Raw genomic sequence first — 56,322 nt, forward strand, 5'->3', positions numbered from 1 at the left:
TCGGCTCGGGCTGGGTCGGCGACACCCTCACCGGGCAGGGCGGTACAGTCCCCGTCCTGCTGCTCATGGAGGAACCGGCGCTGCCGGACCGTACCGTACGGGCCCGTCCCGTAGCCCTGCTCCACGCGCTGGTGGACGGCCGCCCCGAGACCCGCGTGCTGTGCGTGCCCGCGCACGACGCGAACTTCGCCTCCCTCGGCAACGTGAGCGCCCTGCGCACCTGGCACGCCGACGAGGACACCGTCGCGACGGTACTGCGCCGCTTCGACCGCTCCCACCGCTGGCGCGTCATGGACTTCGAGGGGGCCACTGCGGCGGAGGAGTTCCTGGCGGAGGCGCGGATGGCGTACGAGCAGCTGACGGGAAGCCTGGAGTGAGGGGTGCCGCAGCGCCCGTACCTTCACGTGATGTGCGACCGGGGCTGCTCCTTCACCGTGTACTCACCGGCCACGGCCTCGATCACGCACGCACGGTGGATCGACGCCGATCCGCCGGAGGCCAACACGCTGAGGTTTCCGAACCACAGGCACCAAAGGTTACAAAGAGGGCACGAGGAGAGGGAGTGCGATGAAGCGGGACGATCCACCACAGCCCGAAGCCGTGTCCGACGCGTCCGACACGTCCGCTCCGGAGGCCTCGGCGGCGCGGCTGCGGCTGCTGGCCGAGGCGAGCCGCGCGCTGGCGTCCAGTCTGGACGCCGGGGAGGCGCTGCGCAGGCTGGCCCGGGTGGTGGTGCCCAATCTGGCCGACGCCTGTGTCATCGACGTGATCGAGGGCGACGGTCTGCGGCGGCTGACGGTCACGGACCGTGACCCGGAGCGGGCGGTACGGGTGCTGCCGGGCTCGTCCCTGCCGGCGCCGGACGAGTCGGCGGCCGAGCTGGCCAAGGTGCTGCGCGGCGCGGGCCCCGTGGTGATCGACCGCTTCGGCGGGCCGGAGCCGCACGACCCGCTGCGGGCCGCGCAGTGGCGGCTGTACCGCAGCCTGGGCGCCGAGACCGCGCTGATCGTCCCCCTGCGCGCCCGGCGGCAGGCGCTCGGCGCGCTGACCTTCGTCCGGCGCGCCCCCGCGACCCCCTTCGACGAGCAGGAACAGGCGCTCGCGGCCGACCTCGGACACCGGGCGGGCCTCGCACTGGACAACGCCCGGCTCTACGCACTCCAGCAGCACACCGCCGAGCAGCTGCAGCTCTCCCTGCTGCCGGACCTGTCCGGCGTCGGCGACGTACGGCTGGCCGCCCGCTATGTGGCCGCGCGCGAGCGGGCCGAGGTGGGCGGCGACTGGTACGACGCGTTCCGGCTGCCCGACGACTCGCTGATCCTCGCCATCGGCGACGTGGTCGGCCACGACCTGACCGCCGCCGTCCGCATGGGCCAGTTGCGCAACATGCTGCGCGCGCTGGCCTACGACAGCGGGGACGACCCGGCCGGCACGATGGGCCGCCTGGACCGGGTGATGCAGGGACTGACCGCCGTCGAACTCGTCACGGCGGTCATCGCCCGTGTGGAGACACCGCCGGACGCGCCCTGGCGGCTGCACTGGACCAACGCCGGGCATCTGCCGCCCCTGCTGGTCTGCCCCGACGGCAGCAGCGACCTCCTGGAGGAGGGCCACGCCCCCATCCTCGGTGTGGACCCGGGCCTCGACCGCGACACCGCGACCGTCACCCTGCCGCCCGGCTGCACGTTCCTGCTCTACACCGACGGGCTGGTGGAGCGTCCCGGCGAGGACATCGGGCGCGGTCTGACCCGGCTCCGCCAATGTGCGACCGCCTTCGCGGCCGAGCCGTTGGAGGTCTTCCTGGACGAGCTGCTCGCCCGGATGGGCGACGACCGACAGGACGACATCGCCGTGCTGGCCATGCGCGTTCCCTCCGGTCCGCCCCGCTGAATCCTTCCGGTCCGTTCCCCCGGTCCCCTACGGTTCGTCCCGCCCACTTGACCGCCGTCGCGCGGGGCGGTTCACTCGACGTCGGCGATGGAGCCCGCCTGGACCTCTCCGGTCCGAACCGCCCACCCCGGGCTGATGGTTCCTGACTCCGTCAGGAAACCCATGCCTTCGGGAGGTACGCCGGGTGGAAACATCGCCGGTCCTCGTTCACGGAACGCGCTCTCGCACCCCTGGACAACTCCGCTCGCCCGTCCGTCATTTGCCGGTACGGAGTGCGGCGATGAACTTCTTCGGCTGCCAGGACCCGGACATCACCACCGCCGCGGTCGCGCTCTCCCGCTCCTGCGGCGCGGGCCTCTGCGACCGCCACACGCACCGGTGCTCCCAAGCACCCCTCCGGGCGGTCGGCTTGGGCACCGCGGCCAAATACCAGTCGGCACGGCGCCTGCTGTACGAGGCCCGCGCGGTGGCCGAACACGACGGCTGACGGCCACCCCCGAGACGGCCGCGGCAGCCTCCCCCGCTTCCCCGGCCTCCCCACCCTTCCGGCGCGCGTCCCTCCGAGCCGTACACCCGCACGGCCCGGGCGCCCGGAAGGCCGCGACCGGGGGTGCGTCACCCACCAGGGCGACGCACCCCCGGCTCGTCAATCTCCTTGTTGATAGCGGTAGTTGTAGTAGTCCTCCGCCGCGACCAGAACAGACGTGACATACACCGGCAGCCCGTCCGCACCTCGCTCGACCGCCTGCGAGGTCTGCCGGGTGAAACCGAGCGAGACTCCGGGAATCACGGGATGCTCGGGCTGCGACACATCGACCGTCCGCCCCAGCGCCCTCGCGCACCGGAACAGCTCGTCGGCGGGAGTGGCGAAGACGTCGTAACCCCAAAGCAGCACGCTCGTACCGGACTTACGGCCTTCCCCGGGCCACCACACCTCGATCGCGGTCACTCGCTCCCCGCCCTCGGCCAGGGCCTGCACGCCGACGTGGTCCAGACTCCACGACACCTTGGCCGAGTTGCGGCTCGGCCGTCGCAGCACGCGCGGCTCACCCCATCCGGAGGTCGAGGCCAACGCCTCGTCGAGGGTCGCACCGAGCAGGATCGGCGCGATTCCGCGCGGAGGGTCGAGTACGAGTTCCACGAGCAACTTCCCTTCTCAATTGACCTGTTCTGCCCGACGGGCGTCGTTCGCGTGACGTCGCGCGCGGAAGCCGCCGCGCAGCGGCGTGGCGCAGCCGTGGGCGGCGGCCAACAGGACGCCCATGATCTCCCGGCGCGTGTACCCCGTACCCCGTACACACGACTGACAAGAAGCTGTCACAAAAGAACCGGAATGCGTCCCCGCCAACAGCCGTTTTCACTGACATGACTGTGGGAGTAGCGCTCAACGCGGCCGACGCGCCGAATCAGGTGGACGCCACGGTGCGGCTGGCCCGGGAGGCCGCGGCCGCCGGGTTGCGGTCGGCCTGGTTCGGCCAGACCTTCGGCGCGGACTCACCCCAGCTCGCGGCGATCGTCGGGCGCGAGGTGCCCGGGCTGCAGGTGGGCACATCCGCGATCCCCGTCTTCGGCCGCCATCCACTGCTCGTGTCCAGCCAGGCGCTGACCGCCCAGGCGGCGACACACGGCCGCTACCACCTCGGCCTGGCCCTCGGCACGAAGCTGCTGACGGAGTCCGGCTTCGGCCTGCCCTTCGCACGCCCCATCGCCCGCCTGCGTGAATTCCTCACCGCGCTACGGCAGTTGACGCAGACCGGGACGGCCGACTTCCACGGCGAGCTGCTGACCGCGACCACCCCGGTCCCCGCGCGCGTACCGGGCGCCGACGACGGCGTCCCCATCCTGGTCGCCGCGATGGGACCGCAGGCGCTGTGCGTCAGTGGCGAGCTGGCGGACGGCATCCTGCCGTACCTGGCCGGACCGCGCGCCCTCGCCGACCACATCGTCCCCGCCCTGACCGCCGCGGCCGACGCCGCCGGCCGTCCCGCACCCCGCGTCGTGGCCCTCGTACCCGGCGTGGTCACGGACGACGTGGACGCGGTACGGCAGAAGGCCACCGAGTACCTCGCCTTCTACGAACAGATCCCGTCCTACGCCCGCGTCCTCGAACTCTCCGGCGCCCGCCGCGCCTCCGACGTGGCCGTGATCGGCGACGAGAAGACGGTCGCGGCGGAGGTACGCCGCTACCGCGACGCCGGGGCCACGGAGGTCGTGTTCTCCGGCACGGAGATCGCGGGCGACGAGAACCGCCGCCGCACCTGGGCCCTGCTGGGCGAACTGGCCGACTGAGGTTCGTCCGACTCAACTCCGCACGGACAAACACGTATTGAAGGAGCCGGCATGACCACCGAAGCGACCACGACCGACCTCCGCGCCTTCGCCGACGACTGGCTGGAGTGGTACCGCGCCCACGAGGCCCGGCTCGCCGCCCCGCACGGCTTCCTGGCGATCACCGGTCTGCACTGGCTGGACGAGCGCCCGCAGCGCTTCCCCGACGCGCCGGGCGCCTGGCGCACCGGGGGCGAGGGCGTCGTGGTGAACCTGGACGAAGGCGAAGAGCTGCTGGTGGACGGCGTGCCGGTCCGGGGCGAACACCACTTCGGCGTCCTCCCCGAACGCGGCGGAGTCGACGCCGTCTGGGGCGACGCCGTCATCGAGGTCGCCAAGCGCGGCGGCCACGACATCGTCCGCCCCCGCCACCCGGACGCGCCCCTGCGCACGGCCTTCACCGGCACCCCCGCCTACGCCCCCGACCCCCGCTGGGCCGTCACCGGCCGCTACGTCCCCTTCGACGCGCCCCGCCCCACCACCGTCGGCGCGGCGGTCGAGGGCCTTGAGCACGTGTACGACGCTCCGGGCCGGGTCGACTTCGAACTCGACGGCCACGCCCTCTCCTTGACCGCGTTCCCGGGCGCGGGCGAGGGCCGCCTGATGGTCCTGTTCACCGACGCCACCTCCGGCGTCACCACCTACGCCGCGAACCGCGCCCTCACCATCGACCCGCCCACCCCCGACGGCACGGTCCTCCTGGACTTCAACCGCGCCGCGAACCTCCCGTGCGCGTACACGGACCTCGCCACCTGCCCACTGCCTCCGGCGGAGAACCGGCTGCCGGTGGCGATCGAGGCGGGGGAGAAGATTCCGCGGGAGCGGGGCGGGGCGTGAGCCGGGTGTTCGTTCGCGGAGGGGTCGGCCGTGGACGCGTTGCGTGTCGGTGGCGCGTCCACTTCCCCCGGACCGGGGGCCGTGCGAGAGGCCGAGGTGGTCGACCGCCGGGCGGTGACGGCGCGCGGGGCGAACACCTGAGGGCACAATGCAGCCGTGGACCTGAGACCGGAACTGTTGCCCCCGCCCGTGAGCCCGCAGCGGCTGGCGGAGCTCTCCCGCGACATCGAGCGGATCGCTGAGCTGGTGCGCAGCGGAGCCGGTGATGCGGGCGACGAGATCAGGGCCTTCAACGTGAAGACGGGCCACGCCTACGCCGCCCCGGACTTCACCGAGTACGACGGCAGCCGGAGCCTGAGCGAGTTCGCGTCGGAGGCCGCCCGCCCCGCCCGGCCCCGGATCGCGGACATCACCACGGACGAACTCACCGAGCTGGTCCGCAGAGTCCTCACCGGCAGCCCGGAGACGGACCACTACCTGCGGCTCCTCCGAGCCAACGTGCCCCACCCCCGGATCGGCGACCTGATCTTCCACCCGTCGCCCGAACTACGCGACGCCACGGCCGAGCAGATCGTCGCCGAGGCCCTCGCTTACCGGCCGATCGCTCTCTGACCGACCCCGCTCACCGCACCACCAGGCTCGACCCCCGCACCACCAACTCTGGTTGCAGCACAACCCGTTGGTGCGTATGGCCGCCCGCGCCCGCCTCCGTCTCCTCCAGCAGGAGCTCCGTCGCGAGCGCCCCCATGGTCACCGCGGGCTGACGCACAGAAGTCAGCGGCACCGCAGAGGCCGCCGCGAACTCGATGTCGTCGTAACCGACGAGGGCCATGTCCTGGGGGACCCTGACTCCGGCCGCGTAGAGGGCCTGGAGGACGCCGAGGGCCAGGAGGTCGTTGGCGCAGAAGACGGCCGTGGGGCGGTGGGCGAGGCCGAGGAGGCGGGCGCCGGCGTCGCGGCCGGCGGCGACGTCGAGGCGGTCGGTGGGGAGTTCGCGGAGGGCTTCGGGGGGCAGGCCGGCCTGGGTGAGGGCGCGGAGGGCGCCTTCGCGGCGGTCCTTGACCTGGTTGAGCTGGGGCGGACCGCTGACGTAGGCGATGGAGCGGTGGCCGGTGTCGACGAGGTGGCGTACGGCGAGCAGCCCGCCCGCTACGTCGTCCACGGAGACGGAGCACTCGGTGGTGCCCTCGGCGACCCGGTCGACCAGGACGAACGGGATGCGGTGGCGGCGGAAGGCGTCGATGTTGCGGCCCGTGGCGTCGGCAGGGGTCAACAGGACGCCACGGACGCGGTGTTCGGCGAAGAGGGAGAGGTACTCGGCCTCCTCGGCGGGATTCTGGCCGCTGTTGCAGACCATGACCCCGATCCCCGCCTCGCGGGCGGCGCGTTCGGCTCCGCGTGCGACGTCCACGAAGAAGGGGTTGCCCATGTCGAGGACGAGCAGGGAGATGATCCGGCTGCGCCCGGCGCGGAGTTGGCGGGCGCTCTCGCTGCGGACGTAGCCGAGCCGGTCGATCACGGACTGGACGCGCAGCCGGGTCTCCTCGGTGACCGTCTCGGGGCGGTTGATGACGTTCGAGACGGTGCCCACCGAGACCCCCGCGTGCCGGGCCACGTCCTTGATGCCGACTCTGCCTGCCATGCGCGCCTGTGCTCCGTTCCGCTGTCCCCCACCCCGCGTCCAGCCTATGCCGGGCGCGACGCACCGCCCCCGGCGCCGGGTCAGAACTTGTACTTGTCGATGTTGCCCTTGTCGAAGACGGTGGGCTCGCCGAGGTCGACGACGCCCTGGTCGCCGATGGTGAAGCTGCCGAGGTCCCCGGCCTTGAACGTCTCGCCGCGCTGCCCGGTGATCTGCCCGGAGGAGAGCGCGACGGCGGCGTGCGCGGCGAGGGCGCCGAGCTTGGCCGGGTCCCAGAGTTCGAAGGCCGCGACGGTGCCGTTCTTGACGTACCGGCGCATGTCGTTGGGGGTGCCGAGGCCGGTCAGCTCGACCTTGCCCTTGTACTTGGACCCGGACAGGTACTGCGCGGCGGCCTTGATGCCGACGGTGGTCGGGGAGATGATCCCGGCCAGCTTCGGGTGCTCCTGGAGGAGGCCCTGGGTCTGCTGGAAGGACTGCTGGGCGTCGTCGTTGCCGTAGGCGGTCGCGACCAGCTTCATGTCCTTGTACTTCGGCTTCTTGAGTTCGTCCTTCATGAACTCAATCCAGGTGTTCTGGTTGGTGGCGGTCTGCGCGGCGGAGAGGATCGCGATCTCCCCCTTGTAGCCGAGCTGTTGGCCGAGGAGTTGGACCTGGGAGCGGCCGAGGGCTTCGGCGCTCGCCTGGGAGACGAACACGTCGCGGCACCCGGCGTTGGTGTCGGAGTCGTAGGTGACGACCTTGATGCCGTTCTTCATGGCCTGTTTGAGCGCGGTGCACAGGGCGCCGGGGTCCTGGGCGGACACGGCGATGGCGTCGACCTGTTGCTGGGTGAGGGTGTTGACGTAGGAGACCTGGCCCGAGGTGTCGGTGGCGCTGCTCGGGCCGACTTCCTTGAAGGAGGAGCCGAGTTGCCTCAGCGCCTGCTCTCCGCCCTTGTCCGCGACGGTGAAGTAGGGGTTGTTCACCTGCTTGGGCAGGAAGGCGACCGTAAGTCCCTTCCTGGTGGCGGCGTTCGGGTCCGCGTGGGCGTGGGACGCCTTGGCACCGCCGTCCTCCTGAGCCACGGACTTCTTGGTGGTGCCCCCGCACGCGGTCGCGGTGAGGGCGAGCGTGATGACAGCGGCGAGTGCCGTACTCGCCTTGCGGATCACGGGAGTTGACATCGCGGGTGGTTCCCTTCAGGAGGCGTGCGTCGGGACGGTGGCCGCGGCGCCGCGCCCGGCCCGCGCGGCGGTGATCCGGCGTGCGAGGCGCGGACCGAGCACGGAGACGACGAGCAGGACGCCGGTGACGACGATCTGGGACTGCGCGGAGACGTCGAGCAGGCTCATCACGTTCTGCAGGCTGCCGAGCAGGAAGACCCCGGCGAGGGCGCCGCCGAGCGTGCCCCGGCCGCCGTCGAAGGAGACTCCGCCGAGCAACACGGCCGCGATGACGGAGAGTTCGAGGCCGGTGGCGTTGTCGTAGCGGGCGCTGGCGTAGTGCAGGGCCCAGAAGATTCCGGTGGCGGACGCCATCAGGCCGGTGGCGGTGAACAGGTACAGCTTCTGCCGCTTCACCCGGATGCCGGCGAACCGGGCCGCCTCCTCGCCCGCGCCGATGGCGAAGAGGGACCGTCCGAACGGGGTGGCGTGCAGGGCGACGACGGCCATGGCGAGCAGGACCAGGAAGGGCGGCAGGGCGTACGGGACGAAGGTGCCGTCGATGCGGCCCGCCGCGAAGTCGAGGTAGCGGGTGGGGAAGTCGGTGACCGCGTCGGAGCCGAGGACGATCTGCGCGATGCCCCGGTAGGCGGCCATGGTGCCGATGGTGACGGCGAGGGACGGCAGGCCGAGGCGCGTCACCAGGAGGCCGTTGACCAGCCCGCACACGACGCCGAGCAGCAGGCAGAGCGGGATGATCGTCTCGATGGCCATTCCGGCGTTCCACAGGGCGCCCATCACCGCCCCGGACAGTCCGGCGGTGGAGGCGACCGAGAGGTCGATCTCGCCGGACACCACGAGCAGCGTCATGGGCAGCGCGATCAGCGCGACCGGCAGGGTGTTGCCGATCAGGAACGACAGGTTGAGAGCGTTGCCGAAGCCGTCCACGAAGGAGAAGGACAGCAGGAGGAGGACGAGCAGGAGGGCACCGACCATGGTGTCCCAGCGGATGACGCGCGGCAGAGTCATGGGCGTGTCAGCCATGGTGGCCGTCCCTCCGGTTCGACAGGGCCCGCTTCTTCAGGGCGCGGGCGACACGCAGCGCCACGATCCGGTCGACGGCGATGGCGAGGACGAGCAGGACGCCGTTGACGGCCAGCACCCACACGGAGCTGACGCCGAGGGCGGGCAGCACACTGCCGACGGTGGTGAGCAGCAGGGCGCCGAGTGCGGCACCCCAGACGCTCCCGGAGCCTCCGGTGAAGGCGACGCCGCCGACCACCACGGCGCTGACGACGGTGAGTTCGTAGCCGCTGCCGGTGGAGCTGTCGACGTTGCCGAAGCGGGCGAGGTAGAGGGCTCCGGCGAGTCCGCTGAGGGCCCCGCAGGCCGTGTAGACGGCGAGGACGCGCCGTCGTACGGGGATGCCGGCCAGGCGTGCCGCCTCGGGGTTCGAGCCGAGGGCGTACAGTTCGCGGCCGCCGCCGTAGTGGCGCAGGTAGTAGGCGGTGCAGACCAGTACGGCGAGGGCGATCAGGACGAGCCAGGGGACGGGCCCGAGACCGCCGGAGCCGAAGTCGACGAAGCCGCCGGGCAGGTCGGAGGCGGTGATCTGGCGGGAGCCGACCCAGAGGGAGTCCAGGCCCCGCACGATGTAGAGACTGCCGAGGGTGACGACGAGGGCGGGGACCTGGCCGAGGCTGACGAGGGCGCCGTTGAGCAGCCCGCAGCCAATGCCGAGGGCGACCGCGAGCAGGATCGCGACCGTGACGGAGCCGCCGCTCTGGAGATGGTCACCGGCGGCGAAGGCGCAGAGGCCGAGCACGGAGCCGACGGACAGGTCGACGTTGCGGGTGACGACGACGAGCGCCTGGCCGGTGGCGACGAGGACCAGGATCGTCGCGTTGAGCAGGAGGTCCTTGACGCCCTGGGTGGAGAGGAACTCGCTGTTGCCCGCCCGGGCGACGACGACCATCACCAACAGGACCAGGAGGATGGCGAGTTCGCGCAGTTTCAGCACGCGGTCGACGAGCCGGGTGGCGCGGGAGCGCTCCGGTCCGACGGCCGGGGCCTGCGGGTGCTCGGTGACGGTCATGCCGCCCTCCCGGTGGCCGCCGCCAGCACGGATTCCTCGGTGGCGGCCGCGCGCGGTATCTCGGCGGTGAGCCGTCCCTCGCGCATGACGAGGACGCGGTCGGCCATGCCGAGGATCTCCGGCAGATCGGAGGAGATCATCAGGACGGCGACCCCGTCGGCGGCGAGCCCGGACAGCAGCCGGTGCACCTCGGCCCGGGTGCCGATGTCGATGCCGCGCGTGGGCTCGTCGACGATGAGCACCCTGGGACCGGTGGCGAGCCACTTGGCGAGGACGACCTTCTGCTGGTTGCCGCCGGACAGGGTGCTCACGGCGTCCGCGAGGCGCGCGTGCTTGACCCGCAGCCTGGCCGCCCAGTCGACGGCCCGGCCGCGTTCGGCGCGGCGGCTGCTCAGTCCGGCCCGCGTGGTCGTCCGCAGCCCGGTCAGGCCGATGTTGCGCTCGATGGACAGGGCCATCACCAGGCCCTGGGCGCGCCGGTCCTCGGGGACGAGACCGAGCCCGGCGGCCATGGCGGCACTCGGGGCGCCCCCGGTCAGCGGCCGCCCGCAGACCTCGACCGATCCGGCGTCCCACCGGTCGACGCCGAACACGGCCCGCGCGACCTCGCTGCGACCGGCGCCGACCAGGCCCGCGAGTCCCACGATCTCCCCGCGCCGCACCTCGAAGGACACGTCGGTGAAGACGCCCTCCCGGGTCAACCTGCTTACCTTGAGCGCGACTTCACCGATCTCGGCGGGCTGCTTCGGATAGAGCTGGTCGAGGTCCCGGCCCACCATGCGGCGTACGAGATCGTCCTCGGTGAGCCCCTCGACGGGTTCGCTCGCGATCAGTCTGCCGTCGCGCAGGGTCGTGACGTCCTGGCAGAGGGCGAAGATCTCCTCCAGGCGGTGGGAGATGAACAGGATCGCGGAGCCCTGTTCGCGCAGCGTGCGCACGACACCGAAGAGGCGGGCGACCTCGCTGCCGGTGAGGGCGGCGGTCGGCTCGTCCATGATCAGGACGCGGGCGTCGAAGGAGAGCGCCTTGGCGATCTCGACCAGCTGCTGGTCGGCGATGGACAGACCGCGCGCGGGCCGCTCGGGGTCGAGGTCGACGGCGAGCCTGGTGAACAGGTCCCTGGCGGCGGCGTTCATGGCCTTGTGGTCGACGCGCCCGAGGGAACGGCGGGGTTGGCGGCCCATGAAGATGTTCTCGGCGACCGACAGATCCGGAAAGAGCGTCGGCTCCTGGTAGATGACGGCCACCCCGGCGTCGCGGGCATCGGCCGGGCCGTGCAGGACGACCGGCCTCCCGTCGAGCAACAGGGCGCCGGCGTCGGGGCGGTGGACGCCCGCGAGCGTCTTGATGAGGGTGGACTTCCCGGCGCCGTTCTCGCCCGCCAGGGCATGGGCCCGGCCGGCGTACAGCTCCAGGGAGACGTCGTGGAGCGCGCGGACGGCGCCGAAGGACTTGCTCAGGCCCTGCGCGGCCAGGACGGGGGGCTCCGGCATGGTCACACCGATCAGTCGGGTGAAAGGTTTCAGTCAGTGCCCACGGAAGCTAGACCCCGGCCAACTATGCAGTCAATGGGCGGGAGTTGGATTTGTTTCCGACGACCCGAGACCGGCCCGCACCCTTGACGGACCGCATCCGCACCCCTAGCTTCGCCTCCCGTGAAACGATTCATCGCCGAGTCGTTACGGAGCCGACCGTGATCAGCAGAAGACAGCTGTTGGGCACCACCGCCACCTCCGCGCTTGTGACCGCCGTGGGCACCGGGGCCGCCTCGGCCGCCGAGCCCTCCGGGGCTGCCGGGCTCCCCGGGCCCGAAGTCGCCGCCGCCGTCGAACACCGGCCGCTGCGCGTCTCCCACCCGACCGTGGAGTACGTGAGCCACCCCCTGGGTCTCGACACGGCACGCCCCAGGCTCAGTTGGCCGCTGGAGCCACAGGGGCGGGGTCAGACGCAGAGCGCCTACCAGGTCCGGGTGGCCACCACACCGGGCCGCCTGACCGCACCCGACGTATGGGACAGCGGCAAGGTCGCCTCCCGGGACTCGGTCCTGGTCCCGTACGCCGGGCCGGAGTTGAGATCCCGCACCCGCTATCACTGGCAGGTCCGCGTCTGGGACTCGGCGGACCGCGCCGGTGAGTGGAGCGAGCCCTCCTGGTGGGAGACGGGCCTGACGGCTCCCTCCGACTGGTCGGCACGGTGGATCGCCGCTCCCGCACGCCTGGTCGGCGCGCCCTCCCTGGAAGGCGCGTCCTGGATCTGGTTCCCCGAGGGCGATCCCGCCAACAGCGCTCCTGCCGCCACGCGTTGGTTCCGCGGCCGTGTCGAGGTCCCCGAGGGAGCGACCCGGGTGCGCCTGGTCATGTCGGCCGACGACGGCTTCACCGCCCACGCGAACGGCGTACAGCTCGCACACGTCGAACCGGACGGCCCGGCGGACAACTGGCGGCGCCCGGTCGTCGTGGAGGCTCAACCGGAGCCCGGGGGCGTGGTGTTCGCCGTTGCCGCGACCAACGCGACGACGGGCCCGGCGGGTCTCATCGGCCTGATCGAGCTGACCACCCCGCAAGGCGTCCGCACCGTCGTGACCGACGCGTCCTGGAAGACCGTCGACAAGGAGCCTGCGGGCGACTGGCGTTCGGCCGGTTACGACGACGGCTCATGGGCTTCGGCCAAGGTGCTCGCACCATGGGGCGGCGGCCCCTGGGGCAGGATTTCGGCCACCTACTCCCCCGCCGCGCAGTTGCGCCACGAGTTCCGCCTCCCGGCCGGGAAGAAGGTCGCGCGGGCCCGCCTGTACGCGTCGGCGCTCGGCCTCTACGAGGCCCACCTCAACGGTACCCGCGTGGGCGAGGACCGGCTCGCCCCGGGCTGGACCGACTACCGCCGACGGGTCCAGTACCAGACGTACGACGTGACGAAGCAGCTCAGCCGTGGCGCCAACGCGCTGGCGGTGACCCTCGCGGCGGGCTGGTACGCGGGCAGCATCGCCTGGTATGGCCCCCATCAGTACGGTGAACGCCCCGCTTTCATCGGCCAGTTGGAGGTGACTTACACCGACGGCTCGACGGACCGGGTGCTGTCCGGCACCGACTGGCGTACGGCGACCGGACCCGTCACGAGTGCCGACCCGATGGCGGGCGAGGACTACGACGCCCGGCGCGAGACCCCCGGCTGGACCCGGCCCGGCTACGACGACTCCACCTGGGCCGCCGTGGACGGCGTGGAGAAGGTGACGGCCGCGCTGGTCGCCCAGGTCGACGGTCCCGTACGCCTGGAGCGCGACCTCCCCGCGAAGCGGGTGACCGAACCGCGGCCCGACGTCTTCGTCTTCGACCTCGGTCAGAACATGGTGGGCGCGGTCCGTCTGCGCGTCCGGGGCGAGGCGGGAACCACCGTTCGGCTGCGGCACGCGGAAGTGCTGAACCCCGACGGCACGCTGTACACCGCGAACCTGCGGACGGCGCGGGCCACGGACACCTACGTCCTCAAGGGCGGCGGCACCGAGACCTTCGAACCCCGCTTCACCTCCCACGGGTTCCGCTACGTCGAGGTCACCGGCTACCCGGGCAGGCCGCCGCTCGACGCGGTCACGGGCCGGGTGATCCACACGTCGGCTCCCTTCACGATGTCCTTCAAGACCGACGTCCCCATGCTCAACCAGCTGCACAGCAACATCACTTGGGGACAGCGCGGCAACTTCCTGTCCATCCCCACCGACACCCCGGCCCGCGACGAACGGCTCGGCTGGACCGGGGACATCAACGTCTTTGCGCCGACGGCCACTTACACCATGGAGTCCGCCCGTTTCCTCACCAAGTGGCTGGACGACCTGCGGGACGGCCAGACGGCGGACGGTGCCTTCCCCAACGTGGCGCCGTACATGGACGTCGGTACGGGCGTGGCGGGTTGGGGCGACGCCGGAGTGACCGTCCCGTGGGCGCTGTACCAGACGTACGGAGACGTGCGGGTCCTGGAGCGGGCGTGGGCGTCGATGGTGCGGTGGCTCGACCACCTGAAGGCGCACAGCACCGGATACCTGCGCCCGGCCGAGGGCTACGGCGACTGGCTGAACGTCGACGACGAGACCCCGAAGGACGTCATCGCCACCGCGTACTTCGCGCACAGCGCCGCGCTGGTGGCCTCGGCGGCCGAGGTCCTGGGCAAGGACCCGGCCCCGCACCAGGCGCTCTTCGCGAACGTCCGGGACGCCTTCCGGGCCGCCTACGTCACCGGGGCCGGCCGCGTGAAGGGCGACACCCAGACGGCGTACGTCCTGGCCCTCTCCATGGATCTGCTCGCCGCGCCGGACCGCACACCGGCCGCCGACCGCCTGGTGGAGCTGATCGAGGCACGGGACGGGCACCTCTCGACGGGCTTCCTCGGCACCCCGCGCCTGCTGCCGGTGCTCACCGAGACCGGCCACACGGACGTCGCCCACCGGCTCCTGACCCAGCGCACCTTCCCCAGCTGGGGCTACCAGATCGACCGGGGTGCCACCACCATGTGGGAGCGCTGGGACTCCATCAAGCCGGACGGCACCTTCCAGGACGCCGGGATGAACTCCTTCAACCACTACGCGTACGGCTCGGTCGGCGAGTGGATGTACGCCCACATCGCCGGGATCGCCCCCGCCGCGCCCGGCTTCCGGAAGATCCTCGTGCGTCCGCGCCCCGGCGGCGGCGTGACCGAGGCGCACGCCCGCTTCGACTCGGTGTACGGCCGCATCTCCACGGACTGGAAGACGGACGCCCAGGGCTTCCGCCTGACCCTGGCCGTGCCGCCCAACACCACCGCCGAGGTGTGGATCCCCGACGGCCGACGCCCGGCCCAGGTCACCGGCGACACCGCCCGCCTCCTGCGCCGCGAGGACGGCAGCACCGTCTTCACCGCACCCCCGGGAACCCACCACTTCTCCAACTGACCCACCGGGCACCATCCTTGAGAAGGGCTGCGCGATGACCTCCGGAACCAGCAAGGACGCCGCGGGTACCAGGACCCTGACGCGGGACGAGGTGAAGGCGGCGCTGACGACCCAGGCCGTCGAAACCCCGTCGTGGGCGTACGCCAACTCCGGTACGCGCTTCAAGGTGTTCGCGCAGCCCGGCGTCCCCCGCACCCCCTTCGAGAAGCTCGACGACGCCGCCCAGGTGCACGCGTACACAGGCGTGGCGCCGACCGTCGCGCTGCACATCCCGTGGGACCGCGTCGACGACTACGGGGCGCTGGCCGCCCACGCGGAGAAGCGCGGGCTGCGGATCGGGGCGATCAACTCCAATGTGTTCCAGGACGACGACTACAGGCTGGGCTCGGTCACCAACCCCGATCCCGCGGTGCGCCGCAAGGCCGTCGCCCATCTCCTCGACTGCGTCGGCATCATGGAGGAGACCGGGTCGAGGGACTTGAAGCTCTGGTTCTCCGACGGCACCAACTACCCCGGCCAGGACGACCTTCGGACCCGGCAGGACCGGCTCGCCGAGGCGCTGCGCACGGTCTACGACCGCCTCGGCGACGGCCACCGGATGCTCCTGGAGTACAAGCTCTTCGAGCCGGCCTTCTACGCCACCGACGTGCCCGACTGGGGCACCGCCTACGCCCACTGCCTCCGACTCGGCCCGAAGGCACAGGTGGTGGTGGACACCGGCCACCACGCGCCCGGCACCAACATCGAGTTCATCGTCGCGACGCTGCTGCGCGAGGGCAAGCTCGGCGGCTTCGACTTCAACTCCCGCTTCTACGCGGACGACGACCTGATGGCCGGCGCCGCCGACCCCTTCCAGCTGTTCCGCATCATGTACGAGGTGGTGCGCGGCGGGGGGTTCTCCCCGGACGTGGCGTTCATGCTCGACCAGTGCCACAACATCGAGGCGAAGATCCCGGCGATCATCCGCTCGGTGATGAACGTGCAGGAGGCCACGGCCAAGGCGCTCCTGGTCGACGGCGAGGCCCTGGGCGAGGCCCAGCGCACGGGGGACGTGCTGGCGGCCAACGGCGTCCTGATGGACGCGTTCAGCGCGGATGTGCGGCCGCTGCTGGCGGAGGTACGGGAGGGGGCGGGTCTGGAGGGCGATCCGCTCGCGGCCTACCGGCGCTCGGGGTGGCAGGAGCGGATCGCCGAGGAGCGGGTGGGCGGGGAGCAGGCGGGGTGGGGGGCGTGAGGGGGATGGGGGAAGAGCACATGGGCGCGGACGACATAGGGGAAGGGCACATGGCGGGACACCACACGCCTGAGCAGCATCCAGCGGTGGCCGAACTCCTCGGCCGCTCCCACCGCCTCGGCGCCGACCCGCGCAATACCAACTACGCGGGCGGCAACGCCTCCGCGAAGGGCACCGTCCCCGACCCGGTGACCGGTGACGACATCGGCCTGATGTGGGTCAAGGGCTCGGGCGGCGACCTCGGCACCCTCACGGCGGAGGGCCTCGCCGTACTGCGCCTGGACCGGCTGCGGGCACTCGTGGACGTCTATCCGGGGGAGGCCCGCGAGGACGAGATGGTCGCGGCCTTCGACTACTGCCTGCACGGCAAGGGTGGTGCGGCGCCGTCCATCGACACCGCCATGCACGCCCTGGTGGACGCCCCCCACGTGGACCATCTGCACCCCGACTCCGGCATCGCGCTCGCCTGCGCGGCGGACGGCGAGAAGCTGACCGCCGAGTGTTTCGGCGACCAGGTGGTGTGGGTGCCGTGGCGGCGGCCCGGTTTCCAGCTGGGCCTGGACATCGCCCGCGTCAAGGAGGCCAATCCGCGGGCGATCGGGGTGATCCTCGGCGGCCACGGGATCACCGCCTGGGGCGCCACCTCGGCGGAGTGCGAGCGCAACACCCTGCACATCATCCGCACCGCCGAAGCCTTCCTCACCGCACACGGCAAGGCGGAACCCTTCGGCCCGCTGCTCGCCGGATACGCCCCCCTGGAGCCGGCCGCACGCCGGAACCGGGCCGCAGAGCTGGCCCCGGCGATCCGCGCCCTCGTCTCCCGGGACCACCCCCAGGTGGGCCACTTCGACGACTCCACCGACGTCCTGGACTTCCTCTCCCGCGCCGAGCACCCGAGGCTCGCCGCGCTCGGTACCTCCTGCCCCGACCACTTCCTCCGCACGAAGGTGCGCCCCCTCGTCCTCGATCTCCCCCCGAGCACACCGCTGGGCGAGGCGAAGACCCGGCTCCGGGAGCTGCACGCCGCCTACCGCGAGGAGTACGCCGCCTACTACGCACGGCACGCGGGCCCCGGCTCCCCCGCGATGCGCGGCTCGGACCCGGCGATCGTCCTCGTCCCGGGGGTCGGCATGTTCTCGTACGGCAGGGACAAGCAGACGGCCAGAGTGGCGGGCGAGTTCTACCGCAACGCGATCCGCGTGATGCGCGGGGCCGAGGCGGTGTCGTCGTACGCGCCCATCGAGGAGCGCGAGAAATTCCGCATCGAGTACTGGGAGTTGGAGGAGGCCAAGCTGCGGCGGCTGCCCGCGCCCCGGCCGCTGGCCACCCGGATCGCGCTCGTGACGGGCGCGGGCTCCGGCATCGGCCGCGCGATCGCGCATCGGCTGGCCGCCGAGGGTGCCTGTGTGGTGGTGGCCGACATCAAGGGCGCGGCGGGGGTGGCCGAGGAACTGGGCGGTCCGGACAGGGCGGTTCCCGTCACGATGGACGTGACGAGCGAGGAGCAGACAGCCGGCGCCTTCCGCCGGGCGGTGCTCGCGTTCGGCGGGGTGGATCTGGTCGTCAACTGCGCCGGGATCTCCGTCTCCAAGCCACTGCTCGAGACGACGGCGCGGGACTGGGATCTCCAGCACGACATCATGGCCCGCGGCTCCTTTCTGGTGTCCCGCGAGGCGGCCCGGGTGATGACCGCACAGCAACTCGGCGGCGACATCGTCTACATCGCCTCCAAGAACGCGGTCTTCGCGGGCCCGAACAACATCGCCTACTCCGCCGCCAAGGCCGACCAGGCCCACCAAGTACGCCTGCTGGCGGCCGAATTGGGCGAGTACGGCATCCGGGTCAACGGCGTCAACCCCGACGGTGTGGTGCGCGGCTCCGGCATCTTCGCGGGCGGCTGGGGCGCGCAGCGGGCGGCGACGTACGGCATCGAGGAAGAGAGGCTCGGCGAGTTCTACGCCCAACGCACCCTGCTCAAGCGGGAGGTACTCCCCGAGCACGTGGCCAACGCGGTGTTCGCGCTGACCGGCGGAGACCTCACGCACACGACAGGTGCGCACATCCCGGTCGACGCGGGCGTGGCGGCCGCGTTCCTGCGGTGAGCACCGGAGCCGGGACGCACGCGTACGCCGCCGTCGACCTCGGCGCGTCCAGCGGGCGCGTCATGGTCGGCCGGGTCGGCCCCGGCACCCTCCGCCTGACCGAGGCCCACCGCTTCCCGAACCGGCCGGTACGACTCCCCGACGCCCTGCACTGGGACATCCTCGCCCTCTACGCCGGGGTCCTCGACGGCCTACGGGCCGCCGGACACCTGACCCCACTGACCTCGATCGGCATCGACTCCTGGGCCGTCGACCACGGCCTCCTCGACGCCGACGGAGCGCTGCTCGGCAACCCGGTCCACTACCGGGACACCCGCACCGAGGGCGTCGCCGAGCGGGTGTGGGCGACGGTCCCGGCGGCGGAGTTGTACGCGCGCACGGGCATCCAGTACGCCCCCTTCAACACCCTCTATCAACTGGTCGCCGCGCGGGACACTGCCCAACTGAATGCCGTCCGCCAGGTGTTGCTGATCCCGGACCTGCTGACGTACTGGCTGACGGGCGCACGCGGCACCGAACTCACCAACGCCTCCACAACCCAGCTGATCGACCCCAACACGCGTTCCTGGTCCGCCGAGTTGGCCGGACGACTCGGCATCGACCTGACCCTCTTCGCCCCCCTCCGCCACCCCGGCGACCCGGCCGGCCACCTGCTGCCCACCGTCCTCACGGAGACCGGCCTGACCGGCCCGATATCGCTCACCACGGTCGCCTCGCACGACACGGCATCCGCCGTAGCCGCCGTCCCGGCCCGCGCCGGGGAACGTTTCGCGTACATCTGCACCGGCACCTGGTCGCTCGCGGGCCTCGAACTCGACACCCCCGTCCTCACCGAGGCGAGCCGCCGGGCCAACTTCACGAACGAACTCGGCCTGGACTCCACCGTCCGCTATCTCCGCAACATCATGGGCCTCTGGCTCCTCCAGGAATGCCTGCGCTCCTGGAACGATCCGGACCTGCCCCAACTCCTGGCCGAAGCAGCCGAGTCGGAGCCCCTCAGATCGGTCGTGGACGCGAGCGACCCCGCCTTCCTCGTCCCCGGCGACATGCCGCACCGCATCGCCGCAGCCTGTCGCGCCACCGACCAGCCCGTACCGCAGACCCGAGCCGCCACCGTCCGCTGCGTCCTCGACTCCCTGGCCCTCGCCCACCGCCGAGCGGTCCTGGACGCCCAACGCCTCGCCGACCACCCCGTGGACGTCGTACACCTCGTGGGCGGCGGCGCCCGCAATGACCTCCTCTGCCAACTGACCGCCGACGCCTGCGAACTCCCCCTCGTCGCAGGCCCCGCCGAGGCCGCCGCCCTCGGCAACGTCCTCGTCCAGTCCCGCACGCACGGCGACATCGGCCCCACTCTGACCGGGATGCGCGCCCTGGTCGCCGACACCCAACCCCTGAAGCGCTACGAGCCACGGGGCGCACCGGAGGCGTGGCGGAGGGCGGAACGACGACTCGACGGGGAGTAACAGTCAACGCCCCTGCCCAGGCGGGCGGTTCTCGCGAGCCGCCGCAGCCGGACACTAGAAGCGGCTCCACGCCCGGTGGCCGTCGGGGCGGATCAACGCGGCCCGGACCGTGCTCCAGTCGGCGTGATCTTCCGCCTCGGCCGGCTCCGTCGTGACCCGGACCGTGTCGCCCGGCACATCGTGCCGCACGGCGCCATCAGCGAGGTCCAGGAGGACGTGCCGCCCGGACCGAAGCAGTTCGAACAGGCGGCTTCCGTCGGCGAATCGCAGATCGGGCACACGCCGACCGGTGCCGTAGTCCACGTCGAGGCCGGACAGCCGTTCGGCCAGGCGCCGGGAGAGGTCCGGCACCGTGGCGATCAGGTCACTGAGCACGCCGCGCAGGGCCTGGCCGTCCGCCGAGTACGCCGTCATCAGCGCTGTCTGCGCCTGGGTGTGCACGAGCAGCTCAGCACCCACCGGGCGGCGTTCCGCCTCGTAGGTGTCCAGCAGGTCTTCGCCCGCTCGGCCGGTGACGACCGCAGCCAGCTTCCATCCCAGGTTCATGGCGTCCTGTACGCCCACGTTGAGTCCTACGCCCCCGGCGGGGAAGTGCATGTGTGCCGCGTCGCCGGCCAGCAGCACCCGGCCGCGGCGGTAGGCCGATGCCTGCCTGGACGCGTTGCCGAATCGGGACAGCCACAGCGGATCGCGCATCCCGAAGTCCGATCCCGCGATGTCCAGGACCTTCGCACGCAGCTCCCGCAGGGTCAGCTCTCCCGGTCGGCCGGACCGGACGCTGCCGGGGTCGCCGCCGACGATGCGGTGGACACCCCCCGGCATCGGCACGATCATGAGGCCGCCCCGAGGGGTCGTGACGTTGGCGAACCCGCCGCGCGGCGGGTTGTCCAGCACCACGTCGCCGAGCCAGCCCCACGTGGTCGCGTCCGTCCCGGGAAAATCGATTCCGGCGGACTGCCGGACGGTGCTGCCGGCTCCGTCACAGCCCACCACGAACCGTGCGCGCAGAATCTCGCTGCCGTCGACGACCACACCCTCGTCACGCAGAGCGGTGACTCGATGGCCTCGCCGGACGGTGGCCCCCAACTCCCTTGCCCGGGACTCGAACAGCTCCTCGGTGCGCGTCTGCGGCAGCGCCAGGGTGAAGGGGAACGGCGTGTCGAGGACGCTGAAGTCCATGCGGTGATCGAGGCCCCCGAAGTGACCGTTGGGAATCGGAACGCCTTCGGCCAGAAACGCCTCGGCGACCCCGCGGCTGTCCAGTACCTCGATGGTGCGGGGATGGATCGTCAATGCCTTCGAATGCGGGTCCGGAGCGGGGCGGGGTTCGATCACCGTGACCGACGCTCCACCGAGCCGCAGCTCCGCGGCCAGCCAGAGCCCGACGGGACCCGCGCCCACCACCACGACGTCATCCATGACAACCTCCTCTTGGTCAGTGACCAATGCCAGATGCCGGTCAGATATACTTGGTCAGTGAACAAGAGTCAAAGCGAGGTAGTGCGGACCGCCATGGAGGTCCTCGACGAACGCGGTCTGGAGGCCGTCTCACTGCGGGCCATCGCGGAGCGGCAGGGTGTACGGATGAACACCGTGGTGTGGCACGTGAAGTCCAAGGGGCGGCTCCTCGAACTGATGGCCGACGCGATCGTCGCCGAGGTCCGCGTGGACGACCTGCCCGCACGATGGGACCACCGCGCCGCCGAACTCCTCGAGCGCTACCGCCACGCGCTGCTCGCCCACCGGGACGGCGCGGCCGTCGTCGGCGGGACGTACGCGCCGGAGCCCGCCACACTCACCCTCGCGGAGACGTTGATCGCCGCACTCCTGGACGGTGGCTACCGCGACCAGGAGGCAGTGTGGACGTGCTGGAACGCCATCCACTTCACCCTCGGTCTGTGCCGGGAGGAACAGGCGATCTCCAGCGCCGAACCCGACCGCCTCACCGAAGCCCTCGCCTCAGGCGCGTTCCCGGCTCTCACTCGCACCCTGCCCCACCTTCTGCGGCCGTCCTTCGACGACAGGTTCGCCTACGGCTTGCGGCGCCTCCTGGGCACCGCTGGTGAGTCCCCTAGCTGACCCCCGAGCAGATGGGGGTGCCATGTCGCTGCGGGCGGGTTGGAGAAGTCGGAGGCGGCGGTCGGCTCGTGTCTCGTAGCGGCGCCCGTGTCGCCTCTTCGCGTCGTGACCGGATTCCGGTGGTTGCCGGTGCATGATGGCGGCCCACGGCCGTCCTCTCTCCGTATCCGTTCCGCAGCGTATGGGAGTTCAGCTTGTCCGCGCACACCCGTGGTATTCGGATCGCCGCCGGATCCGTGCTCGCCCCGCTCGTCCTGGTCGCCGGGTGTACGGCACAGCCCGGGACGAGCGCGCACAGCCACCCGGAGACGTCGCCGGCCGCCGTGTCCTCCACCACGTCCCCGTCGCCCGCGCTCACCGCGCGGGCCACGACCGACCTTCGCGACCCCTCGCAGATCGTGAGCGCGAACGGTCTGCTGAGGACGAGGATCGTCGTCGAGCGCAAGAAGGTGCGCCTGGCGGGGCGCGAGGTGTGGGCCCTGACCTACAACGGCCTGTACATGCCTCCCACGCTGCGCCTGCGCCCGGGGGACCGGATGGAGATCGCCTTCGAGAACAAACTCGACAAGCAGACGAACCTGCACGTGCACGGCATGCATGTCTCGCCCGCCGGCCGATCGGACAACGTCTTCCTCAACATCGAGCCGGGTGAGACCTTCACCTACAGGTACGCCTTCCCGAAGGGCCTGGAGCCGGGCACGTACTGGTACCACCCGCACCCGCACACGCTCTCCGCCACCCAGACGGCCGGCGGCATGGCCGGTCTCATCGTGGTGGACGGCCTCGACAGGTACCTGCCCGCGTCCCTTCGCGGGATCACCGAGCGTGTCATCGCGCTCAAGGACTTCCAGCTCGTGGGCGACCGGATCAAGACCACCGATCTCAAGATGGGCGCGCCCACCACCCGTACTGTCAACGGGCAGCTCAACCCGCGCATCCGGATCAGGCCCGGCGAGACCCAGCTCTGGCGTCTCGCCAACATCGGGGCGAACATCTTCTACAAGGTGGCGCTCCCGGGCACGAAGTTCCACGTCGTCGCGCAGGACGGCTATCCGGTGAACAAGGTCTACTCGGCCGACTCCCTGGTCATCCCGGCCGGTGCCCGCTACGACGTGCTCGTGCAGGGGCCCGCGGCCCGCACGGCGGAGCTGGAGACCCTGCCCTACAACTCCGGCAAGGCCGGCAACCAGTTCCCCCGGGCGACGCTGGCCACGGTCCGGTCCGAGGGCGAACCGATGCGGCCCGCGGCGCTGCCCACGTCGTTCGCCCCGGTGGACGACCTGGGGAAGGAAACGGTCGCGGCGCGCAAGTCGATCGTCTTCACGGAGAACAAGGCAGGCACGCTCTTCTACATCAACGGCAAGCAGTTCGACCACAACCGCGTCGACTTCCGCTCCCGACTCGGCACCGTCGAGGAGTGGACCATCAAGAACGACAGCGACGAGGTCCACTCGTTCCACGTCCACACCAACGACTTCCAGGTGATGAGCGTCGATGGCAAGCCCCGGACCAACTACGGCCTCCAGGACACCGTCGACGTCCCGCCACGCGGAAGGATGGTCGTCCGTATCCGGTTCCGCGACTACCCGGGCAAGACGGTCCTGCACTGCCACATCCTCAATCATGAGGACGCGGGCATGATGGCGGTGCTTCAGATCGAGAAATAGCGCCTGTTGCGCAGACCAGCCCCCGGCCACGGTCAACGACGTTGGTCCCCAGCTGGTCCCCAAGAACGACCGAGGGCCGGTTACGGATTTCTCCGTAACCGGCCCTGATCTGCGACTCTCACGAGTCGGGACGACAGGATTTGAACCTGCGACCCCTTGACCCCCAGTCAAGTGCGCTACCAAGCTGCGCCACGTCCCGGTGCGGTCACAGGCGGAGTGGTTCCGCGTGATCTCGCAGGTCAAACCCTACCGTACCGGCGGGGATGCTGATGGCGGGGGCTATGTGGGGCGGGGATGTGTGGGTGGTGCATGTGTGGTCGCGGGACATGTGGGGCACCCGCCGGGGGGATGGGCGGCCCTTACTTGATGAGCGCGTTCGCCACCACCACGATCACGCCGAGCAGGGCGTCGCCCAGGCCGAGGAGGAGGGCGGCGGACCAGTGGCGGCGTGATCCGCGGGCCGTGATCACCCCCAGGGTGAACAGGATGGCGATGTTGAGGAGGAACGCCGGCTCCTCGACCTCCGTGGGTGGCCACCAGCCCCAGCCCGCGCCCGCCAGGACGAACACCGTCGGGAGGACCGCGGCGATCAGGGGCCACTCGTTGGCGAGGGCGCGGAAGGAGGTCCAGCGGCGGCGGGGGCCGCGTTCGGCGATGTAGTGGGCGTAGCCGTGGGCGAGGGCGGAGGCGAAGGCGGTGACGAGGACCCAGAGGGCGTCGTAGCGGCGGCTGGCGGCGGAGCTGTGGCCGTGCTGGGTGAGGGCGGCGACGAGGGAGCTGGCGAGGACCGCGCCGTAGACCCCGCCGAACAGGACGGCCTCACGCGTGTCGTGCCGCCGGTGCGGTACGCCGGATGCCGCCTCCACGGTGCTGTCAGCCATGTCTCTCACGATCACCCGCGTGTGCGGTGGCCGCCACCCTGGCGGGCAGTCGGGCGGCACCACGCGCCACAACACTGATAGCGGCCGACCACGGCAGCCACTGCGGCAACAAGATCGAAAAAGGCGCGCACCGAACGGTTGACGCGTCAGCCATGTCCGTACAAAGGTGGCCGCGACAGAAGTGAGCCGGTCCGACGAGGGGCTGTCATGGTGGATGCGCTGGGGGTCGCCGTCATCGGGTTCGGCTGGATGGGGCGGGTGCACACCCAGGCGTACAGCAGGGTTCGGCACCATTTTCCGCAACTCCCCGTGCGCCCCGAACTCGTGACGGTGGCCGAGGACGTGCCGGGGCGGGCCGAGGAGGCCGCCGAGCGGTACGGGTTCGCGACCGCCACCCGCGACTGGCGGGAGGTCGCCGCCGACCCGCGCGTACGCGCCGTCAGCATCACCGCGCCGAACTTCCTGCACCGCGAGATCGGCGTGGCCATGGCCGAGGCGGGCAAGCACGTCTGGGTCGAGAAGCCGGTCGGACTGAGCGGCGAGGACGCCCGCGCGGTGGCCGACGCGGTGACCAAGGCCGGCGTCCAGAGCGCGGTCGGCTTCAACTACCGCTGCGCCCCCGCCGTGGAGGCCGCCCGCGACCTGATCGCCTCCGGGGAACTGGGCGCGGTCACCCATGTGCGCGTCCGCCTGTTCAGCGACTACGCGGCACACCCGGACGGCGCGCTGACCTGGCGGTACGAGCGGGCCCGGGGCGGCAGCGGGGTGCTCGGGGACCTCGCCTCGCACGGCGCCGACCTGGCCCGTTTCCTGGTCGGCGACATCGCCTCCCTCGCCGCCGACACGGCTGTCTTCGTGCCCGAGCGCGCCCGCCCGGCCGGGGCCACCGCCGGTCACGCGCTGGCCTCCGGCGGTGAGCCGGGCCCGGTGGAGAACGAGGACTACGTGAACTGTCTGCTGCGTTTCGCCTCCGGCGCGCGCGGCGTCCTGGAGGCGTGCCGGGTCTCGGTCGGCGAGCAGAACAACTACGGCTTCGAGGTGCACGGCACCCGGGGCGCGGTGTTCTGGGACTTCCGCCGGATGAACGAGCTGCGCGTCAGCCGGGGCACGGCCTATCAGGACCAGCCGGTCAGCACGGTGTACGTCGGTCCGGGCGACGGTGAGTTCGCCGCATTCCAGCCGGGAGCGGCCAACGCCATGGGGTACGACGATCTGAAGGTCATCGAGGCGTACCGGTTCCTGCGCTCGGTCGCGGAGGGCGAGCCGTACGGCGCGACGCTCGCGGACGCGGTACGCGCCGCCGCCGCACTGGACGCCATGGCGGAGTCGGCCGAGCGGCGAGGGTGGGTCGGCCTGCCGGCCACATAGACGCAGCGCACATCAATTGCACGGCAACCCCCGTACGCCCGCACATGGAACGACCGCACACGGAAAAGGAGCAGTCCCGCACATGCGCATCGGAATTCTCGGCCTCGGCCGCATCGGCGCCTTTCACGCCGAGACCCTTTCCGCACTGGACGCCGTCGAGTCGCTGGTCGTAGCAGACCCGGTCGCGGACGCGGCCAAGGCGGCCGCCGAGCGGTTCGGGGCGCAGGTGGCGGACTCGCCGGAGGCGCTGCTCGCCGCCGGGGTGGACGGGCTGGTGATCGCGGCGGCCACGGACGCACACCCCGAGCTGATCCGGGCCGGACTGGCGGCGGGTGTGCCGGTCTTCTGCGAGAAGCCGGTCGCCCGCACCATGGCGGAGGGCGTCGGGGTGCTGCGGGACGTGCGGGACGGCGGGGTGCCGGTGCAGATCGGCTACCAGCGCCGGTTCGACGCGGGGTACGCCGCCGCGCGGGCCGCCGTACGTGCGGGAGAGCTGGGCGCGTTGCACACGGTCCGGTGCGTGGGTCTGGACCCGGCGCCGCCGCCCGCCGCGTACATCGCCGGTTCCGGCGGCATCTTCCGGGACTGTTCCGTGCACGACTTCGACATCCTGCGCTGGGTGACCGGCCGCGAGGTCGCCGAGGTCTACGCGGTCGGCGGCAACCGGGGCGCCGACTACATCCGCGCGGCGGGCGACGCCGACACCACGGGCGCGGTTCTCACCCTGGACGACGGCACGCTCGTGACGGTGTCCAACTCCCGCCACAACGCCCGGGGTTACGACGTGCGCATGGAGCTGCACGGCTTCGTGGACTCCCTCGCGGTCGGCCTGGACGACAAGCTGCCGATCCGTTCGGCCGAGCCGGGCGTCACCTTCCCCGAGGGCACTCCGCACGACTTCTTCATGGACCGCTTCGCCGACGCCTACCGCGCCGAACTCACCGCCTTCACCGAGGTCGTGGCGGGCACCCGCCCCTCCCCCTGCACGGTCGAGGACGCACTGGAGGCGGGCTGGATCGCCGAGGCGTGCACGCTCTCGCTGCGCGAGCACCGGCCGGTGACGCTGACGGAGATCCGTACGGCCTGACGAAGTTCCGTACGACCCGACCGAGTTCCGTACGGCCTCGACCATTACGGCGCCGGTCCGGCCCCTCCGGCGCCGTCCTCACCTCAGCCGGACTCCTCCCGCTCCCAAGCCCGCCCTCACGCCCGCAGCCCGTCCACGATCAGCCCCAGAATCCGATCCGCCCGCGCCTCCCCGTCCCGCGCCGGGTCGATCCGCCACAGGACGCTGAGCTGGAGCAGCACGTCCTCCGGATCGACCCCGTCCTTGAGAGAACCGTCCGCCGCGCCCGCGTCCAGGAGTACGCCGATCGCCCCCAGGAAGGGCTCGTAGAACTCGTCCTCGCGGCCCGCGCCCGTCGCCGCGTGGATGACCTCGGCCACGCCGAACTTGAGGCGGCCGTAGCGCGCGACCTCCGCGAACCACAGGCGCAGGGCGGTCAACGGGGGGTGGGTGTCGCGGAGTTGGGGCGCGAGGTCGATGAGGTGCTGGAGGTCGTTGCGGTACAGCTCCATGATCAGCGCCTCCCGGGTCGGGAAGTGCCGGTAGAGGGTGCCGATGCCGACGCCCGCCCTCCTGGCGATGGCCGTGAGGGAGGCGGTGCTCGACGCGGCGATCTCCTCACGGGCGACGGCGAGGATCCGCGCGCGGTTGTCGCGGGCGTCTTTCCGGGTGGGCTTGGCGGGCTGCGCGTTCACGGATGCGGTTTCCGTCCGGTCTCGGATTGCTAAGCGGAGGGCCCTCCGGTACGTTGGGAAACAGAGCCGGAGGGCCCTCCGTTTTCTGTCATTCTGGCACACCCCCCTTCCTTCCGTGAGGACAGTCATGCCCGAACTCGTCCTGGTCACCGGCGGCACCGGCTACATCGCCGGCTGGTGCGTCGCCGAACTGCTCCGCCGTGGCCACTCCGTACGCGCCACGATCCGTACCCCCGGCCGCGAACAGGCCGTCATCGACACGGTCGCACCGGAAGTCGGCCCCGGCGACACCGACCGGCTGAGCTTCGCCGTCGCCGATCTCACCGCCGACGCGGGCTGGGACGAGGCGATGCTCGGCGTCGACCGCGTCCTGCACGTGGCCTCGCCGCTGGGCGCCACGGAGTCGGGGGACCTCGTCACCCCGGCCCGTGACGGCACGCTGCGGGTGCTGCGCGCCGCGACCCGGGCCGGGGTCGCCCGCGTGGTGATGACCTCCGCCGCGAACGCCGCGAGCCCCTCCTCGTACGCCACCGACGGCGTCACCGACGAGACCCTGTGGACCGACCCGGACGACCCCTCCCTCATCCCCTACCGGCGCGCCAAGACGCTGGCCGAGCGGGCGGCCTGGGACTTCATGGCCGGCCACGACGGCCCGACCGAGCTGACCACCGTCCTGCCCGGCGCCGTCTTCGGCCCCGTGCTCACCGCCGACGCGCAGGGTTCCGTCGGCATCATCGCCCGGATGCTCTCCGGCAGGATGCCCGGCGTCCCCCGGATCGGGCTGGAGATCGTGGACGTGCGCGACCTGGTGGACGTCCATCTGCGGGCCATGACCTCACCGGCCGCCGCGGGCCAGCGCTTCCTCGCCACCGGGGAGTTCCTGTGGATGGCGGACATGGCGCGCGTACTGAAGGACGGGCTGGGCAGCCCCTGGGCGGGGCGGGTGCCGACGCGCAGGCTGCCCGACTTCGCCGTACGGCTCGCGGCACGGTTCGGTGACCCCACGCTGCGCGAGATCACGCCCGCGCTCGGGCGCCGCAACCGGCACTCCACCGAGAAGGCGCACCGGTTGCTCGGCTGGCAGCCCCGGCCGGCCGCACAGGCCGTGCTGGACTGCGCGGAGAGCCTGATCGCGCACGGTGCCGTGCGGGTCGAGGCGGCTCAGCCGCAGTAGCGCACCAGCCACTCGTCCGCGTGGTAGCGGTCGCGGGCCGGGTCCGGTGCGGTCGCGGGCCTGGTCTCCACCATGTCCTCGGGGCGTATCCGCTCGGGCAGCGCGCGGAAGCGGTCGTGGCGTTCCGTGTCCGTCCCGGCGGTGTCGTGGCGCGGGTGCCGGAGCTGCGTGGTCCGGTGCGTCATGCCGTCCTCCCGTCTGCCGCCCTCACGGGCGTCCCCTGTCATCGGTCACAACGCTGTCAATGGTCATAACGCCCGCCCAGGCCCGGCAGTTCCCGGCCGCGCTCAGCAGCAGCCGCCTGCCGCGAAACGTGACGACGCTCGGGCACGCCCCCCGTTTCCACGCAGAGCCACCACCCGAGCGTCACACAATCAGGCGTCCGCCCCCGAGGACCCGGACGCCGACGCCGCCCCGTCCCCCGCAGGCAGCCCCTCCACATCCACCCCCCGCACCTGCGCCAACTCATGCCGCAGTGCGGCGAGTTCCGCACCGCCCGCCATGTGGTTCGTCAGCTCCTCCAGTGTGATGTCCCCGCGCGCCGCGCTCAGTTCGAGCGTGCCGAGGCGCAGCACGCTGAAGTGGTCGCCGACCATATAGGCGTGGTGCGGATTGTGGGTGATGAAGATGACGCCGAGCCCCCGTTCGCGGGCGGCGGCGATGTACTTCAGCACCACACCGGACTGCTTGACGCCGAGTGCGGCGGTCGGCTCGTCCAGGATGAGGACCCGCGCGCCGAAGTAGACCGCGCGGGCGATGGCCACGCACTGGCGCTGGCCGCCGGAGAGGGTGCCGATGGGCTGTTCCAGGTCGTCCAGGGCGATGCCCATGGCGCGCAGTTCGCGGTCGGCGGTCTCCTTCATGCGGGCGATGTCCAGGCGGCGCAACGGCCAGGGCCCCTTGGTGAGTTCGGAACCGAGGAAGAAGTTCCGCCAGACCGGCATGAGGGGGACGGTGGCGAGGTCCTGGTAGACGGCGGCGATGCCCTTGGCGAGGGCATCGCGCGGGCTGTCGAAGCTCACCGGCTCGCCGTCCACGAGGAATTGGCCCTCGGTGTACCGGTGCAGCCCCGAAATGATTTTGATGAGGGTGGACTTGCCCGCGCCGTTGTCGCCGAGGACACAGGCGACCCGGCCCGCCTCGACCGTCAGGTCCACCCCGTGCAGGGCGCGTACATTGCCGTACGACTTGCCCGCGGCGCGCAACTCCACCAGTGGGGCGGTGTCTTGGTCGGTCATCGTGTTCACCTCCGCGTCGCCGTGCGCTGTACCCACAGATTGATCAGGACGGCGCCGAGCAGCATCACGCCGAGGAACGCCTTGAACCAGTCGGGGTTCCAGCCCGCGAAGACGATGCCCTGGTTGACCATGCCGAACATGAACGCGCCGAAGACGGGCCCGATCGCGGAGCCGGAGCCGCCGGTGAGCAGACAGCCGCCGATGACCGCCGCCGCGATGTAGATCAGCTCCTGGCCGACGCCCTCGCCGGACTGCACGGTGTTGAAGGAGAACAGGTTGTGCATTCCGGTGAACCAGGCGCCGAAGCCCACCAGCATGAACAGCGTGATCTTGGTGAAGTCGACCCGTACGCCCACCGCGCGGGCGCTCTCCTGGCTGCCGCCGACGGCGAAGATCCAGTTGCCGTACCTGGTGCGCAGCAGGACCCAGGTGGCCAGCGCGGCGAAGGCCAGCCAGTAGAAGACGGTGATCTTCACCTCGACCCCGCCGAGGTCGACGGAGGACGCGAAGACCGCCTTGGCCTGCTCGAAGCCGTCCATGTCGCTGACGTCGTCGGTCGCGACGTTCCCGGTGACCAGCTTCGTCACCGCCAGGTTGACGCCCTGGAGGATCAGGAAGGTGCCGAGGGTGACGAGGAAGCTGGGCAGCTTGGTCCTGACCACCATCCAGCCGTTGAAGGCACCGATGGCGAGGGAGAGGACGAGGGAGACGAACACCCCGGTCCACACGTTCACGGTCAGCTGGTAGCTGATCATGCTCGTGGTGAGCGCGGAGGTGATCACCGCGACGCCCGAGGACAGGTCGAACTCCCCGCCGATCATGAGGAGCGCGACCGGGAGGGCCATGATGCCGATGGTCGAGCACTGGTAGAGGACCGTGGCCATCGAGTCGCCCTGGCGCAGCGAGGGGGCGGCGATCAGGAAGAACACGAAGACGGCGGCGGCGCCGAGGAAGACACCCGTCTCGGGCCGGGCCAGCAGCCTGAGCGCCAGGGGGCGCCGGGCGGTACGGCCGTCCGCCCGGGCGGGGCCGGGAGCCGGCGGCGCGGCCGCCGGACCCGTCTGCGACGCGGTGCTCATCACCGCGTGCCCTTCGCCGCGAACGCCGCGACCCGGTCCACGTTGGACTTGTCCACGAAGGCGGGCCCGGTCAGCACGGGCTGCTCGCCGCCGCCGCTGTAGTTGCCGTTGTTCTTGTACAGCCACAGCGAGTCGACGGCCAGGTAGCCCTGGAGGTACGGCTGCTGGTCGACCGCGAACTGAATCGTGCCCTTCTGGATGGCGCCGGTGAGGTCCTTGTTGAGGTCGAAGGTGGCGACCTTGGCCTTGCTGCCCGCGTCGGCGGCGGACTGCACGGCGGTCAGCGCGAAGGGGGCGCCGAGGGTGACGATGTAGTCGAGGGTCTTGTCCTGCTTGAGCTTGGCGGTGATGGTCGACTTCACGGACGGCATGTCGGTGCCGGTGACGTACAGCGTCTGGAGCTTGCCGGTGAAGGTCTTCTTCACGCCGTCGCAGCGCTGCGTGAGGCCGACGTTGCCCTGCTCGTGGATCACGCAGACGGCGTTCTTGGCGTCGACCTCGTTCAGCTTCTTGCCGAGGGCCTCGCCCGCGACCGACTCGTCCTGGCCGAAGAACTGGAGGAGCCCGAGCTTCTTCCAGTCGGCGAGCCCGGAGTTGAGGCCGACCACGGGGATCTTGGCCGCGCCGGCCTTGGCTATGACGTCCTTCATGGCGTCGGGCTTGGCCAGGGTGACCGCGATGCCGTCCACCTTGCGGTCGATCGCGTTCTGCACGAAGTTGGCCTGGGTGCCCGCGCTGGGGTCGGCGGAGTAGCTCAGTTCGATGTTGTCCTTGGCCGCGGCGGCCTCGGCGCCCTTGCGGACGATGTCCCAGAAGGTGTCGCCCGGCCCCTGGTGGGTGATGAGCGCGACCTTCATCCGGGGGGTGTCGGCCTTGCCCGCCGAGGTGCCCGTCCCTCCCCCTTCGGCCTTCTTCCCGCCGGAGCTGCTGGAGCAGCCGGCGAGGGTGAGGGCGGCCGCGGCGGCCACCGCGACGACCTGGGCCAGTCCGCGCGAACGCGAGCGAGAAGAGCGGTCCATCTTTCCTGCACCTCACTGTGCTACGGAGGGGAACTGCTGTTGCGTCGGCCGCGATACAAGTCCCTGCGCGGGCCACTGTCAATACTTTGTAAGGACATTTACGGGTTCGACACCGTCGGCCCGGCGATCTCCGCGAGCAGGCGGGCCGCCGGTTCCGGACGCACCAGCCAGCGCAGATGACTGCCGTCGAGGGTGCGGACGTCGAAGGGACTGTCCGGGGTGAGCGCGTCGCCCTCGCGGATCAGCCGGTCCTGGAGGGCGAGCGGCAGACTCGCGTCGTCGGTGAGGCGGACGTACGTCCTCGGGATACGGCCCCAGCTCCCGGCGCGCGCCCGGTCGTCCGGGCCGCCCGCGTCGAGGCTCTCGTCGGGCTGGAGCGTGGCGAGGAACGCCAGCAGTTCGTCGTCCGTGCCGTCCGCGAGGAAGGCGGCCTTGAGTCCGGCGAGGGCGTCCTCGTCGGCGGTGCGGAAGTTGCCGCGGATCAGGCCGAGTTCGGCCGGGTTCCCGGCCAGGACGAGGGCGAGCGTGTCGGGGTCGACCGTGGCCATCTCGGGCTCGGCGTAGTAGGCGGCGACCTCGAGGTCGACCGGACACCAGGCGGCGACGTAGACGAGCCGGTCGATCAGGTCGGGCCGGGCGTTGGCCACGGCGGTGGCGACGACACCGCCCCGGCTGTGCGCGACGAGCACGACGGGGCCGTTCGCCCTGGCCCGCTCCAGAACCGAGATCAGATGGGCGACGTTGTCCGCGTGGGTCACGCCCTTGATCGCGCCGGGCGTGGTGGCGAGCCCTTCCGGATCCTGCGGGGCCTGGTACGCGCGCGGGTACGTCGCTCCGAAGCCGTGTCCCGGCAGGTCGACGGCGACCGAACGGTGTCCGAGCAGGCCCAGCTCGGCCTGGAGCGGTGCGAAGGAGAAGGAGTTGGCGAAGGCCCCGTGGACCAGTATGACCGTCGGCTGCACCTGTCTGCCCGCCTTCCGCCCCGTGGGGCCCCGTTGTCCGGGGTGCCACGCTACGCAGCGGAAGATCACCGGCACTAGTGGTGGGAGGCGCTCCGCTTGTGCAGTTCGCCGGTACGGCGAAGCCCGGCGGCCCCATTCGGAGACCGCCGGGCTCTGCCCGCGTGAAGGCGTCGACCGGTTGCCGTCAGCCCTCGGCCCGGCGCCGCCGTCCCGCCATCACGGCGTAGACGAGGATGCCGACGAAGAGGAACAGCACGCCCTGGTAGACCGCCGCGTAGCCCGCGCCCGCGACCAGCCAGATCGAGAATCCGGCGGCGACCGAGGCGATCACGGCGTCGCGGATCAGGCGGCGCTTGTCGACGGCCTCGCGGCGGCCGGAGGCCAGGTGGTAGAGCTGCGCGGCCGTGGCCAGCAGGTACGGCACGGTCGCCGTGAAGGTGGTGACCAGGACCAGGACCTCGAAGACGTGCGCCGAGCCCGCCATGAAGTTGTAGACGGTGAGCAGCGAGGAGAGGACGACCGTCACGCCGACGCCGACGGTCGGCACGCCCCGGCGGCGCCGGGTGAAGGCGGCCGGGAAGAGCCCGTCGCGGGCGGCGGCGTAGGGGGTCTGCGCGCTGAGCAGGGTCCAGCCGTTGAGGCAGCCGGTCATCGAGACCAGCGCGGCCAGGGCGACGGCCCAGCCGCCCCAGGTGCCGCCGAACATCGCGTTCACGGCGTCGGAGAACGGCGCGGTCGACTTCACCAGGTTGCTGTGGGAGACGGTGCCGAAGACGGACACCGTGCCGAGGAGGTAGACCACCGCGGCGCCGACGGTGCCGATGACGGTGGCGCGGCCCACGTTGCGGCGGGCGTCGCGGACCTCGCCCGCGCTGACGGCGGCGGACTCCACGCCCAGGTAGGAGTAGAGCAGCAGTGCGGCGGAGGCGGAGACGGCGCCGATCGCGCTGCCGCCGCCCGCGTTGAACGAGCCGAGCTTGGACGGGTCGAAGAAGAACAGGCCGCCGACCGCGACGAGCAGCAGCGGCAGGAACTTCAGCACCGTGGAGACCAGCTGCACGGCGCCCACCCAGCGGGTGCCCGCGAAGTTGGCGAGGGCCGGGAGCCACTGGATGACCAGTGCGGCCAGGCACGCGGTCCAGCGGTGGTGGCTGACCGGGATCAGTACGTCGAGGTAGCCCACGGCGGCGACGGCGAGCGCGGCGTTGGACACCCAGGTGGTGATCCAGTACGCCCAGGCCGCGAGGAAGCCCGCGAAGTCGCCGAACGCCTCACGGGCGTAGACGTACGGGCCGCCGGTGCGCGGGTCGCGCTCGGCGAGCCGGCCGAAGACCAGGGCGAGCGCGATCGCGCCGACGGTCAGGACGCCGAGGGCGACCAGGCTGACCGTGCCGTAGGGGGCGACGGAGGCGGGGAGCAGGAAGATGCCTCCGCCGATGATGTTGCCCATGACCAGGGCGGTGGCGACGGGGAGCCCGAAGCGGCGGGCGTGCTTGCTCGCGCCGCCGCCCGGTTCCCCGGCCGGGGAACCGGCAGCGGCTCCGGCAGGGTCTGCCGCCGGAGCCGGCGGCGGGACGGTCCCGGTGACGTGCATGGCGGGGTGTTACCTCTCGGGGAACCGGCCGTGACCGGAGCGGGGACGGGTGGTGACCGGGCTCACGGAGCGGACCGGGGGACTGACGTCCTCGGAGCACGGGACCGAGCACAATGGTCGGTGATGCCCCGAGTCGTCGCCAAATCGCCGCTTCTTGTCCCGCCCCGTCAGCATGATCACGCAAAAACCACGCTTACGGGGCATTGACACCGGCAGATGTTTACGCCCCTCGTCGACCGCTCGCCCGGCACCGGGTCCGCCCCGGGGCCTCGCCCGACCCCTTTCACCCCCTCCGGCCTCGGCTCTCATCCCCTCCGGCCTCGGCCGGTCCGCCTCTCCGGGCCCCCTCAGGTCGCCGTCGCCGCGGCCGCCGCGCGGCCCGCCTGGCGTCCGGAGAAGAGGCAGCCGCCGAGGAAGGTGCCCTCCAGGGAGCGGTAGCCGTGGACCCCGCCGCCGCCGAAGCCCGCCACCTCGCCCGCCGCGTACAGCCCGGGGACCGGCTCGCCCGAGGCGTTCAGCACCCGCCCGGACAGGTCGGTCTGGAGGCCGCCGAGGGTCTTGCGCGTGAGGATGTTGAGCCGCACGGCGATCAGCGGCCCGGCGGAGGGGTCGAGGATCTTGTGCGCGGAGGCGGTCCGGCTGAGCGAGTCGCCGATGTAGGTGAGGGCGTTGCGGATGCCCATGACCTGGGTGTCCTTGGTGTACGGGTTGTCGATCTCGCGGTCGCGGGCCTCGATCTGCCGTTTCAGGTCCGCGAGGTCGATCAGGTTGTCGCCCGTGAGCTTGTTCATGCCCGCGACCAGCTCGGGCAGGCTGGTGGCGACCACGAAGTCCGCGCCGTTCTTCTTGAACTTCTCGATCGGCTCCGGGGTCTGCCAGATCCGGGAGAGCAGCTGCCAGACGTTCTTGTTGGTGAGGTCCGGATTCTGCTCGGAGCCGGAGAGCGCGAACTCCTTGGCGATGATCTTCTGTGTGGTGACGAACCACGAGTAGTCGTACCCGCTCGCGGTGATCGACCCGAGGGTGTGCAGGGTGTCGTAGCCGGGGATGTCGGGTGCGCCGAAGCGGCGGCCTGTGGCGTCGAACCACATGGAGGACGGCCCCGGCAGGATGCGGATGCCATGGTCGGGCCATATGGGGGCGTAGTTGCGCAGCCCCTCGGTGTAGTGCCACATGCGGTCGGGGTTGACGATACGGCCGCCCGCGCGTTCGGTGATGGCGAGCATCCGGCCGTCCACATGTGCGGGCACACCAGTGATCATGGATTTCGGTGGGGTGCCGAGCCGTGTGGGCCAGTTCTGGCGCACGAGGTCGTGGTTGGCGCCGATGCCGCCGGAGGTGACGATCACGACCGGGGCGCGCAGTTCGAAGTCGCCGACGACGGTACGGGAGCTGGGCGTGCCCCGGGCCGCGCCGCTGGGCTCGAGCAGCGCGCCGCGCACCCCGGTCACCGCGCCGCCGGTGGTGACGATGCCGTCGACTCTGTGCCGGAACTTGAAGGTGACCTTCCCGGCCGCGACCGCCGCCCGCACCTTCTTCTCGAACGGCTCGACCACGGCCGGGCCGGTTCCCCAGGTGACATGGAAGCGGGGCACCGAGTTGCCGTGCCCGTCCGCGAGTCCGCCGCCGCGTTCGGCCCAGCCGACGATCGGGAACCACTGCACGCCGAGCCCGGACAGCCACGACCGCTTCTCACCGGACGCGAAGTCCACATACGCCTGGGCCCACTTGTAGGCCCAGTGGTCCTGGCCCCTGGGGTCGTCCACGTCCCGGTCGAAGCCCGCGGTGCCGAGCCAGTCCTGCCAGGCCAGTTCATGGGTGTCCTTGACGCCCATCAGTCGCTGTTCGTCGGAGTTCACGAAGAACAGTCCGCCGAACGACCAGAACGCCTGGCCGCCGATACTGGCCTCGGGTTCCTGGTCGAGGAGCAGCACCTTGCGTCCGGCGGCGGCGAGTTCGGCCGTCGCGACGAGTCCGGCGAGCCCGTGCCCGACGACGATCGCGTCGGCGTCCTGCGACTCGGCGGCGAAGGCGGGAAACGCGTGCGCGGCCAGCGCGGCGCCCGCGAGCACTCCACCGGTGACGGTGAGGGCGCGGCGGCGGGTGACCCCGGTGGGAGTGCCGGGATCGGTGGAAGCGGTGGGGTGGTCCATGGCTGCCTTTCGTCAGGGGGGTGCTGACGGTGCGGGAGGGCATGGTGGGACGCGGTCGGCACGGCCTGGGGAAGTACGGCGAGCGCTGCCGACAGGTGTTACCGACGGTAGCTCACGGGGATTCCGGCGAACAGGGTGTTGCACGGGGGTTCCGGTACGGCGCGTGTGGAACGCCTTCAGGAGCCCGTGGGGGCCCGTCGGAACCCCTCGGAAATCGAGGTGCCCGGCACCGCGCGGGCGGCTAGGGCCTGTCTTTCGGATCAGGCAGCTCCAGCCGAGCGAGCTTTTCGGCCGACCCGAGCGGGGGCTGGTGCGTGCAGCTGCAAGGCGGAGGAGGGAGTCGACGCGGAGCGTCGGCGAGTGACGACAACGCCGCAGATGTGCGTGCCAGCCCCCGCGACTCGGGCTGATCCGAAAGACAGGCCCTAGGGTCGCGGACATGCGTCCTCAGATCTACGGCTGAGCGGTTCGGGGCGGCGCCCCGGCCTTCCTCCGGCATGTCCCCGTGTGCGCCCCCACCGAGGCCCGCGCACCGGTCCGCCGTGTCCTCACCCCTCGTAGAAATGAGTGGACTTCCATGTTCCCCGCGCCTTCCGCACCCCGCCGCCGTGCCCACATCGCGATGGTCGGCATCCCCGCCGTCAGCCACATCCTGCCGAGCCTGGAGATCATCCGAGAGCTGGTCGCCCGCGGCCACCGGGTGACCTACGCCAACGACCCTGCAGTTGCCGACCTGGTCACCGCCGCCGGCGCCGAACTCGTGCCGTGCCCCTCGGTGTTGCCGGTCGCCGACAACAAGTGGCCCGAGGACCCCATCGGCGCGATGAGTCTCTTCCTGGACGACGCGATCCAGGCACTCCCCCGGCTCCGCGCCGTCTACGACCCGGACCCGGCCGACCTCTATCTGTACGACATCGGCGCCTACGCCGCGCGCGCCCTCGCCGAGTCGCAGGGTAGGCCCCTCGTCCAGCTCTCCCCCACCTATGTGGCCTGGGACGGCTACGAGGAGGAAGTCGCCCCACAAATCCGGCAGTTGCCGGGAGCCGACGCCTACCAGGCACGGTTCGCGCGGTGGCTCGCCGACTGCGGGGCGTCCACGACCGACGTGGACACCTTCTCCGGTCGTCCGGAGCGGGCCCTCGCGCTGATCTCCCGGGCGATGCAGCCGCACGCCGAGCGGGTCGACACCGACGCCGTCACGTTCACCGGCCCCTGCTTCGACCTGAGCACGGACGCGGGTCACTGGACCCGCCCCGCGGGCGCCGAGAACGTGCTGCTGGTCTCGCTGGGTTCGGCCTTCACCCGGCAGCCCGAGTTCTACCGCCAATGCCTAGCCGCCTACGGCGAGTTGCCCGGCTGGCACGTCGTCCTCCAGATCGGGAAGTACACCGACCCGGCCGAGCTGGGCACCATCCCGTCCAACGTCGAGGTGCACTCCTGGGTGCCGCAGCGGGCGATCCTGGAGCAGGCGGACGCCTTCGTCACGCACGCCGGCATGGGCGGCTGCGGCGAGGGACTGATGGCGGGCGTTCCGATGATCGCGGTGCCGCAGGGCGCCGAGCAGTTCATGAACGCCGACCGGCTCGTGGAGCTGGGCGTGGCACGTCGCATCGACACCGCCGAGGCCACCGGCGAGCGGCTGCGAGCGACCCTGACCGAACTGGTCACCGATCCGGAAGTCGCCCGTCGTTCCGCGCGGTTGCGGGCCGAGGCACGGGCCGAGGGCGGCACCCGGCGCGCCGCCGACCTCATCGAGGACATGCTGCCCTGAGACCGCGTTCCTCCCCTCCCGGCCCGTATCCGGCGCTATGCTTCTACAAGCTTGTAGAAAAAACGGTGGTCACCGCCGTTTCGCGGGTGACTCGCACGTAAAGGAGTGAACGCCGGATGGTGTTCAAGAAGCTGCTCGGTTCGCTCGGCGTGGGAGGGCCCACCGTGGACACGGTGCTGGACCCCGGCCCCGCGCTGCCCGGCGGCACGCTGTCGGGGCAGGTCCATCTCCGGGGCGGGAAGGCCGACTTCGACATCGACCACATCACCCTCGAACTCGTGGCCCGCGTCGAGGCCGAGCACGAGCCCGGGGAGAGCGAGGGCGCGGTCGTCTTCGACCGGTTCACGGTGGGCGGCGGCTTCCGGCTGCGCGAGAGCGAGAGCCGGAGCGTGCCGTTCAGCGTGACGCTGCCGTGGGAGACACCGGTCACCGAGCTGTACGGCCAGCCGCTCGGCATCGTGCTCGGCGTGCGCACCGAACTGGCCGTCGCCGGGGCCAAGGACAAGGGCGACCTCGACCCGCTCGCGGTACGTCCGCTGCCCGTCCAGGAAGCGGTCCTGGAGGCGCTGGGCCAGCTGGGCTTCGGATTCCGGTCGGCCGACCTGGAGTTGGGGCGCATCGGCGGCTCGGGCCAGCAACTGCCCTTCTACCAGGAGATCGAGCTGATCCCCGCGCCGCAGTACGCCGACCAGGTACGGGAGTTCGAGCTGACCTTCCTCTCCGGCCTGGGCGGCATGGAGGTCGTCCTGGAGGCCGACAAGCGCGGCGGCTTCCTCTCCGCCGGGCACGACGCACTCGCCCGGTTCACCGTCTCACACGACGAGGCGGACCGGCCGGACTGGAACACCGTGGTGGACGGCTGGTTCCGCCAACTCGCCGAGCGGCGCGCCTCGTACGCCGCCCCCGGACCGTACGGCCACGAGGCCGCGTACGGGCATGGGCCTTCGTACGGCCACGAGGGCGCTTACGGGCACGACGGCGGCCACCACCGTTCGGGACCCGGGATGGGCACCGCCGTCGCGGTGGGCGCGGCGGGGCTCGCCGTCGGTGTCGTGGGCGGCATGGTCGCGGCCGAAGTCGTGGACGAGGTGGGCGACTTCTTCGAGGGCGACGAAGAGGACTGAGAAACGCCGCACGACGGGGGACACTTGGGAGCCGGGCACGGCACGGCTCCTCAACTTTCCGAGACTGGAGTGCTCATGGCCCTGTGGGACCGCATCAAGGAATCCGCCGCCACCATGCAGACGCAGCTGGTGGCGAAGAAGAACGATCTGAAGAGCGGCGCCTTCCGCGACGCCTCGATGGCGATGTGCGCACTGGTGGCCGCCGCCGACGGCACGGTGGACCCGTCCGAGCGGCGCCGGGTGGCGCAACTCATCGCCGGTAACGAGGTGTTGCAGAACTTCGACGCGATGGACCTCCAGCGCCGGTTCGAGGCCAACCTTGACAGGCTGACCGCCGACTTCGACTTCGGCAAGGTCAGCGTGCTCCAGGAGGTCGCCAAGGCGAAGAAGAAGCCCGCCGAGGCGCGTGCCGTCGTCCAGATCGGAATCGTGATCGGCGGCGCGGACGGCAACTTCGACAAGGACGAGCAGGCCGTCGTGCGCGAGGCGTGCTACACCCTCGACCTGCCGCCGCACGAGTTCGACCTCTGACAGCGCGACGCGCGCCACGGGCGGCCATCCCTACAGGGGGGTGGCCGCCTTCAGTACGAGGAACAGCGTCACCGCCGAATTGGCCGAGGACAGCGCGGAGATCGCCGTCCCGGCGGCAGCCGTCCACACCGCCACGCCGACGGCGGTGAACAGCGACGGCCAGGCGTGCGCGGTGGGCGCCGGGTGCAGCAGCGCCGCCACCCGGCGCGGAACGGGCCCCGGTGTCGCGAACCCGGCCAGCGCCGCGCCCGGCCCGACACCTGGTCCAACGCCCGGTGCGGCGCCCGCGATCAGCGCGGCCCTGCCGATGGCCCGTGCCACCGTCCGGCGGCTGCGCACCACTCCGGCCGCCTCCTCGTCCGCCCACCGCTCCACGGTGTAGGAGACCGCCGTGCGCAGCGGGCGCAGGAACGGATTGGCGCGGGCGGCGAGTTGGACGAGCAGCAGGAACCTGTGGTGACGTTCCGTCAGATGGGCCCGTTCATGGGCGAACAGCGCCCGCCGCTCGCCGGAGGTCAGCCGGGACAGCATCCCGGTCGACACCACCACCCGGCCCCGCGCACGGCCGCGCCCGTGATCCCGTCCGCGATCCGGCAGGGCGTACGCGTAGGGCGTGGTGTCGGGCAGTACGGCGACCGTACGCCGGGGCAGCCCCGCAAGGCTCCGCTCGGCCCGTCGCCGTACCCGGTGATGGCGCCACAGCAGGCGCCCGCAGCCGGAGACCACGGCGAGCAGGGCGGGGATGGCGGCCTGGCCCGCGATCTCGTCGTACGGCACCGCCTCGCGCACCTCGTCGTCGGACCAGCCGTCCGGCAGGGGGTTGCCCGGGAGCTGGGCGGTGCCGACCACCATGAGCAGGGCGAGGCACACGGTGCTGCACAGGCCCAGCACAGCGGCCGTCACGGTCAACAGCCAAGTGGCGGTGCGTGGATGGAGCCGCTGCTCGGCCAGTCGCGCCACCGGCCACGCCGTGAGCGGCAGCACCAGCGGCAGGAGGACGAACACTCCCATGGGACCTCAGTCTTCTCCCTCCGGGCCCAGGCGGCCCAGCAGTTGGCGCAGCACGCGTTCGTCGTCGGGCTCGAGCGAGGTGACGAAGCGGGACAGCACGGCCTCGCGGTCGCTCTCGCCGTCCAGCACCTTGCGCATCCGGTGCGCGGCGAGACCGGCCTGGTCCGAGACCGGCGTCCAGACGAAGGAGCGGCCCGCGCGCTCACGGGTGACCGCGCCCTTGGCCAGCAGCCGGGTCAGGATGGTGATCACGGTCGTATAGGCGAGGTCGTCGCCCAGGCGTTCCTGGACCCAGCCCGCCGACGCGGGGGCGCGCGCCTCGCGCAGGGCCGACAGCACCAGCCCCTCCAGTTCGCCCTGTCCCCGCCGCCGGGGACGCCGCTCGTCGCTCACGTCCGCTCCCTTCCGCCCGTGCCGGGCCGCCGTCCTGCCGCCGGGCACGACGGAAGCCGGGCCGCACCGCCGGGCCCCGAGCATGACAGAGGCGCGGGGCGGCCCGCGGTCAGGGCCGTGGCCCGTCGCCGCGCCCGACGATCTTCCCCTCCACGACGTCGCCGGAGGCCGGTCCCGGCGCGGCGTCCTGCGCCTTGAGGGCCCGGGCCTCGCTCTTGAAGATCCGGGCCGCCTTCCCCGCCGCGCGGGTCAGCTCCGGCAGCTTCCTGACGCCGAGGATCACGGCGAACACGAGGAGGACCAGGGCCAGTTCGCTCAGGCCGAACATCGCTTCCACTCCCTTCGGGCGGGTGGCGGACACCCGGCTCACCCTTCATGTCTACATTGCTGTAGAAGTCTTGCGTAGAGCATGATCGCTCAACAAGCCCGCCGTCCGTTCCGGACCGCCGGAAGGAGGGCGGAGAAGCACCGCGCCGCACGGAGGAACAGAGCAGGATGACCGGCATCACCCCCTCGATCCGGCCGGTTCCCGCCCGGATCTCCCTCGCGTCATGGTGTCGCGGCGTCACCGGGGCGCGCTGGTTCGCGGTCACCGTGGTCGGCCTGATCCTGGCCAACGCGGCGCTGCTCGGCGCGGAGACCTATCCCGGCGTGGCCGCCGAGTGGCACACCGCGTTACGGCTGGCCGAGCGCGCGTGCGTGGCCGGGTTCACGGTGGAGATCCTGCTCCGCCTGGGCGCCCACGCCGACCGCCCCCGCGACTTCTTCCGCGCCCCGTGGAACCTCTTCGACCTGGCCGTCGTCCTGAGCGCGTTCCTGCCGGTCGTCCGCGAGAACACCACCGTGCTGCGACTGCTGCGCCTGGCCCGGGTCCTGCGCACCGCCCGCTTCCTGCCCCAGCTGCGCATCGTGCTCGTCGCGGTCGCCCGCAGCCCGCCCGGCACGGTGAGCTTCCTGCTGGTCGGCGCGCTGCTGCTGTACGTGTACGCGATGGTCGGCTGGGTCTTCTTCGCCCGCGCCGACCCCGAGCACTACGGCTCGATCGGCCGCGCCGTCCTCACCCTGTTCCTCCTCATGACCCTGGACGGCATCGGCGACGCCGTCCACGCCGGCCTGGAGATCTCCCGCTGGAGCCTCCTCTACTACGCCTCGTACGTCCTGCTCGCCTCGTTCGTCCTGGTCAACGTACTGATCGGCGTCGTCCTGACCTCGCTGGAGGAGGCCCGCGAGATGGAACAGGCCGGGCCGGAGCCGCCTGCCACACCCGAGCGGGAGGCGGCCACTTCCGCCCGCGCAGACCTCCTCGACCGCATCACGACGGCTCGCCGGGCCCTGGACGACATGGAGGAGAGCCTGTCCGCCACGCCCCTGGCGGAGCGCGGGACCGACTGAGATGTTCTAGGCCGTTCGAGTGAGATTTCCGAGGCCAGGAGGGGTGTGGGCTACCGCGGCCGACGGATGTGTGCTACTTTTATGGCGTTGCAGTTGTGGTACCCATGAACCTATGTGCGCCTGACGGGAATGTATCCTTCGGGCGCATTAGTTGTTTTACCGGTCATCTCCGGATGGGGCCTCTGCCTACCAGAAGGAGAAAATCATGGCTCAGGGAACCGTGAAGTGGTTCAACTCTGAGAAGGGCTTCGGCTTCATCGAGCAGGACGGTGGCGGCCCCGACGTCTTCGCCCACTACTCGAACATCGCGACGCAGGGCTTCCGTGAGCTCCAGGAGGGCCAGCGCGTCTCCTTCGACGTCACGCAGGGCCAGAAGGGCCCGCAGGCGGAGAACATCGTCCCCGCCTAATCGCTGGACGCGTCATCGCTCGCCGGGGTTCGCACCATCGCGGTGCGAACCCCGGTTTGCTGTTCCCAGGAAGGCACACACACCGCATGTCCCGCAGGCCGCAGAAGCCGACCCGCCGCTCCGCCCCCTCCTCCCCCGTGTCTCCGCCCCAGGAATTCCGGCTCCCGGAGACCAGGACGCCCGCGCTTCCGGCCGTCGAGGAATTCGCCGGTATGGAGCTGCCGCCCGCACTGCTGAAGTGCCTGGCCGCACAGGGCGTGACCACCCCGTTCCCCATCCAGGCCGCCACGCTGCCCAACGGACTGGCCGGCCGTGACCTGCTGGGACGGGGCCGTACCGGTTCCGGCAAGACGCTCGCGTTCGGACTCGCGGTGCTGGCCCGTACGGCCGGACTGCGGGCGCAGCCCAAGGCTCCCCTCGCGCTGGTCCTGGTGCCCACCCGTGAGCTGGCCCAGCAGGTGACGGACGCGCTGACCCCGTACGCGACCGCGGTCAACCTGCGCATGGCCACCGTCGTCGGCGGCCTCTCCATCACCAAGCAGGCCGCGACACTGCGCCGCGGCGTGGAGGTGCTCGTGGCGTGCCCGGGTCGGCTGAACGACCTCGTGGAACGCGGCGACTGCGTCCTCGAGGACATACGGATCACGGTGCTGGACGAGGCCGACCAGATGACCGACATGGGCTTCCTGCCGCAGATCACCAAGGTGATCCAGCGGGTGCGCCCGGGCGGTCAGCACATGCTCTTCTCGGCCACCCTGGACCGGAACATCGACCGGCTGGTGCAGCGCTTCCTGGACGACCCGGTCGTGCACTCGGTGGACCCGTCCGCCGGCGCCGTGTCCACCATGGAGCACCACGTCCTGCACCTCCAGGACGAGACCGACAAGAAGGCGGTCACAACCCGTATCGCGGCGCGTGACGGCCGGGTCATCCTCTTCCTGGACACCAAGCGGTCGGCCGACCGTCTCGCCAAGCGGCTGCTGTCCGTCGGCGTGCGCGCGGCCGCCCTGCACGGCGGCCGCAGCCAGCCGCAGCGCAACCGCGCCCTGGAGCAGTTCAAGGACGGCCGGATCACCGCGCTGGTGGCGACGAACGTGGCCGCGCGCGGCATCCACGTCGACGACCTCGACCTCGTCGTCAACGTCGATCCCCCCACCGACCACAAGGACTACCTGCACCGGGGCGGCCGCACCGCGCGCGCGGGCGGCTCCGGCAGCGTGGTCACCCTGGTGCTGCCCGAGCAGAAGCGCGACGTCAACCAGCTCATGTCGGCGGCGGGCATCCGCCCCCGCACCACTCGCGTCACCTCGACCGCCCCCGAGCTGACCACCATCACCGGCGCGCGCGAGCCCTCCGGCGTGGCCGTCGTCCTGGAACCGGCCCAGCCGGAGCAGCCCGCGGCGAAGTCGGCCGGGCGCCCCTCCCGCAGGTCCCGGGCCGGAGGCGGAGCCGCCGCCGGAAACCGGGGAACCAGGTCCGGCGCGCAGTCCCCGGCCAAGGCCACCGCCCGTCCGTCCCGCCGCACCACGAGCGAGGCCGGAACCGGCACCGGCACCGGCACCAAGACCGGCGGTGCCAAGACCGGCGGCGGCAGGACGGGCACGAAGCCCGCGACCAAGCCCACCGGCCGCACCGGTGGGAAGCCCGCGGCCAAGCCCGCCGGCCGTACCGGCGCCACCCCCGCGACGAAGTCCGGCCGCCCCGCGGCGAGCCGACGCCGCAGCGGAACCAGGAGCGGCGGCGACCAGGGCTGACCCAACCCTGAAGCCCCGTACCCGGGCCCTCCCCGAGATCGAAGATCCGTCTCGGGGAGGGCCCGCGCGCGTATGCGGTGCGGTCGGTCGTGGTCCGGTCGGTCGCGCCTGATCAGTTCCCCCACGTCACCGGCCCGTCCAGCACGCCCCTCAACTGATGCAACCGCACCGCGAGATGCACCCGCAGCCCCGCGTCCCCAGCGCGCCACTCCTCCCCCAGCACCGCCCCGATACGGTCCAGCCGCTTCAGCAGTGTGTTGGTGTGGACGTGCAGGGCGCGGGCGGTGCGGCTGAGGTTGCCGGAGTGGGTGAACCAGGCGGCGGCGGTGGTCACGAGGTCGGTGGAGCGGCGGTGGTCGTAGGCGAGGAGGGGGCCGAGGGTGTCGGTGACGAAGTCCTGGAGTTCGTGGGCGCGTTGGGGGTCGAAGACGAGGGCGTACATCGCGTAGTGGCGGGTGGTGGAGCCGCGGTCGGTGTCGCCGAGGCAGCGCATGACGTCGAGGCAGCGCTGGGCCAGGGTGAAGGAGCGGGAGCGGTCGTGGCCGGTGATTCGGTCGGCGACGACGAGGGTCGGGGTGCCGAGGCGGCGGCGGAGCCGGTGGTGGAGGGTCTCGGCCACCGCCTCGGGGTCGTCCGTGTGCAGCAGCATCGTCGCCCGGCCCAGGTACTCGCCCGCGAGCCCGGACCACTCGGGTGAGGCGGCGTGCAGTTCGCGGACGATGTCGGCGGCGGGCCGCCCGGGGCAGTCGGCCGCGACGAGGACGTCCAGGCGGTCGACGTCGACGCCCCGGGCGAGCGCGCGGTCGCGCAGGGCCGGGTGGACGGGGTGGAGCGGGGGGCGGGACAGCAACTCCATGAGCAGTTCGCCCCGTACCCGCTCCTCCGCCTCGACCCGGGCGTCGCGCATGAGCACGAGCAGGCCCGTGATCTGCGCGGAGCGCTCCAGCATCCGGACGTCCGCCGACTCGGTGGCGGCCCGCCGCCGCAGGGACAGGGAGCCGAGGTGGCTGCCGCCGGCCTGGATGGCCGCCACGCTGTGGACCGTACCGTCGCCGCTCTGCCCGTGGACGCACCGGCCGGTCCGCCGCGCCTCCTCCAGCAACTCCCGTTCCAGTGACGGGTCTACGCCCGGCGTCGCCGCTGCGGGGGACCGCGTCGCGACGACCTTGTCGTCCCGGTCCCGGATGGTGACCACCCCCTCCAGATGGTCCACGAGCGACTGCGCGATGTCGCCGGGGCCGCCGCCCGTCAGCACCACGTGCGTCAGCGCCTCGTGCACGGCCGCGGCCAGTTCCATCGTGGCGACCTGGTCCTCGATGACGCGGTACGCGTCCCGCAGCCGCCGCAGCGCCACCCGGCTCTCCTCGTAGAGCCGCGCGTTGTGGAGGGCGATGGCGGCGTGGTCGGCGAAGGCGCTGAGGAGGGCCACCTCGTCCTTCTCGAAGGGGCGCTCGGTGCGGTCGGCGGCGAAGAGGACACCGATCACCCGGTCGCCGACCAGGAGCGGTACGCCGAGCAGCGCCACGAGTCCCTCGCTGGAGACGAGGAGGTCGAAGGCGGAGTTGTGGTCGAGGCCGTCGGCCGCGCGGTAGTCGCTGACCCAGTACGGCGCCCTGGTCTCGATCACCCGCCCGCCCAGACCGGCCCCCGGGGGCATCCGCGCGGACGAGAACTCCGGCGCGATGGTGCCCGCCGACGCCCTGAGCATGAGGTTTCCGTCGGCGTCCAGGAGCGAGAGATAGGCGAAGTCGCTGCCGATCAGCTCGTGCGCCTCCCTGACGATCGCCGGGAGCACCACGTCGACCTCGCCGAGCACGGCCAGCGAACGGGCCGTGGCGTACAGGCTGCTCAACTCGCGTTCGCGGCGCAGCCGGTAGGCGGCCAGTTCGCTGTGATCGCGAGCGCCCTGCGCGTCGGAGTCGGTGCGTGGCATCGGTCGCGGCATCGGTCGCCCTCCACGAGAAGCGAGCGGCGGAGGTGGTGATTTCCTCCACCGTCGGAGCGCCAGGAGTGTATCCCCGTCCCATCCTGCAAAGCGCTTGCTCAGCTCTACTCTCACCGCACGACACAGAGCTGTGACGCAGGTCGCGGCCCTACCCAGAACCGAGGGATGCCTCCCATGGCCTCTTCCGCGCAGGCCCCCATCCAGGGCAACGGCTCCGACCCCACCACCGCACCCGAGCGCCGCACCGGCTGGAAGCTGCTCGCGGCCGGACTGATCGGCAGCTCGATCGAGTGGTACGACTTCTTCCTGTACGGCACGGCGGCGGCCCTGGTCTTCCCGCACGTCTTCTTCCCGCACTCCTCCGCCTTCATGGGCACGCTGCTGTCCTTCAGCACCTTCTGGGCGGGCTTCGTGGCCCGGCCGCTCGGCGGGCTCCTCGCCGGTCACTTCGGTGACAAGTACGGCCGCAAGCCCACGGTCGTCGCGTGTCTGATCGGCATGGCGACCGCGACGTTCCTCATCGGCTGTCTGCCGAGCGCCGCGAGCGTCGGCGTGCTCGCACCGGTCCTGCTGGTGCTGCTGCGGTTCGTCCAGGGCGCGGCGGCGGGCGGCCAGTGGGGCGGCATCGCGCTCCTGCTCACCGAGTCGGCCCACCCCAAACGCCGTGGTTTCGCGGGCACGTTCGGCCAGACGAGCGTCCCGGTCGCGGTCATCATCGTGAACCTGATCTTCACCACGACCGGCACCGTCGTATCGAACGACACGTTCCTGGACTGGGGCTGGCGCATCCCGTTCCTGCTCAGCGCGGTCATGTTCCCCGTCGTGCTGCACATCCAGCGGAAGGTCGAAGACACCCCGGACTTCCGCGAGTTGCAGAAGGCGGCGACCAAGAAGCCGGAGGCGAGCGTGGTCCGGGCTCCGCTGACCGAGGCCGTGCGCCGCAACTGGCGTACGATCCTGCTCGGTTGCGGCACCCTGTCCGCCACGAACAGCCTCTTCTACGTGAGCATCACCGGCCTGCTCAGCTACGGCACGACGACGCTGCACATGGAGCGCAACTCCCTGCTGACCGTCACCCTCCTCAGCTCGGCCCTCATGGGGGGCCTGCTCCCCTACACGGGCCACCTGTCGGACCGGTTCGGCCGGCGCAACCTCATCCTCGTCGGCGGACTCGGCGTCGCCGCCTGGGCGTTCCCCTACTTCGCGCTGGTGGACACGGCGTCGGCGCCCCTGGTGTTCGTCGCGATCACGGTCGGTTTCCTCTTCCAGGGCCTGACCTACGGTCCGATGGCCGCCTTCCTCGGCGAGCTGTTCGCGCCCAACGTCCGCTATTCCGGGGCCTCTTTGGCCTACCAGCTGTCAGCCATCATCGTCAGCGGCGGCACGCCGATCCTGATGACCACCATCGTCGCCAAGACCGGCACGACCACGCTGGTCGCGGCGTACATCGCGCTCATGGGTCTGATCACCTTCGTCAGCGCGTGGTTCCTGCCCGAGACCAACCCGGCGGAGGTGCGGGCCGACCCGGAGATGCTGCCCGGAACTCAGCTGTATGCCTGAGCGGTTGGGCGCGCCCGGCATTCCGCACTCCCCGAACTTTTGCCACACAGAGGAGAGTTGATCATGTTCACCCCCGAACCGGGGTTCCCGCTCGGTGACATCCCCCGGGCGCATGCGGCCGAGCATCCCGACACCGTCGCGGTCCGCTCCGGCGACGAGCAGCTGACCTGGGCGGAGTTGTACCGGGCGAGCGGCGAAGTCGCGCGCGGGCTGAGCCTGTTGGGCGTAGAGCGCGGACGCATCGTCCCGCTCATGCTGCCGAACGGCGTGGACGTCGTGGTCGCGGCCTTCGCCTGCCTCAAACTCGGCGCCGTACCGCAGCCGTTGTCGACGCGGCTCGCGCCGCCCGAGGAGGAGGCGATCCTCGCGCTGTCCGACCCGGCGGTGGTCGTCGGCCTCGAAGAGGGTGCGCCGGTGGGGGACGGCCGGTTCAGGGCGACGACGGTCGCCGAACTCCGGCGACGCGCGGGCGAGTTCGAGTTCAAGGAAGACCTCGCGACGGAGGTCGGCCCCTCGTGGAAGGCACCGACCTCGGGCGGATCGACCGGCAGGCCGAAGATCATCCTGTCCGGGGCCGCGGGAGCGTTCAACCCCTTCGACATGGAGGCGTGGGGCCTCAGGCCCGGCGAGCAGTCGCTCGTCACCGCGCCGGTGCACCACAACGCGCCCTTCTCCACGGCCATGACGACGCTGTTCAACGGCGGGACGGTCACCCTCCTGGAGCGATTCGACGCCGAGCGGGTCCTTGCCGAGATCGAACGGCACGCGGTCACCTGGGTGTACCTGGTGCCGACCATGATGCGACGCATCCTTGCCCTGCCCGAGAAGACCCGCGAGCGCTACGACCTGTCCTCGCTGGTCTCGGTGTGGCACTGCGCGGAGCCCTGCCCACCCGCCACCAAGCAGGCGTGGATCGACTGGCTCGGACCGGAGCGGATCTGGGAACTGTACGCCGGGACCGAGGCCCAGGCCGGCTGCACGATCTCCGGCACCGAGTGGCTGGCGCACCGGGGTTCGGTGGGCCGTCCCACCTGGGGCGAGATCAAGATCGTGGCCCTCGACGGCACGCCGGTCACCGAGCCCGGAGTGCCCGGCGAGATCTTCATGCGCGTCTCGGAGGGCAAGCCGCCCGCGTTCCGCTACATCGGCGCCGAGACCGCGGAGGACGACGGCTGGTCGACCCTCGGGGACATCGGCGAGTTCGACGCGGACGGTTACCTCCACCTCCACGACCGCCGCTCGGACATGCTCCTGGTCGGCGGGGTCAACGTCTACCCCGCCGAGATCGAGGCCGCCCTCACCGAGCACCCGCACGTCCTGTCCGGCGCGGTCATCGGCCTGCCGGACCCGGACCGCGGCAACCGCGTCCACGCCATCGTCCAGATCGAGGAGGGCCGGCCGACCACGGCCGAGGAGATCGACGCCTTCCTGGCTACCCGCCTGTCACCCCACAAACGCCCCAGGTCCATCGAGCTGGTGACGACTCCCCTGCGCAGCGCGGCGGGCAAGCTGCGGCGCTCCGCGCTGCGGGCGGAGCGCCTGGCCGACGGTGCGAGCCGGCCGACGCCCTGACGCGGGCGTGCTACGCCTCGGCCCTCTCCGGCGTGGCGGTGAGCACGGCATGGACGGCCGCCCGTACCTGCCCGGCCACCGCCTCGGGCGCGGACGCGTCCAGCTTGCCGTCGAGGTGGAGGAAGGCGAGCCCGTGGACGAGGGCCCACACGGCCGTCGACAAGGCATCCTGATCAGCGTCGGGAAAGACGTTGTGGACGATGCCGCGGACGTACTGCGAGATGGCGATGGTCGCCTCGAGCCGCTCCTCGCTCGCCGGGTCGCAGGGCTCCGCGAACATCACGCGGAACAGCGCGGGGTGGTCGAGGGCGAACCGTACGTACGCGACGGCGATCTCGGCGAGGTCGTCGGCGCCGGTGGGTGCGGGGTGTGCCTCGGCGAGGTGGACGCCCAGCTCCCGGTACCCCTCGGCCCCGACCGCGGCGAGGAGCGCCTCGCGGTCCGCGTAGTGGCGGTACGGCGCGGTCGCGGACACCCCGGCCCGCCGCGCCACCGCCCGCAGCGACAGCCCGGCGCTCCCGTCCTCCTCCAGCAACTCCCGCGCGGCGCGCAGACAGGCGGCGCGCAGATCGCCGTGATGGTACGAGCCACTTGCCTGGGGCATGGGGACCTCCGTGAGGGGGATACCGCGCACATCGCTTGGTGTCGCGTCACAGGATGTGAACGATGCATACACCGTAATCGAGGAGAGCGACGCCCGCATGGCCGGAGCGTTGGTCCCGCCTTTGTCGTCCGGGGCACGCTCCGATCCACCCTCCGACGGACCGCGCCCCGCCCTCACAGAACCGCCAGCAGCACCCCGCCCAGCAGCCCCGCCAGCACCACCAGACCAGTCGTGGCCGTCGTCAGCCGCCAACCGAACGCCCGGCCGACCATGACCATGCTCGGCAGGCTGACGGCGGGCAGGGTGATCAGAAGGGCGCCGAGGACGCCCGCCGGGAGGCCGAGGACCGCCAGGCCCTGGATGATCGGGATCTCGCCGGCGGTGGGGATGACGAAGAGCGTGCCCAGGATCGCGGCGATCACCGTGGCGGCCACCACCGTCGGCATGCCGTGGCCGACGGCGTCCTGCGTGAGCGGCAGCATCCAGCCCCGGAAGGCGCCGATCAGCAGGACCACCAGCAGGTATTCGGGGACGAGGACGAGCGTCATCCGGGCCAGTGTCCGGAGGAACCGCAGGGCCACGTCCTTGGGCGCGGCGGGTTCGCCCGGCGCGGAGGCCACGGGAACGCCGACCGGCTGAGTCTGCCCGGACGCCACGGGAACCCCGACCGGCTGCCCCGGCCCGGAGACCCCGGGCGCGCCCACCGCCGCCGTACGACGGCGATCCGCGAGGTGACTCACCAGCACCGCCCCGGCGACGACCGTGACCACGCCGACCACCACCCGCACCACTGTCCACTGCCAGGGCGCGACGAGCAGCAGGAACACCACGACCGCGGGGTTGAGGAGCGGGTTGCCCAGCCAGTACGCCACCGTCGCGGCGGTCGAGGCGCCGCTGCGCCGCAGACCGACCGCCACCGGGGCCGTACAGCAGGTGCACATCATCGACGGCGTGCTCAGCAGCCCGCCCGCGACGGCGCCGGACCACCGCCCGCCCCGGTCGAGCGCGCGGACCAGCCAGTCCCGTGGGATCAGCGCCTGGAGCGCCGCGCTGATCAGCAGGGCGGCGACGAGCGCCTTCCAGACCGCGACGAGGTAGGCCACCAGGAACGAGGTCGCCGCGTGCCAACTCGGCGCCTCCCCCGGCTGGACGCCGCCGACGCCGAGAATGCTCGAACCCGACCACGTGTGGCTCTCCTTGAGGCCGACGACCTTCGCGGTGTACGGCAGCCACTTCGCCCAGAGCAGCACGACGACGAAGACGACGACCGCGATGAGGAACCCGGTGAGGAGCCGTGCCCGGCCGGGGCCCGGCGCGGCCTGGTGGGTGCGTGATGGCGCGGTCACACGTCGACGGTAGTGAGGCGGAGGGGAGCCCGCCAGTGGGCGGACACCGGGCCGATGCCGCCGATATCGTGCCCGCGTGATGGTGGGAACCGAAGAGACACGGCTGATCGTCCTGCGGGGGAACAGCGCCTCGGGCAAGTCCTCGGTCGCGGCCGGACTGCGCGAACGGTTCGGCCGCAACCTGGCCCTGGTCGGCCAGGACAACCTGCGCCGCGTCGTCCTGCGCGAGCGCGACCGCCCCGGCGGGGCCAACATCGGCCTGATCGGCATGACGGCCCGCTACGCCCTGGACGCCGGGTTCCACACGGTCGTCGAGGGCATCCTGTACGCCGACCGCTACGCCACGATGCTGGAGGACCTCGTACGCGACCACCGAGGCGTCTCCCGCTGCTACTACCTCGACGTCCCCCTCCAGGAGACCCTGCTCCGCCACGCCACGAAACCCGACCCGGCACTCCAGGCCGCGGTCACCCACGCCCACCTGCGCGACTGGTACCGCGAGCGCGACCTGCTCCCCAGCGGCATCGAGACCGTCGTCCCCGCCGACAGCACCCTGAACGACACGGTGACGCGCGTCCTGCGCGAGACGGGGCTCGACGGCGTGGCGCCCATCGACCGCTGAGAACGCGCACGCCGCTCAAGGCTGGACCGCCGCCGAACCGCCTAGTTGGTCCCCGCCGTGAGTTCCCCGAACAGCCTGCCCGCCGCCTCGGACGTGAACTGGCGCCGGAGTTCGGCCCGGGCGACCCGCTTGCGGAACTCCCCTTCGTGGGTGGTGTCACCGGCGTTGTGCATGACGTCGGTGATCCAGGTCGCGAAGGCCTGGTAGTTCCAGATGTGGGGCAGGCAGGTGTCCGAGTAGCTGTCGAGCAGGCTCGTGTCGCCGTGCTCGGCGTGGTGGATGACGGCGCGGGCGAAGACCTCGGCGTCGTGGAGGGCGAGGTGGATGCCCTTGGCGCTCATCGGGGGGACGATGTGGGCCGCGTCGCCGAGGAGGTACAGCCTGCCGTGGCTCATCGGCTCGACGACCACACTGCGCAGCGGGACGATCTGCCTGGTGACGATCTCGCCGGTCGGGACCGGGATGCCGAACCGGGCCTCCAGCTCGCTCCGGACGCGATCGTCCGGCCACTGCTCGACGGTGTCGTCGACGCCGCACTGCAGGTAGATACGGCTGGCCCGCTCCCCGCGCGGGATCATCCCGGCGAGGCCGCGCGCGTGGATCGCCATGCCGGACGGGTTCGCCGGGACGGCCGCGAGGACGCTGAGCCAGGAGTATCCGTACTCGTGGGAGTACTCGGTCAGGGCGTCGGCGGGGACGGAGCGGCGGCTGACGCCGTGGAAGCCGTCGCAACCGGCGATGTAGTCGCAGTCGAGGACCCTCGTCGCACCGTCGGCGTCCCGGTAACGGACGTACGGCCGCTCGCCGTTGACGCCCTCCAGGTTCTCCAGCGCCACGTCCGCCGCCTCGTACCGCAGCTCCCCGCCGTCGCGCAGGAAGACGTCGGTGAGGTTGCGCACGAGGACCTGCTGCGGGCAGTACAGGCTCTCGTTGTCGTCGTCCACCTCGATCGGCATCGCCTCCCCGTCGATGAAGAAGGCGCCCTCGCTCTCCGGGACGGAGTCGCCCTCCAGCACCTCTTCGAGCCCCCACTCGCGGAACATGCGCACCCCGAAACCGTCGATGGTCCCGGCCCGTTGGCGCTGCTCGACGTAGGCGCGGCTGTGCTTCTCCAGTACGACGCAGCCGACGCCGTTGCGCAGCAGGAAGTTGCCGAGCGCCAGCCCGGCGACGCCGGCTCCGACGATGGCGACGGTGGTGTGTTCGCGTGTTGCGGTCATGGGTGTACGAGCCTCCGTGCTCAGAGCGATGGGCCGGGCACGCCGGGGCGTGAACGACCGTGCCGCCCGGGGGTGTTGCCGGGCGACCCACCACCACTCTGGAGCCCGGTGGAGGCCCCGAACCACCGGTGACGGGACAGCGAATGCCGAAAAGCCGCCAACTCTCCTGAGGGGGTGGGAGCTACTTCGCCCCGCCTCGCAGATCCGCCTGGTACCGCCCCGGCGTCTGCCCCACCACCTCCGTGAACGCGTCGATGAAGCTGGACGGGTTGGACCACCCGCACACCATCGCCGTGTCGGTGACCGACAGGCCGTTCGTGAGGTGGGCCAGGGCGTGGTGGATGCGCAGGGTCGTACGCCAGCGGTGGAAGCTCATCCCCAGCTCGGCGCGGAACAGGCGACTCAGGGTCCGCTCACTGGCCCCCGCCCTCCGGCCCAAGTCGGCGAGGGTGACGGCCCGGGCGGGGTCGGCGTGCAGCAGGTCGGTGACGACGCGGAGCCGGTCGTCCCGGGGTTCGGGCAGGTGCAGGGACTGTTCGGGGGTGTCGGACAGCTCGTCCACGACGACGCCGAGCAGACGCGCGTGGGCGCCGGGGCGACTCTCGGGCCGGTCGCCGGTCAGCGCGAGGACCGCCTCGCGCAGGAGCGGGCTCACCGCGAACACGCAAGGTTGACCGGTGAGTTCGCCGCACAGTTCGAGCGGGACGGTGAGCAGGCGTACGTCGGTGCGGCCGTAGAAGCGGTGGGAGTGGGCGAAGCCCGGCGGTGTCCAGGTCACGCGGTGGGCCGGGGCGACCCACGTACCGCGCTCGGTCGTGGTGGCCAGCGCACCGGCGGCGGCGTAGACGAGCTGGCCGTGGTCGTGCGCGTGCGGGCCGAGGTGGAAGCCGTGCGGCAGCCATCCGGCCCCTTGAGGGGGCACCCGCACCGGCTCCGAGGACTCCGGGAACTCCACGGGCTCCACGGGCTCCACGGGCTGGCGATTTTTCGGCATCGGACGGCACTTTACCGACGACCGACGACCGGCGACCGGCGACCCGCGATCCCCGCCCGCACGAGCCGCCGAATACCACAAATGGAATACCTCTCAATGGCGGAACACGTGAAACCAACCCGTTCAGTCGACGGGAAATCCCTTCCTCCGTCCCTACCCTGTGAGCGGATCGGCGAGAAACGGAAAATGGGACGGAAATCCCCAACGGGGCGGAAATCCCCTCTCTCACTCCAGGAGTTCACGCGTGAACGACCAGAAGAATGCGAACGAATTCCCCCGGCGTCAATTCGTCGCACTCTCGGGCGCCGTCGGTGCCACCGCGCTCCTGACGGGCGCGGCGGCCACCGTGAGCACGTCCGCGGCGGCGGGCCCGGCGTCGGGCGGTGGCCCCTCGCCCCACCCCTCGTGCTCCACCGCCCCTCCCGGAGGGGGCGTGACCTGCCCGCCTACCTCGCTCCAGTCCCTCTGCGGCAGCCCCACCGACGACGACCCGCTGTGGCACGACGTCCAGTACTGCACGCAGGGGATCGTTCCTCCGCCGCCGCAGCTCACGCCCGACTGCCTGGTGATGACCCCGCATTACATCATTCTGCACGGCGCGCCCAGGAACACGCACAACTATCTCACGCTGCCCACCTGCCGGATCACCGGTATCGAATGCCCGTTTATCCACACCGACGCGGCGCCGAACTACTGGCACGAGGCATGGGAGAACGCGCGGAGCGGAGGAAACGTCCCCGTACAGGCCCCGTACATCGGGTTGGGAATCAATTCACAGGGCGCCCGCCGCCTCCAGCAGCTGCACATTCACATGGCCGCCGTCCGGGAGAGCACCCAGCGGCGGCTGCAGCAGCTCGAGGCGGACGGCCGCATGGCCACCCAGCCCTCGGCCTGGGCCGACACGGCCAACCAGGCACCCGTCTCGGGACCGGCGGGCAGCGGCGACCGCGTGTACCGCATCCTCCGGCTCCCCAACCTCCGCGACAACCTCTTCACACTCCTCTACCAGAACGTGGTCCGGCCGAACTCGCTGAACATGGCGGACCAGACCCTGATCGTGGTCCCGAAGATCACGTCCACCGGCTTCGCGGGCACCTTCTACGTCCTCAACAGCGACACGTCGATCCACGACGGCACGAGCACCTGCGACTACCTGCTGGTCTACGGGTGACGCAGCTGCGACCGACGTACCTGCCGGTGTCCGGCAGATGCCTTCCCGCCGACGGCGCGCTGCTCTCTCGCCGGAGCGGCCGGGGCCCGGAGGCCACCGGATGCAGGCCGCCCGTTTCTGGGTGACCGTGGTCGGAGTGCGGTCGTCGCATCGCCGGAGAGCCATGAGCGGCCTCGCCGGCGGGCGACAGGGCACGCGATGTCGATGCCGAGGAGGAACTGTGGCCATGTCCAAGGATCCGAACGAGCACGAAGGACCGGCGGACGGCGGC

At 71.5% G+C, this 56,322-nt stretch carries 50 protein-coding genes, 1 tRNA gene and 1 riboswitch (2 of these 52 cut by a window edge); of the genes, 26 read left to right on the forward strand and 25 right to left on the reverse strand.

What is annotated here, in order from left to right; translation table 11 throughout:
* From AB0E91_RS00775 to AB0E91_RS00785, 3 genes are all read left to right on the forward strand, one after another.
* On the forward strand, window positions 1-377 hold the 3' portion of the coding sequence (locus AB0E91_RS00775; protein ID WP_361773064.1) for an inorganic diphosphatase. It extends 115 nt beyond the left edge of the window; only the last 377 of its 492 coding nucleotides appear in the window; its start codon lies off the left edge, out of view; the stop codon is at window positions 375-377.
* A gap of 190 nt (window positions 378-567) precedes the next feature.
* Window positions 568-1,890 (forward strand): GAF domain-containing SpoIIE family protein phosphatase, encoded by a 1,323-nt coding sequence (locus AB0E91_RS00780; protein WP_361773067.1) that lies wholly within the window; start codon window positions 568-570, stop codon window positions 1,888-1,890.
* Between the two features lie 74 nt (window positions 1,891-1,964).
* A riboswitch (Fluoride riboswitch) is annotated at window positions 1,965-2,042 on the forward strand.
* A 128-nt stretch (window positions 2,043-2,170) separates the two neighbouring features.
* Window positions 2,171-2,377: a hypothetical protein gene (locus AB0E91_RS00785; protein ID WP_361773070.1), complete on the forward strand. Its 207-nt coding sequence runs from the start codon at window positions 2,171-2,173 to the stop codon at window positions 2,375-2,377.
* Between the two features lie 159 nt (window positions 2,378-2,536).
* Here AB0E91_RS00785 and AB0E91_RS00790 read toward each other — a convergent pair whose 3' ends face one another.
* Window positions 2,537-3,031, reverse strand: coding sequence for a hypothetical protein (locus AB0E91_RS00790; protein WP_361773073.1), 495 nt, complete (start codon window positions 3,029-3,031; stop codon window positions 2,537-2,539).
* Window positions 3,032-3,255: 224 nt separating this feature from the next.
* Here AB0E91_RS00790 and AB0E91_RS00795 point away from each other — a divergent pair, with 224 nt between their 5' ends.
* The 3 genes from AB0E91_RS00795 (at window position 3,256) to AB0E91_RS00805 (ending at window position 5,667) form a co-directional block, all read left to right on the forward strand.
* Window positions 3,256-4,179: an LLM class F420-dependent oxidoreductase gene (locus AB0E91_RS00795; RefSeq protein ID WP_361773076.1), complete on the forward strand. Its 924-nt coding sequence runs from the start codon at window positions 3,256-3,258 to the stop codon at window positions 4,177-4,179.
* 51 nt (window positions 4,180-4,230) lie between these two features.
* Window positions 4,231-5,055, forward strand: a complete 825-nt coding sequence (locus AB0E91_RS00800) for a DUF1684 domain-containing protein (protein ID WP_361773079.1) — start codon at window positions 4,231-4,233, stop codon at window positions 5,053-5,055.
* A 156-nt stretch (window positions 5,056-5,211) separates the two neighbouring features.
* Window positions 5,212-5,667, forward strand: coding sequence for a hypothetical protein (locus AB0E91_RS00805; protein WP_361773082.1), 456 nt, complete (start codon window positions 5,212-5,214; stop codon window positions 5,665-5,667).
* A 10-nt stretch (window positions 5,668-5,677) separates the two neighbouring features.
* Here the strand turns inward: AB0E91_RS00805 and AB0E91_RS00810 are convergent, their stop codons facing one another.
* The 5 genes from AB0E91_RS00810 to AB0E91_RS00830 form a co-directional block, all read right to left on the reverse strand.
* Window positions 5,678-6,697, reverse strand: a complete 1,020-nt coding sequence (locus tag AB0E91_RS00810) for a LacI family DNA-binding transcriptional regulator (protein ID WP_361773085.1) — start codon at window positions 6,695-6,697, stop codon at window positions 5,678-5,680.
* An 80-nt stretch (window positions 6,698-6,777) separates the two neighbouring features.
* Window positions 6,778-7,863: a rhamnose ABC transporter substrate-binding protein gene (gene rhaS, locus AB0E91_RS00815; protein ID WP_361773088.1), complete on the reverse strand. Its 1,086-nt coding sequence runs from the start codon at window positions 7,861-7,863 to the stop codon at window positions 6,778-6,780.
* A gap of 15 nt (window positions 7,864-7,878) precedes the next feature.
* Window positions 7,879-8,886: an ABC transporter permease gene (locus tag AB0E91_RS00820; protein WP_361773091.1), complete on the reverse strand. Its 1,008-nt coding sequence runs from the start codon at window positions 8,884-8,886 to the stop codon at window positions 7,879-7,881.
* The gene (locus AB0E91_RS00825) at window positions 8,879-9,937 is read right to left on the reverse strand and encodes an ABC transporter permease (RefSeq protein ID WP_361773094.1); all 1,059 of its coding nucleotides are present in this window, start codon (window positions 9,935-9,937) and stop codon (window positions 8,879-8,881) included. Before AB0E91_RS00825 ends, AB0E91_RS00820 begins: the two co-directional genes overlap by 8 nt.
* On the reverse strand, window positions 9,934-11,430 hold the full coding sequence (locus tag AB0E91_RS00830; RefSeq protein ID WP_361773097.1) for a sugar ABC transporter ATP-binding protein: 1,497 nt from the start codon (window positions 11,428-11,430) through the stop codon (window positions 9,934-9,936). Before AB0E91_RS00830 ends, AB0E91_RS00825 begins: the two co-directional genes overlap by 4 nt.
* A 200-nt stretch (window positions 11,431-11,630) precedes the next feature.
* On the opposite strand from AB0E91_RS00830, the gene AB0E91_RS00835 reads away from it, so the two are divergent.
* The 4 genes from AB0E91_RS00835 (at window position 11,631) to AB0E91_RS00850 (ending at window position 19,657) form a co-directional block, all read left to right on the forward strand.
* Window positions 11,631-14,855: an alpha-L-rhamnosidase gene (locus tag AB0E91_RS00835; RefSeq protein WP_361773100.1), complete on the forward strand. Its 3,225-nt coding sequence runs from the start codon at window positions 11,631-11,633 to the stop codon at window positions 14,853-14,855.
* A 34-nt stretch (window positions 14,856-14,889) separates the two neighbouring features.
* Window positions 14,890-16,089, forward strand: coding sequence for an L-rhamnose isomerase (rhaI, locus tag AB0E91_RS00840; RefSeq protein WP_361773103.1), 1,200 nt, complete (start codon window positions 14,890-14,892; stop codon window positions 16,087-16,089).
* Between the two features lie 50 nt (window positions 16,090-16,139).
* Window positions 16,140-18,191 carry a bifunctional aldolase/short-chain dehydrogenase gene (locus tag AB0E91_RS00845; protein ID WP_361773106.1) on the forward strand — a complete coding sequence of 684 codons (2,052 nt, stop codon included), beginning with the start codon at window positions 16,140-16,142 and terminating at the stop codon, window positions 18,189-18,191.
* A 62-nt stretch (window positions 18,192-18,253) separates the two neighbouring features.
* On the forward strand, window positions 18,254-19,657 hold the full coding sequence (locus AB0E91_RS00850; RefSeq protein WP_361775071.1) for a rhamnulokinase family protein: 1,404 nt from the start codon (window positions 18,254-18,256) through the stop codon (window positions 19,655-19,657).
* A 54-nt stretch (window positions 19,658-19,711) separates the two neighbouring features.
* Here AB0E91_RS00850 and AB0E91_RS00855 read toward each other — a convergent pair whose 3' ends face one another.
* Window positions 19,712-21,076, reverse strand: a complete 1,365-nt coding sequence (locus AB0E91_RS00855) for an FAD-dependent monooxygenase (protein WP_361773109.1) — start codon at window positions 21,074-21,076, stop codon at window positions 19,712-19,714.
* A gap of 57 nt (window positions 21,077-21,133) precedes the next feature.
* Between AB0E91_RS00855 and AB0E91_RS00860 the strand changes: the two genes are divergently transcribed.
* Together AB0E91_RS00860 and AB0E91_RS00865 are read left to right on the forward strand one after the other, a co-directional pair.
* Entirely contained in the window at window positions 21,134-21,736 is a 603-nt protein-coding gene (locus AB0E91_RS00860; RefSeq protein ID WP_361773112.1) for a TetR/AcrR family transcriptional regulator C-terminal domain-containing protein, read from the forward strand.
* A gap of 194 nt (window positions 21,737-21,930) precedes the next feature.
* Window positions 21,931-23,403, forward strand: a complete 1,473-nt coding sequence (locus AB0E91_RS00865) for a multicopper oxidase family protein (RefSeq protein ID WP_361773115.1) — start codon at window positions 21,931-21,933, stop codon at window positions 23,401-23,403.
* Between the two features lie 125 nt (window positions 23,404-23,528).
* On the opposite strand, the gene AB0E91_RS00870 is transcribed toward AB0E91_RS00865, so the two are convergent.
* Window positions 23,529-23,602: transfer RNA gene (locus AB0E91_RS00870), tRNA-Pro, on the reverse strand.
* Window positions 23,603-23,762: 160 nt separating this feature from the next.
* Complete coding sequence (locus AB0E91_RS00875) at window positions 23,763-24,284, reverse strand: hypothetical protein (protein WP_361773118.1); 522 nt, start codon at window positions 24,282-24,284, stop codon at window positions 23,763-23,765.
* A 207-nt stretch (window positions 24,285-24,491) separates the two neighbouring features.
* Here AB0E91_RS00875 and AB0E91_RS00880 point away from each other — a divergent pair, with 207 nt between their 5' ends.
* Both AB0E91_RS00880 and AB0E91_RS00885 read left to right on the forward strand, forming a co-directional pair.
* Complete coding sequence (locus tag AB0E91_RS00880; RefSeq protein ID WP_361773121.1) at window positions 24,492-25,652, forward strand: Gfo/Idh/MocA family oxidoreductase; 1,161 nt, start codon at window positions 24,492-24,494, stop codon at window positions 25,650-25,652.
* Between the two features lie 82 nt (window positions 25,653-25,734).
* A complete protein-coding gene (locus AB0E91_RS00885) occupies window positions 25,735-26,739 on the forward strand; it encodes a Gfo/Idh/MocA family oxidoreductase (RefSeq protein WP_361773124.1) in 1,005 nt (334 codons plus the stop codon).
* Window positions 26,740-26,855: 116 nt separating this feature from the next.
* On the opposite strand, the gene AB0E91_RS00890 is transcribed toward AB0E91_RS00885, so the two are convergent.
* Entirely contained in the window at window positions 26,856-27,413 is a 558-nt protein-coding gene (locus AB0E91_RS00890; protein ID WP_361773127.1) for a TetR/AcrR family transcriptional regulator, read from the reverse strand.
* Window positions 27,414-27,540: 127 nt separating this feature from the next.
* Between AB0E91_RS00890 and AB0E91_RS00895 the strand changes: the two genes are divergently transcribed.
* On the forward strand, window positions 27,541-28,587 hold the full coding sequence (locus tag AB0E91_RS00895; RefSeq protein ID WP_361773130.1) for an NAD-dependent epimerase/dehydratase family protein: 1,047 nt from the start codon (window positions 27,541-27,543) through the stop codon (window positions 28,585-28,587).
* On the opposite strand, the gene AB0E91_RS00900 is transcribed toward AB0E91_RS00895, so the two are convergent.
* The 7 genes from AB0E91_RS00900 to AB0E91_RS00930 form a co-directional block, all read right to left on the reverse strand.
* Window positions 28,575-28,772, reverse strand: coding sequence for a hypothetical protein (locus AB0E91_RS00900; protein WP_361773133.1), 198 nt, complete (start codon window positions 28,770-28,772; stop codon window positions 28,575-28,577). The two genes, AB0E91_RS00895 and AB0E91_RS00900, sit on opposite strands and share 13 nt — an antisense overlap.
* A 189-nt stretch (window positions 28,773-28,961) precedes the next feature.
* Window positions 28,962-29,825 (reverse strand): ATP-binding cassette domain-containing protein, encoded by an 864-nt coding sequence (locus tag AB0E91_RS00905; protein WP_361773136.1) that lies wholly within the window; start codon window positions 29,823-29,825, stop codon window positions 28,962-28,964.
* A 5-nt stretch (window positions 29,826-29,830) separates the two neighbouring features.
* A complete protein-coding gene (locus AB0E91_RS00910; protein ID WP_361773139.1) occupies window positions 29,831-30,904 on the reverse strand; it encodes an ABC transporter permease in 1,074 nt (357 codons plus the stop codon).
* Window positions 30,904-31,923 carry a sugar ABC transporter substrate-binding protein gene (locus tag AB0E91_RS00915; RefSeq protein WP_361773142.1) on the reverse strand — a complete coding sequence of 340 codons (1,020 nt, stop codon included), beginning with the start codon at window positions 31,921-31,923 and terminating at the stop codon, window positions 30,904-30,906. The genes AB0E91_RS00910 and AB0E91_RS00915 overlap by 1 nt, the downstream gene beginning before the upstream one ends.
* Before the next feature lie 98 nt (window positions 31,924-32,021).
* The gene (locus AB0E91_RS00920; RefSeq protein WP_361773145.1) at window positions 32,022-32,885 is read right to left on the reverse strand and encodes an alpha/beta hydrolase; all 864 of its coding nucleotides are present in this window, start codon (window positions 32,883-32,885) and stop codon (window positions 32,022-32,024) included.
* A 184-nt stretch (window positions 32,886-33,069) separates the two neighbouring features.
* The gene (locus AB0E91_RS00925; protein WP_361773148.1) at window positions 33,070-34,479 is read right to left on the reverse strand and encodes an amino acid permease; all 1,410 of its coding nucleotides are present in this window, start codon (window positions 34,477-34,479) and stop codon (window positions 33,070-33,072) included.
* 347 nt (window positions 34,480-34,826) lie between these two features.
* A complete protein-coding gene (locus AB0E91_RS00930; RefSeq protein ID WP_361773151.1) occupies window positions 34,827-36,632 on the reverse strand; it encodes an FAD-binding dehydrogenase in 1,806 nt (601 codons plus the stop codon).
* Between the two features lie 577 nt (window positions 36,633-37,209).
* Between AB0E91_RS00930 and AB0E91_RS00935 the strand changes: the two genes are divergently transcribed.
* The 3 genes from AB0E91_RS00935 (at window position 37,210) to AB0E91_RS00945 (ending at window position 40,058) form a co-directional block, all read left to right on the forward strand.
* A complete protein-coding gene (locus tag AB0E91_RS00935) occupies window positions 37,210-38,403 on the forward strand; it encodes a macrolide family glycosyltransferase (protein WP_361773154.1) in 1,194 nt (397 codons plus the stop codon).
* A gap of 116 nt (window positions 38,404-38,519) precedes the next feature.
* A complete protein-coding gene (locus tag AB0E91_RS00940) occupies window positions 38,520-39,527 on the forward strand; it encodes a sporulation protein (protein WP_361773157.1) in 1,008 nt (335 codons plus the stop codon).
* Between the two features lie 75 nt (window positions 39,528-39,602).
* Window positions 39,603-40,058 carry a TerB family tellurite resistance protein gene (locus tag AB0E91_RS00945; RefSeq protein WP_361773160.1) on the forward strand — a complete coding sequence of 152 codons (456 nt, stop codon included), beginning with the start codon at window positions 39,603-39,605 and terminating at the stop codon, window positions 40,056-40,058.
* A gap of 30 nt (window positions 40,059-40,088) precedes the next feature.
* Here AB0E91_RS00945 and AB0E91_RS00950 read toward each other — a convergent pair whose 3' ends face one another.
* The 3 genes from AB0E91_RS00950 to AB0E91_RS00960 all read right to left on the reverse strand — a co-directional run bounded on the left by AB0E91_RS00950 (window position 40,089) and on the right by AB0E91_RS00960 (window position 41,790).
* Window positions 40,089-41,069 (reverse strand): M56 family metallopeptidase, encoded by a 981-nt coding sequence (locus tag AB0E91_RS00950; RefSeq protein WP_361773163.1) that lies wholly within the window; start codon window positions 41,067-41,069, stop codon window positions 40,089-40,091.
* A 6-nt stretch (window positions 41,070-41,075) separates the two neighbouring features.
* Window positions 41,076-41,462, reverse strand: a complete 387-nt coding sequence (locus tag AB0E91_RS00955) for a BlaI/MecI/CopY family transcriptional regulator (RefSeq protein WP_161179420.1) — start codon at window positions 41,460-41,462, stop codon at window positions 41,076-41,078.
* A gap of 109 nt (window positions 41,463-41,571) precedes the next feature.
* Window positions 41,572-41,790: a twin-arginine translocase TatA/TatE family subunit gene (locus AB0E91_RS00960; RefSeq protein ID WP_361775074.1), complete on the reverse strand. Its 219-nt coding sequence runs from the start codon at window positions 41,788-41,790 to the stop codon at window positions 41,572-41,574.
* Window positions 41,791-41,957: 167 nt separating this feature from the next.
* Between AB0E91_RS00960 and AB0E91_RS00965 the strand changes: the two genes are divergently transcribed.
* The 3 genes from AB0E91_RS00965 (at window position 41,958) to AB0E91_RS00975 (ending at window position 45,017) form a co-directional block, all read left to right on the forward strand.
* Window positions 41,958-42,854: an ion transporter gene (locus AB0E91_RS00965; RefSeq protein WP_361773166.1), complete on the forward strand. Its 897-nt coding sequence runs from the start codon at window positions 41,958-41,960 to the stop codon at window positions 42,852-42,854.
* A gap of 205 nt (window positions 42,855-43,059) precedes the next feature.
* A complete protein-coding gene (locus tag AB0E91_RS00970; RefSeq protein WP_007502648.1) occupies window positions 43,060-43,263 on the forward strand; it encodes a cold-shock protein in 204 nt (67 codons plus the stop codon).
* Between the two features lie 86 nt (window positions 43,264-43,349).
* A complete protein-coding gene (locus AB0E91_RS00975) occupies window positions 43,350-45,017 on the forward strand; it encodes a DEAD/DEAH box helicase (RefSeq protein ID WP_361773171.1) in 1,668 nt (555 codons plus the stop codon).
* 112 nt (window positions 45,018-45,129) lie between these two features.
* On the opposite strand, the gene AB0E91_RS00980 is transcribed toward AB0E91_RS00975, so the two are convergent.
* On the reverse strand, window positions 45,130-46,950 hold the full coding sequence (locus AB0E91_RS00980) for a GAF domain-containing protein (RefSeq protein WP_361773174.1): 1,821 nt from the start codon (window positions 46,948-46,950) through the stop codon (window positions 45,130-45,132).
* A gap of 186 nt (window positions 46,951-47,136) precedes the next feature.
* Here AB0E91_RS00980 and AB0E91_RS00985 point away from each other — a divergent pair, with 186 nt between their 5' ends.
* Window positions 47,137-48,522 carry an MFS transporter gene (locus AB0E91_RS00985; protein WP_361773177.1) on the forward strand — a complete coding sequence of 462 codons (1,386 nt, stop codon included), beginning with the start codon at window positions 47,137-47,139 and terminating at the stop codon, window positions 48,520-48,522.
* 63 nt (window positions 48,523-48,585) lie between these two features.
* Complete coding sequence (locus AB0E91_RS00990) at window positions 48,586-50,094, forward strand: AMP-binding protein (RefSeq protein WP_361773180.1); 1,509 nt, start codon at window positions 48,586-48,588, stop codon at window positions 50,092-50,094.
* Window positions 50,095-50,104: 10 nt separating this feature from the next.
* Here AB0E91_RS00990 and AB0E91_RS00995 read toward each other — a convergent pair whose 3' ends face one another.
* Together AB0E91_RS00995 and AB0E91_RS01000 are read right to left on the reverse strand one after the other, a co-directional pair.
* Window positions 50,105-50,698, reverse strand: coding sequence for a TetR/AcrR family transcriptional regulator (locus AB0E91_RS00995; RefSeq protein ID WP_361773183.1), 594 nt, complete (start codon window positions 50,696-50,698; stop codon window positions 50,105-50,107).
* Between the two features lie 173 nt (window positions 50,699-50,871).
* Entirely contained in the window at window positions 50,872-52,044 is a 1,173-nt protein-coding gene (locus AB0E91_RS01000) for a permease (protein ID WP_361773186.1), read from the reverse strand.
* 79 nt (window positions 52,045-52,123) lie between these two features.
* Here AB0E91_RS01000 and AB0E91_RS01005 point away from each other — a divergent pair, with 79 nt between their 5' ends.
* Window positions 52,124-52,666 carry an AAA family ATPase gene (locus AB0E91_RS01005; RefSeq protein WP_361775077.1) on the forward strand — a complete coding sequence of 181 codons (543 nt, stop codon included), beginning with the start codon at window positions 52,124-52,126 and terminating at the stop codon, window positions 52,664-52,666.
* Between the two features lie 41 nt (window positions 52,667-52,707).
* Here the strand turns inward: AB0E91_RS01005 and AB0E91_RS01010 are convergent, their stop codons facing one another.
* Both AB0E91_RS01010 and AB0E91_RS01015 read right to left on the reverse strand, forming a co-directional pair.
* Window positions 52,708-53,886 (reverse strand): 4-hydroxybenzoate 3-monooxygenase, encoded by a 1,179-nt coding sequence (locus tag AB0E91_RS01010; protein WP_361773189.1) that lies wholly within the window; start codon window positions 53,884-53,886, stop codon window positions 52,708-52,710.
* Between the two features lie 181 nt (window positions 53,887-54,067).
* Window positions 54,068-54,880, reverse strand: a complete 813-nt coding sequence (locus tag AB0E91_RS01015; protein ID WP_361773192.1) for a helix-turn-helix transcriptional regulator — start codon at window positions 54,878-54,880, stop codon at window positions 54,068-54,070.
* 433 nt (window positions 54,881-55,313) lie between these two features.
* Here AB0E91_RS01015 and AB0E91_RS01020 point away from each other — a divergent pair, with 433 nt between their 5' ends.
* Window positions 55,314-56,051: a CDP-diacylglycerol diphosphatase gene (locus AB0E91_RS01020; RefSeq protein WP_361773196.1), complete on the forward strand. Its 738-nt coding sequence runs from the start codon at window positions 55,314-55,316 to the stop codon at window positions 56,049-56,051.
* Window positions 56,052-56,277: 226 nt separating this feature from the next.
* Window positions 56,278-56,322 carry the start of a BatC protein gene (locus tag AB0E91_RS01025; protein WP_361773199.1) on the forward strand. 336 nt of this gene lie beyond the right edge of the window, so the window shows 45 of its 381 coding nt (coding positions 1-45); the start codon lies at window positions 56,278-56,280; its stop codon lies off the right edge, out of view.

The sequence above is a fragment of the Streptomyces sp. NPDC026659 genome (genome assembly GCF_040638245.1).
Lineage (GTDB): Bacteria > Actinomycetota > Actinomycetes > Streptomycetales > Streptomycetaceae > Streptomyces.

What these genes read in the sequence shown, in the direction of transcription:
- AB0E91_RS00925 (WP_361773148.1), bottom strand. Translation starts at nt 34,479, where the DNA reads ATGCACGTCACCGGGACCGTCCCGCCGCCGGCTCCGGCGGCAGACCCT.
- AB0E91_RS00940 (WP_361773157.1), top strand. Translation starts at nt 38,520, where the DNA reads ATGGTGTTCAAGAAGCTGCTCGGTTCGCTCGGCGTGGGAGGGCCCACC.
- AB0E91_RS00855 (WP_361773109.1), bottom strand. Translation starts at nt 21,076, where the DNA reads ATGGATGACGTCGTGGTGGTGGGCGCGGGTCCCGTCGGGCTCTGGCTG.
- AB0E91_RS00950 (WP_361773163.1), bottom strand. Translation starts at nt 41,069, where the DNA reads ATGGGAGTGTTCGTCCTCCTGCCGCTGGTGCTGCCGCTCACGGCGTGG.
- AB0E91_RS00850 (WP_361775071.1), top strand. Translation starts at nt 18,254, where the DNA reads ATGGTCGGCCGGGTCGGCCCCGGCACCCTCCGCCTGACCGAGGCCCAC.
- AB0E91_RS00875 (WP_361773118.1), bottom strand. Translation starts at nt 24,284, where the DNA reads ATGGCTGACAGCACCGTGGAGGCGGCATCCGGCGTACCGCACCGGCGG.
- AB0E91_RS00975 (WP_361773171.1), top strand. Translation starts at nt 43,350, where the DNA reads ATGTCCCGCAGGCCGCAGAAGCCGACCCGCCGCTCCGCCCCCTCCTCC.
- AB0E91_RS00800 (WP_361773079.1), top strand. Translation starts at nt 4,231, where the DNA reads ATGACCACCGAAGCGACCACGACCGACCTCCGCGCCTTCGCCGACGAC.
- AB0E91_RS00910 (WP_361773139.1), bottom strand. Translation starts at nt 30,904, where the DNA reads ATGAGCACCGCGTCGCAGACGGGTCCGGCGGCCGCGCCGCCGGCTCCC.
- AB0E91_RS00880 (WP_361773121.1), top strand. Translation starts at nt 24,492, where the DNA reads ATGGTGGATGCGCTGGGGGTCGCCGTCATCGGGTTCGGCTGGATGGGG.
- AB0E91_RS00845 (WP_361773106.1), top strand. Translation starts at nt 16,140, where the DNA reads ATGGCGGGACACCACACGCCTGAGCAGCATCCAGCGGTGGCCGAACTC.
- AB0E91_RS00915 (WP_361773142.1), bottom strand. Translation starts at nt 31,923, where the DNA reads ATGGACCGCTCTTCTCGCTCGCGTTCGCGCGGACTGGCCCAGGTCGTC.
- AB0E91_RS00990 (WP_361773180.1), top strand. Translation starts at nt 48,586, where the DNA reads ATGTTCACCCCCGAACCGGGGTTCCCGCTCGGTGACATCCCCCGGGCG.
- AB0E91_RS00985 (WP_361773177.1), top strand. Translation starts at nt 47,137, where the DNA reads ATGGCCTCTTCCGCGCAGGCCCCCATCCAGGGCAACGGCTCCGACCCC.
- AB0E91_RS00810 (WP_361773085.1), bottom strand. Translation starts at nt 6,697, where the DNA reads ATGGCAGGCAGAGTCGGCATCAAGGACGTGGCCCGGCACGCGGGGGTC.
- AB0E91_RS00825 (WP_361773094.1), bottom strand. Translation starts at nt 9,937, where the DNA reads ATGACCGTCACCGAGCACCCGCAGGCCCCGGCCGTCGGACCGGAGCGC.
- AB0E91_RS01010 (WP_361773189.1), bottom strand. Translation starts at nt 53,886, where the DNA reads ATGACCGCAACACGCGAACACACCACCGTCGCCATCGTCGGAGCCGGC.
- AB0E91_RS00905 (WP_361773136.1), bottom strand. Translation starts at nt 29,825, where the DNA reads ATGACCGACCAAGACACCGCCCCACTGGTGGAGTTGCGCGCCGCGGGC.
- AB0E91_RS00935 (WP_361773154.1), top strand. Translation starts at nt 37,210, where the DNA reads ATGTTCCCCGCGCCTTCCGCACCCCGCCGCCGTGCCCACATCGCGATG.
- AB0E91_RS00930 (WP_361773151.1), bottom strand. Translation starts at nt 36,632, where the DNA reads ATGGACCACCCCACCGCTTCCACCGATCCCGGCACTCCCACCGGGGTC.
- AB0E91_RS00885 (WP_361773124.1), top strand. Translation starts at nt 25,735, where the DNA reads ATGCGCATCGGAATTCTCGGCCTCGGCCGCATCGGCGCCTTTCACGCC.
- AB0E91_RS00830 (WP_361773097.1), bottom strand. Translation starts at nt 11,430, where the DNA reads ATGCCGGAGCCCCCCGTCCTGGCCGCGCAGGGCCTGAGCAAGTCCTTC.
- AB0E91_RS00995 (WP_361773183.1), bottom strand. Translation starts at nt 50,698, where the DNA reads ATGCCCCAGGCAAGTGGCTCGTACCATCACGGCGATCTGCGCGCCGCC.
- AB0E91_RS00780 (WP_361773067.1), top strand. Translation starts at nt 568, where the DNA reads ATGAAGCGGGACGATCCACCACAGCCCGAAGCCGTGTCCGACGCGTCC.
- AB0E91_RS00785 (WP_361773070.1), top strand. Translation starts at nt 2,171, where the DNA reads ATGAACTTCTTCGGCTGCCAGGACCCGGACATCACCACCGCCGCGGTC.
- AB0E91_RS00895 (WP_361773130.1), top strand. Translation starts at nt 27,541, where the DNA reads ATGCCCGAACTCGTCCTGGTCACCGGCGGCACCGGCTACATCGCCGGC.
- AB0E91_RS01005 (WP_361775077.1), top strand. Translation starts at nt 52,124, where the DNA reads ATGGTGGGAACCGAAGAGACACGGCTGATCGTCCTGCGGGGGAACAGC.
- AB0E91_RS01015 (WP_361773192.1), bottom strand. Translation starts at nt 54,880, where the DNA reads ATGCCGAAAAATCGCCAGCCCGTGGAGCCCGTGGAGCCCGTGGAGTTC.
- AB0E91_RS00960 (WP_361775074.1), bottom strand. Translation starts at nt 41,790, where the DNA reads ATGTTCGGCCTGAGCGAACTGGCCCTGGTCCTCCTCGTGTTCGCCGTG.
- rhaS (WP_361773088.1), bottom strand. Translation starts at nt 7,863, where the DNA reads ATGTCAACTCCCGTGATCCGCAAGGCGAGTACGGCACTCGCCGCTGTC.
- AB0E91_RS00900 (WP_361773133.1), bottom strand. Translation starts at nt 28,772, where the DNA reads ATGACGCACCGGACCACGCAGCTCCGGCACCCGCGCCACGACACCGCC.
- AB0E91_RS00945 (WP_361773160.1), top strand. Translation starts at nt 39,603, where the DNA reads ATGGCCCTGTGGGACCGCATCAAGGAATCCGCCGCCACCATGCAGACG.
- AB0E91_RS00970 (WP_007502648.1), top strand. Translation starts at nt 43,060, where the DNA reads ATGGCTCAGGGAACCGTGAAGTGGTTCAACTCTGAGAAGGGCTTCGGC.
- AB0E91_RS00795 (WP_361773076.1), top strand. Translation starts at nt 3,256, where the DNA reads ATGACTGTGGGAGTAGCGCTCAACGCGGCCGACGCGCCGAATCAGGTG.
- AB0E91_RS00820 (WP_361773091.1), bottom strand. Translation starts at nt 8,886, where the DNA reads ATGGCTGACACGCCCATGACTCTGCCGCGCGTCATCCGCTGGGACACC.
- rhaI (WP_361773103.1), top strand. Translation starts at nt 14,890, where the DNA reads ATGACCTCCGGAACCAGCAAGGACGCCGCGGGTACCAGGACCCTGACG.
- AB0E91_RS00980 (WP_361773174.1), bottom strand. Translation starts at nt 46,950, where the DNA reads ATGCCACGCACCGACTCCGACGCGCAGGGCGCTCGCGATCACAGCGAA.
- AB0E91_RS00965 (WP_361773166.1), top strand. Translation starts at nt 41,958, where the DNA reads ATGACCGGCATCACCCCCTCGATCCGGCCGGTTCCCGCCCGGATCTCC.